At 58.4% G+C, this 56,631-nt stretch carries 56 protein-coding genes, 1 tRNA gene and 1 pseudogene (1 of these 58 only partly in view); 42 read left to right on the top strand and 16 right to left on the bottom strand.

Annotated features, from left to right (window positions below; all coding sequences use genetic code 11):
* The 8 genes from ALQ04_RS12725 to ALQ04_RS12690 form a co-directional block, all read left to right on the top strand.
* Nucleotides 1-302, top strand: partial view of a hypothetical protein gene (locus ALQ04_RS12725; RefSeq protein WP_122316110.1) — the 3' portion only. It extends 163 nt beyond the left edge of the window; the window shows 302 of its 465 coding nt (coding positions 164-465); the start codon falls outside the window, past its left edge; its stop codon occupies nt 300-302.
* The gene (locus ALQ04_RS12720) at nt 299-520 is read left to right on the top strand and encodes a hypothetical protein (protein WP_122316109.1); all 222 of its coding nucleotides are present in this window, start codon (nt 299-301) and stop codon (nt 518-520) included. Before ALQ04_RS12725 ends, ALQ04_RS12720 begins: the two co-directional genes overlap by 4 nt.
* Entirely contained in the window at nt 520-1,170 is a 651-nt protein-coding gene (locus tag ALQ04_RS26930; RefSeq protein ID WP_183142163.1) for a hypothetical protein, read from the top strand. Before ALQ04_RS12720 ends, ALQ04_RS26930 begins: the two co-directional genes overlap by 1 nt.
* Entirely contained in the window at nt 1,163-2,785 is a 1,623-nt protein-coding gene (locus ALQ04_RS12710) for a DNA cytosine methyltransferase (RefSeq protein WP_122316108.1), read from the top strand. Before ALQ04_RS26930 ends, ALQ04_RS12710 begins: the two co-directional genes overlap by 8 nt.
* Entirely contained in the window at nt 2,782-3,459 is a 678-nt protein-coding gene (locus ALQ04_RS12705; RefSeq protein ID WP_122316107.1) for a hypothetical protein, read from the top strand. Before ALQ04_RS12710 ends, ALQ04_RS12705 begins: the two co-directional genes overlap by 4 nt.
* A gap of 163 nt (nt 3,460-3,622) precedes the next feature.
* Nucleotides 3,623-4,711: a site-specific DNA-methyltransferase gene (locus tag ALQ04_RS12700; protein ID WP_122316106.1), complete on the top strand. Its 1,089-nt coding sequence runs from the start codon at nt 3,623-3,625 to the stop codon at nt 4,709-4,711.
* A complete protein-coding gene (locus tag ALQ04_RS12695) occupies nt 4,708-4,956 on the top strand; it encodes a DUF4224 domain-containing protein (protein ID WP_122316105.1) in 249 nt (82 codons plus the stop codon). The genes ALQ04_RS12700 and ALQ04_RS12695 overlap by 4 nt, the downstream gene beginning before the upstream one ends.
* A 3-nt stretch (nt 4,957-4,959) precedes the next feature.
* Nucleotides 4,960-6,027 carry a tyrosine-type recombinase/integrase gene (locus ALQ04_RS12690; protein ID WP_122316104.1) on the top strand — a complete coding sequence of 356 codons (1,068 nt, stop codon included), beginning with the start codon at nt 4,960-4,962 and terminating at the stop codon, nt 6,025-6,027.
* 128 nt (nt 6,028-6,155) lie between these two features.
* Here ALQ04_RS12690 and ALQ04_RS12685 read toward each other — a convergent pair.
* Nucleotides 6,156-6,243: transfer RNA gene (locus ALQ04_RS12685), tRNA-Ser, on the bottom strand.
* 122 nt (nt 6,244-6,365) lie between these two features.
* Between ALQ04_RS12685 and ALQ04_RS12680 the strand changes: the two genes are divergently transcribed.
* The 7 genes from ALQ04_RS12680 to ALQ04_RS12650 all read left to right on the top strand — a co-directional run bounded on the left by ALQ04_RS12680 (nt 6,366) and on the right by ALQ04_RS12650 (nt 10,653).
* Nucleotides 6,366-7,037, top strand: coding sequence for a Bax inhibitor-1/YccA family protein (locus tag ALQ04_RS12680; protein WP_122316103.1), 672 nt, complete (start codon nt 6,366-6,368; stop codon nt 7,035-7,037).
* A 115-nt stretch (nt 7,038-7,152) separates the two neighbouring features.
* Nucleotides 7,153-7,545, top strand: a complete 393-nt coding sequence (gene tusD, locus ALQ04_RS12675) for a sulfurtransferase complex subunit TusD (protein WP_122316102.1) — start codon at nt 7,153-7,155, stop codon at nt 7,543-7,545.
* A gap of 1 nt (nt 7,546) precedes the next feature.
* Nucleotides 7,547-7,909, top strand: coding sequence for a sulfurtransferase complex subunit TusC (gene tusC, locus ALQ04_RS12670; RefSeq protein ID WP_122316101.1), 363 nt, complete (start codon nt 7,547-7,549; stop codon nt 7,907-7,909).
* Nucleotides 7,909-8,208: a sulfurtransferase complex subunit TusB gene (tusB, locus tag ALQ04_RS12665; RefSeq protein ID WP_122316100.1), complete on the top strand. Its 300-nt coding sequence runs from the start codon at nt 7,909-7,911 to the stop codon at nt 8,206-8,208. The genes tusC and tusB overlap by 1 nt, the downstream gene beginning before the upstream one ends.
* The gene (locus ALQ04_RS12660; protein ID WP_122316099.1) at nt 8,205-8,540 is read left to right on the top strand and encodes a TusE/DsrC/DsvC family sulfur relay protein; all 336 of its coding nucleotides are present in this window, start codon (nt 8,205-8,207) and stop codon (nt 8,538-8,540) included. The genes tusB and ALQ04_RS12660 overlap by 4 nt, the downstream gene beginning before the upstream one ends.
* On the top strand, nt 8,537-9,538 hold the full coding sequence (locus tag ALQ04_RS12655; protein ID WP_122316098.1) for a glycosyl transferase family protein: 1,002 nt from the start codon (nt 8,537-8,539) through the stop codon (nt 9,536-9,538). Before ALQ04_RS12660 ends, ALQ04_RS12655 begins: the two co-directional genes overlap by 4 nt.
* Before the next feature lie 107 nt (nt 9,539-9,645).
* Nucleotides 9,646-10,653, top strand: coding sequence for a glutathione S-transferase family protein (locus ALQ04_RS12650; protein ID WP_122316097.1), 1,008 nt, complete (start codon nt 9,646-9,648; stop codon nt 10,651-10,653).
* A gap of 44 nt (nt 10,654-10,697) precedes the next feature.
* Here ALQ04_RS12650 and cysG read toward each other — a convergent pair whose 3' ends face one another.
* The 6 genes from cysG to ftsK all read right to left on the bottom strand — a co-directional run bounded on the left by cysG (nt 10,698) and on the right by ftsK (nt 18,207).
* On the bottom strand, nt 10,698-12,092 hold the full coding sequence (gene cysG, locus ALQ04_RS12645; protein ID WP_122316096.1) for a siroheme synthase CysG: 1,395 nt from the start codon (nt 12,090-12,092) through the stop codon (nt 10,698-10,700).
* Nucleotides 12,093-13,373 carry a serine--tRNA ligase gene (serS, locus tag ALQ04_RS12640; RefSeq protein ID WP_122316095.1) on the bottom strand — a complete coding sequence of 427 codons (1,281 nt, stop codon included), beginning with the start codon at nt 13,371-13,373 and terminating at the stop codon, nt 12,093-12,095.
* Nucleotides 13,374-13,389: 16 nt separating this feature from the next.
* Nucleotides 13,390-13,764, bottom strand: coding sequence for a fluoride efflux transporter CrcB (crcB, locus tag ALQ04_RS12635; RefSeq protein ID WP_122316094.1), 375 nt, complete (start codon nt 13,762-13,764; stop codon nt 13,390-13,392).
* Entirely contained in the window at nt 13,764-15,086 is a 1,323-nt protein-coding gene (locus ALQ04_RS12630; RefSeq protein WP_122316093.1) for a replication-associated recombination protein A, read from the bottom strand. The genes crcB and ALQ04_RS12630 overlap by 1 nt, the downstream gene beginning before the upstream one ends.
* Before the next feature lie 19 nt (nt 15,087-15,105).
* Nucleotides 15,106-15,729, bottom strand: a complete 624-nt coding sequence (gene lolA / locus ALQ04_RS12625) for an outer membrane lipoprotein chaperone LolA (protein WP_025259498.1) — start codon at nt 15,727-15,729, stop codon at nt 15,106-15,108.
* A 69-nt stretch (nt 15,730-15,798) separates the two neighbouring features.
* The gene (ftsK, locus tag ALQ04_RS12620) at nt 15,799-18,207 is read right to left on the bottom strand and encodes a DNA translocase FtsK (protein WP_122316092.1); all 2,409 of its coding nucleotides are present in this window, start codon (nt 18,205-18,207) and stop codon (nt 15,799-15,801) included.
* 494 nt (nt 18,208-18,701) lie between these two features.
* On the opposite strand from ftsK, the gene aat reads away from it, so the two are divergent.
* The 3 genes from aat (at nt 18,702) to infA (ending at nt 20,467) form a co-directional block, all read left to right on the top strand.
* On the top strand, nt 18,702-19,391 hold the full coding sequence (gene aat / locus ALQ04_RS12615) for a leucyl/phenylalanyl-tRNA--protein transferase (RefSeq protein WP_122316149.1): 690 nt from the start codon (nt 18,702-18,704) through the stop codon (nt 19,389-19,391).
* 48 nt (nt 19,392-19,439) lie between these two features.
* Nucleotides 19,440-20,147 carry an arginyltransferase gene (locus ALQ04_RS12610; protein WP_122316091.1) on the top strand — a complete coding sequence of 236 codons (708 nt, stop codon included), beginning with the start codon at nt 19,440-19,442 and terminating at the stop codon, nt 20,145-20,147.
* A 101-nt stretch (nt 20,148-20,248) separates the two neighbouring features.
* Nucleotides 20,249-20,467 carry a translation initiation factor IF-1 gene (gene infA, locus ALQ04_RS12605; RefSeq protein ID WP_002553999.1) on the top strand — a complete coding sequence of 73 codons (219 nt, stop codon included), beginning with the start codon at nt 20,249-20,251 and terminating at the stop codon, nt 20,465-20,467.
* Between the two features lie 92 nt (nt 20,468-20,559).
* On the opposite strand, the gene clpA is transcribed toward infA, so the two are convergent.
* On the bottom strand, nt 20,560-22,833 hold the full coding sequence (clpA, locus tag ALQ04_RS12600; RefSeq protein ID WP_122316090.1) for an ATP-dependent Clp protease ATP-binding subunit ClpA: 2,274 nt from the start codon (nt 22,831-22,833) through the stop codon (nt 20,560-20,562).
* A gap of 30 nt (nt 22,834-22,863) precedes the next feature.
* A complete protein-coding gene (gene clpS, locus ALQ04_RS12595) occupies nt 22,864-23,226 on the bottom strand; it encodes an ATP-dependent Clp protease adapter ClpS (protein ID WP_025259492.1) in 363 nt (120 codons plus the stop codon).
* 224 nt (nt 23,227-23,450) lie between these two features.
* Here clpS and cspD point away from each other — a divergent pair, with 224 nt between their 5' ends.
* Nucleotides 23,451-23,723 carry a cold shock domain-containing protein CspD gene (gene cspD, locus ALQ04_RS12590; RefSeq protein ID WP_122316148.1) on the top strand — a complete coding sequence of 91 codons (273 nt, stop codon included), beginning with the start codon at nt 23,451-23,453 and terminating at the stop codon, nt 23,721-23,723.
* Nucleotides 23,724-23,802: 79 nt separating this feature from the next.
* On the opposite strand, the gene icd is transcribed toward cspD, so the two are convergent.
* Nucleotides 23,803-25,059: an NADP-dependent isocitrate dehydrogenase gene (gene icd / locus ALQ04_RS12585; protein ID WP_122316089.1), complete on the bottom strand. Its 1,257-nt coding sequence runs from the start codon at nt 25,057-25,059 to the stop codon at nt 23,803-23,805.
* 517 nt (nt 25,060-25,576) lie between these two features.
* Here icd and ALQ04_RS12580 point away from each other — a divergent pair.
* The 22 genes from ALQ04_RS12580 (at nt 25,577) to nuoN (ending at nt 51,481) form a co-directional block, all read left to right on the top strand.
* Nucleotides 25,577-27,802, top strand: coding sequence for an NADP-dependent isocitrate dehydrogenase (locus tag ALQ04_RS12580; protein ID WP_122316088.1), 2,226 nt, complete (start codon nt 25,577-25,579; stop codon nt 27,800-27,802).
* 139 nt (nt 27,803-27,941) lie between these two features.
* Nucleotides 27,942-28,388 carry an NUDIX hydrolase gene (locus ALQ04_RS12575; protein ID WP_122316087.1) on the top strand — a complete coding sequence of 149 codons (447 nt, stop codon included), beginning with the start codon at nt 27,942-27,944 and terminating at the stop codon, nt 28,386-28,388.
* A gap of 60 nt (nt 28,389-28,448) precedes the next feature.
* Complete coding sequence (gene mnmA, locus ALQ04_RS12570; protein WP_122316086.1) at nt 28,449-29,579, top strand: tRNA 2-thiouridine(34) synthase MnmA; 1,131 nt, start codon at nt 28,449-28,451, stop codon at nt 29,577-29,579.
* Entirely contained in the window at nt 29,579-30,199 is a 621-nt protein-coding gene (gene hflD / locus ALQ04_RS12565) for a high frequency lysogenization protein HflD (RefSeq protein ID WP_122316085.1), read from the top strand. The genes mnmA and hflD overlap by 1 nt, the downstream gene beginning before the upstream one ends.
* A gap of 130 nt (nt 30,200-30,329) precedes the next feature.
* Nucleotides 30,330-31,700, top strand: a complete 1,371-nt coding sequence (gene purB / locus ALQ04_RS12560; RefSeq protein ID WP_122316084.1) for an adenylosuccinate lyase — start codon at nt 30,330-30,332, stop codon at nt 31,698-31,700.
* 60 nt (nt 31,701-31,760) lie between these two features.
* Nucleotides 31,761-32,927, top strand: a complete 1,167-nt coding sequence (locus ALQ04_RS12555; protein ID WP_122316083.1) for a cupin domain-containing protein — start codon at nt 31,761-31,763, stop codon at nt 32,925-32,927.
* On the top strand, nt 32,920-33,342 hold the full coding sequence (locus tag ALQ04_RS12550; RefSeq protein WP_122316082.1) for a GNAT family N-acetyltransferase: 423 nt from the start codon (nt 32,920-32,922) through the stop codon (nt 33,340-33,342). Before ALQ04_RS12555 ends, ALQ04_RS12550 begins: the two co-directional genes overlap by 8 nt.
* Before the next feature lie 185 nt (nt 33,343-33,527).
* The gene (locus tag ALQ04_RS12545; protein WP_122316081.1) at nt 33,528-34,268 is read left to right on the top strand and encodes a secretin N-terminal domain-containing protein; all 741 of its coding nucleotides are present in this window, start codon (nt 33,528-33,530) and stop codon (nt 34,266-34,268) included.
* A gap of 503 nt (nt 34,269-34,771) precedes the next feature.
* Nucleotides 34,772-36,097, top strand: a complete 1,326-nt coding sequence (aceA, locus tag ALQ04_RS12540) for an isocitrate lyase (protein ID WP_122316080.1) — start codon at nt 34,772-34,774, stop codon at nt 36,095-36,097.
* A 453-nt stretch (nt 36,098-36,550) separates the two neighbouring features.
* Nucleotides 36,551-36,964: an NADH-quinone oxidoreductase subunit A gene (locus ALQ04_RS12535; RefSeq protein WP_122316079.1), complete on the top strand. Its 414-nt coding sequence runs from the start codon at nt 36,551-36,553 to the stop codon at nt 36,962-36,964.
* A gap of 10 nt (nt 36,965-36,974) precedes the next feature.
* Nucleotides 36,975-37,649, top strand: coding sequence for an NADH-quinone oxidoreductase subunit B family protein (locus ALQ04_RS12530; protein ID WP_025259479.1), 675 nt, complete (start codon nt 36,975-36,977; stop codon nt 37,647-37,649).
* 73 nt (nt 37,650-37,722) lie between these two features.
* Nucleotides 37,723-39,504, top strand: coding sequence for an NADH-quinone oxidoreductase subunit C/D (gene nuoC / locus ALQ04_RS12525; RefSeq protein ID WP_122316078.1), 1,782 nt, complete (start codon nt 37,723-37,725; stop codon nt 39,502-39,504).
* Nucleotides 39,505-39,506: 2 nt separating this feature from the next.
* The gene (gene nuoE, locus ALQ04_RS12520) at nt 39,507-40,004 is read left to right on the top strand and encodes an NADH-quinone oxidoreductase subunit NuoE (RefSeq protein ID WP_122316077.1); all 498 of its coding nucleotides are present in this window, start codon (nt 39,507-39,509) and stop codon (nt 40,002-40,004) included.
* On the top strand, nt 40,001-41,356 hold the full coding sequence (gene nuoF, locus ALQ04_RS12515; RefSeq protein WP_122316076.1) for an NADH-quinone oxidoreductase subunit NuoF: 1,356 nt from the start codon (nt 40,001-40,003) through the stop codon (nt 41,354-41,356). Before nuoE ends, nuoF begins: the two co-directional genes overlap by 4 nt.
* A 134-nt stretch (nt 41,357-41,490) precedes the next feature.
* Nucleotides 41,491-44,205: an NADH-quinone oxidoreductase subunit NuoG gene (gene nuoG, locus ALQ04_RS12510; RefSeq protein WP_122316075.1), complete on the top strand. Its 2,715-nt coding sequence runs from the start codon at nt 41,491-41,493 to the stop codon at nt 44,203-44,205.
* A complete protein-coding gene (nuoH, locus tag ALQ04_RS12505) occupies nt 44,202-45,209 on the top strand; it encodes an NADH-quinone oxidoreductase subunit NuoH (protein ID WP_122316074.1) in 1,008 nt (335 codons plus the stop codon). The genes nuoG and nuoH overlap by 4 nt, the downstream gene beginning before the upstream one ends.
* A gap of 11 nt (nt 45,210-45,220) precedes the next feature.
* A complete protein-coding gene (gene nuoI / locus ALQ04_RS12500; protein ID WP_042559871.1) occupies nt 45,221-45,769 on the top strand; it encodes an NADH-quinone oxidoreductase subunit NuoI in 549 nt (182 codons plus the stop codon).
* A gap of 10 nt (nt 45,770-45,779) precedes the next feature.
* Nucleotides 45,780-46,289: an NADH-quinone oxidoreductase subunit J gene (gene nuoJ / locus ALQ04_RS12495; RefSeq protein WP_122316073.1), complete on the top strand. Its 510-nt coding sequence runs from the start codon at nt 45,780-45,782 to the stop codon at nt 46,287-46,289.
* Nucleotides 46,286-46,594: an NADH-quinone oxidoreductase subunit NuoK gene (nuoK, locus tag ALQ04_RS12490; protein WP_122316072.1), complete on the top strand. Its 309-nt coding sequence runs from the start codon at nt 46,286-46,288 to the stop codon at nt 46,592-46,594. Before nuoJ ends, nuoK begins: the two co-directional genes overlap by 4 nt.
* Entirely contained in the window at nt 46,591-48,444 is a 1,854-nt protein-coding gene (nuoL, locus tag ALQ04_RS12485) for an NADH-quinone oxidoreductase subunit L (protein WP_122316071.1), read from the top strand. The genes nuoK and nuoL overlap by 4 nt, the downstream gene beginning before the upstream one ends.
* 39 nt (nt 48,445-48,483) lie before the next feature.
* Nucleotides 48,484-50,016, top strand: a complete 1,533-nt coding sequence (nuoM, locus tag ALQ04_RS12480) for an NADH-quinone oxidoreductase subunit M (protein WP_122316070.1) — start codon at nt 48,484-48,486, stop codon at nt 50,014-50,016.
* A gap of 7 nt (nt 50,017-50,023) precedes the next feature.
* Nucleotides 50,024-51,481 carry an NADH-quinone oxidoreductase subunit NuoN gene (gene nuoN / locus ALQ04_RS12475; protein WP_122316069.1) on the top strand — a complete coding sequence of 486 codons (1,458 nt, stop codon included), beginning with the start codon at nt 50,024-50,026 and terminating at the stop codon, nt 51,479-51,481.
* Nucleotides 51,482-51,578: 97 nt separating this feature from the next.
* On the opposite strand, the gene ALQ04_RS27675 is transcribed toward nuoN, so the two are convergent.
* The 6 genes and pseudogenes from ALQ04_RS27675 to ALQ04_RS12450 all read right to left on the bottom strand — a co-directional run bounded on the left by ALQ04_RS27675 (nt 51,579) and on the right by ALQ04_RS12450 (nt 55,979).
* Nucleotides 51,579-52,334 carry a methyl-accepting chemotaxis protein gene (locus ALQ04_RS27675; protein ID WP_409077255.1) on the bottom strand — a complete coding sequence of 252 codons (756 nt, stop codon included), beginning with the start codon at nt 52,332-52,334 and terminating at the stop codon, nt 51,579-51,581.
* Nucleotides 52,335-52,436: 102 nt separating this feature from the next.
* Nucleotides 52,437-53,258: pseudogene (locus ALQ04_RS27670) on the bottom strand (cache domain-containing protein); the annotation flags it as partial.
* A gap of 117 nt (nt 53,259-53,375) precedes the next feature.
* Nucleotides 53,376-54,698 (bottom strand): sensor histidine kinase, encoded by a 1,323-nt coding sequence (locus ALQ04_RS12465; protein ID WP_122316067.1) that lies wholly within the window; start codon nt 54,696-54,698, stop codon nt 53,376-53,378.
* A complete protein-coding gene (locus ALQ04_RS12460; RefSeq protein ID WP_122316066.1) occupies nt 54,695-55,363 on the bottom strand; it encodes a response regulator transcription factor in 669 nt (222 codons plus the stop codon). The genes ALQ04_RS12465 and ALQ04_RS12460 overlap by 4 nt, the downstream gene beginning before the upstream one ends.
* The gene (locus ALQ04_RS12455; protein WP_122316065.1) at nt 55,363-55,671 is read right to left on the bottom strand and encodes a PepSY domain-containing protein; all 309 of its coding nucleotides are present in this window, start codon (nt 55,669-55,671) and stop codon (nt 55,363-55,365) included. Before ALQ04_RS12455 ends, ALQ04_RS12460 begins: the two co-directional genes overlap by 1 nt.
* Nucleotides 55,671-55,979, bottom strand: coding sequence for a PepSY domain-containing protein (locus tag ALQ04_RS12450; protein ID WP_122316064.1), 309 nt, complete (start codon nt 55,977-55,979; stop codon nt 55,671-55,673). The genes ALQ04_RS12455 and ALQ04_RS12450 overlap by 1 nt, the downstream gene beginning before the upstream one ends.
* A 186-nt stretch (nt 55,980-56,165) precedes the next feature.
* Here ALQ04_RS12450 and queD point away from each other — a divergent pair, with 186 nt between their 5' ends.
* Nucleotides 56,166-56,522, top strand: a complete 357-nt coding sequence (queD, locus tag ALQ04_RS12445; protein WP_122316063.1) for a 6-carboxytetrahydropterin synthase QueD — start codon at nt 56,166-56,168, stop codon at nt 56,520-56,522.
* Nucleotides 56,523-56,631 lie beyond the last annotated feature (109 nt).

The following is a 56,631-nucleotide window of genomic DNA, read 5'->3' as shown; positions in this document are numbered from 1 at the left end:
ACGATCTGGCCAAGGCGGAACGAGAGCTTTTCCACGCCAAAGCGAACGCCTGGGATCAGATCAAGGCTCTGCAATTCAAACTCCACGATCAAGTATCGAGCGCCCTCAGGTTCGACACTACAGATCTCAAAACCCTCTACAGGCACGCAGCGATATTGACGCTTGCCGCTGAAACCTTCAGCGCACTTAAAGCCAACAAGAAGGCAACCGAAGCCCGCAAAGCCGCACAGGAATGCATCGATCTGGCAGCAAAACTGAAGGCTAAAGCGCACCAGGCCCAACTGCCGGAGAACGCAGCATGAGCCGCCGCATTCAGCCACTTCGCCTAACACCAGAAGCAGCCGGAACACTGCAGGCTGCGCACACGAAAGCCACGACCGATCTGCGCGAAATGACCCGCTTTCGCAAAGAATTCGACCGGCAACTGACCGCAATGATCGGCCACGCAGCCATGCGCCAACTGCGCAAGGACACGGAGCGAGCACTGCTACTGGCCGATCTGGTCAAGGAGGCTGCGTAATGGTCAGCCACCAAAATGCGGATCACCGATCACCAGCGCCTGCAGAACCAAATTGCAATCAAGCATCAGAGAAAAGCGGAACAACAACTGACCTGCCAACCACCGAATCCTCGACCGCTTTGCTCTGCTGCAGCACCAGTGTCGACGCGCAAAAAACAAACAGCTGCTGCGAAGCAGTAGGCATTAATGCTCTTACCAGCGCCACTGCCGAGGCACTTATACCCCACGAAAAGCTGCGCCGGGCAGCTACACCCGATGCACCGCTATTCGCTCAGGAACGCCCGCCCGCGCAGCCTGTCGTGGGGTATAAGCAAGAACCCAAGCACGACAAAACACCACCAGAAGAAGGCCGGAGGTACTGGCCTGCCGACCTGACCAATGTCCGTCCCGAAGAGTGGGCACAGATGTCACCGAGGCACGTTGCCGAGTTCGCAGGCATGACCGAAGTGTGGCTACTGCTTGAGGCTGCTCAGAAGCGCATTGCCGCTCAGGATCAGACCGTCGCGAACCTACGAGAAACCGCAGAAGCCCTGATCATTGACTCCAATGTTGCAAACGAACAGTTGCTGGAAGTCCTTCTTGAGTGCAATCACCTAAAACACCAGCTAAACGCTATCAAGGGCCAAGCATTGGAGGTGCCAAATGCTTAAGCGCATCTTCAAGCACTTTCACATGTGCTGTGGCCTTGGCGGCGGTGCCAAAGGTTTCAACAAGTCAAAACCAATCGTCGGCAACGTGCAAGCCGAATGGCAATGTATAGGCGGCGTAGACGTCGATCCTGCTGGCCTGCGTGACTTTGAACGCCTCTCAGGTGTGCCAGGCACGCTGATGGACCTGTTCAACCGCGATCAATACATTCGCTTCCACGGCCAGGAGCCACCCGCAAACTGGAAAGAAGCAACCGCCGCCGATCTTCGCCGTGCTGCCAACAACGAGCGACCAGACGCCGTATTCATCTCCAGCCCATGCAAAGGGGCGTCCGGCCTGCTGTCAGAGACAATGAGCCTGACACCGAAATACCAGGCCCTCAACGAGCTGACACTGCGCTGTATCTGGCTGATGTGCGAGGCCTGGAAGGATGATCCCGTATCACTGATCGTCTTTGAAAACGTGCCACGCCTCGCAACACGCGGACGCCACCTGCTCGATCAGATCAATAAAGTGCTTGAGCACTACGGCTACGCCGTCGCCGAGACAACCCACGACTGCGGCGTGATCGGCGGACTTGCCCAGAGCCGCAAACGGTTCTTGCTGGTAGCACGCCACATCGAGAAGGTGCCGCCCTTCCTGTACGAACCCGAACAGAAGACCCTCAAGTCGGTCGGCTCGATCCTCGGGCGCATGCCCATGCCCGGCGATATCGAAGCGGCAGGACCGATGCACCGCGTACCAGCTCTGCAGTGGAAAACGTGGGTGCGCCTTGCCCTCGTCGAAGCTGGCAAGGACTGGCGCTGCCTGAATGATCTGGAGATCAAAGACGGCTACCTGAAAGACCTGATCATCGTGCCCGAGGCGTTCAGCAGCCGGCCGACAAATGGAGCCTTCTCGATCGCAGACCCACGGGCGAAATCCGGGGCCTTGCAATACCAACAGTACGGGGTCCGCCAATGGTCCGGCACAAGCGGTGCGGTCATAGGGGTCAAGTCACCAGGCCAAGGTACATTCAGCGTTGCAGACCCACGCGACCCTGGTATCGGCCACGCCAAGTACAACGTAGCCAAGTGGGGTGGCACATCCCGAACCGTCATTTCAGGTAGCACAACCGGCCAAGGAGCCTTTGCGGTCCAAGATCCTCGACCTGGGATGAAACGCACCAAGGGCGATGCCTACCTCACTGGCGGCCATTACGGCGTAGTGGGATGGGACAATCAATGTGGTGCAGTTTCCGCCAGCGCACGCCAGGACAACGGACGCTGGTCAGTTGCAGATCCACGCCTGCCCTCAGCCAACGAGCGACTGACTTGCGTCATCGAAAGCCTTGACGGCACCTGGCACCGCCCATTCACCACCCTTGAACTTGCAGCCCTGCAAAGCCTTGTCAAGCCAGAGGAACAGCTGGAACTGGACGGACTCAGTGATCAAGCGTGGCGTGAGCGAATCGGTAATGCCGTACCACCCGACGCAGCAGAGGCCATCGGCGACGTCATGGGCACCACCCTACTGCTGGCCGAGGCCGGTGAAACATTCATGCTCAGCAGCATGCCGGTCTGGGTTCGCCCCGTGGCCGTGGGCCTGAGCGTATCGCAACAAGGAGTCGGCCAATGAGCATGAATAATTTCAAGCGCGAAAACCGTTACATCGTCATAAAGCGCAAAGACCTGAGCGCAGTGCCATTCGCCGCCCTGCACAGCTTCCTTGAACATCTGCAGGCGCTTGAGGATCTGCTGCCAGTCCGTCAGTTCGTGATCGTCGAAAGCGACTGGCCTGAGTACGAGCCGGTCTGGCAGATGATTGAGCTGCGCATGACAGGTAGCTCTCAAGCGCCAGTCGGAGAGCCGGAAATCTTCGAGGCGCATGGATGGGCGCAAACACACGGCCCCGCAATAAACTCGTTCACGCAAGAGTTCGACGTTGCGGAAGAATGGTCTATGGCTGGTCACGGTGTCGTTGAGCTTCTGAATCGAGATCATGTCGCTGAAGAAATCGACCGCTTACGTGGCGCTCATCAAGCCACAGTCGCCCGCCTACAGGTAGAGATAGAGCGGCTGAGCACTGCTCTCAAGTTCTACGCCGACCGGGAGCACTACCACTTTGAAAGCGACAACTGGGACTCCGTGAGCGGTGAGCCGCTGAACATCCTCTGGTGCGGCGACGAGCCCGATTTCATCGAAGATGGCTCTGTTGCTCGTGCTGCTCTGTCCGGGATTCATGAAGAGAAAGTCGAAGTTCAGCCTGCAGCAACCGAATATGACGGCTTCGACAACGGGGTGGACCTATGACCGCCCTTCGCCGCAAGACCAGGGTACGAGGCCGCCCAATGCAACCACTCGACCTCAACGTGATGTGTGATCAATGCAACCGGCCACGCCCTCACGGTAACCACGAACAATGCAGCAAGGCACGCCAACAAGCTAGAGCCGAGCGTGATCGGAAGGTGACGCCATGACAAACGATCATCAAATCATGATCGGTGATTGCATCGATATGATGCGCAGGCTGCCCGCTCAAAGCGTACAGACATGCGTCACCAGCCCCCCATACTTTGGCCTTCGCGATTATGGAATGGAAGGTCAGATAGGCCTGGAGGAGACGCCAACTGAATTCATTGCTCGCCTAGTCGAAGCTTTCCGCGAAGTGCATCGCGTACTGCGCGATGACGGAACGCTCTGGTTGAACATGGGTGACAGCTATGCAAGCAAGCCAAATGGCCCTCTCAGCACCGGAGGTCGCAAGGTTCCACACAATTGCGTGAGAACAGCTCATGCGCGCCGTTCAAGCAAATTACATGACGGATTCAAGCACAAGGATATGATGGGCATCCCCTGGCGGCTGGCTTTCGCCTTACAGGATGACGGCTGGTATTTGAGGCAAGACATTATTTGGCACAAGCCTAACCCAATGCCGGAATCCACTCGGGACCGCTGCACAAAGGCCCACGAGTACATTTTCCTGCTCAGCAAGTCACCTAGTTATCACTGCGATATGCAGGCTATCAAGGAGCCCGCAGCAGAATCGAGCGCGGCACGATGGGCACAGGACATTGAAGCCCAAGCAGGCAGCGACCGTGTACCAGGTAAAACAAATGGACCAATGAAAGCCGTAGGCGGAGTACGGTCAAGACGAGACAGTTTCCAGCGTGATAACTCAAAGCGCGAGCAAGCTATTCCTGGACAAAGCAAGGGCACGCACCTGGCGGATCGCATCGAGAGCGAATGGGATGCTGCCAGTAGGAACAAGCTTAGCGTCTGGACTGTACCGACTCGGGGCTACAAGGGTGCCCACTTTGCCACCTTCCCACCCGATCTGATAAGACCATGCGTGCTTGCCGGTGCTCCACGGGGCGGCCTTGTGCTTGATCCGTTCGGTGGCGCAGGCACTACAGCACTTGTTTCGATGCAGGAAGGACGCCGATCAATCATCTGTGAGTTGAACCCTGACTACGCCGCAATTGCAAAACACCGGCTTGAGGCAGCGCTTGCAAATGGCGCCTCCCAAATGGACATCTTGCTGGATACCAAGGAGTCAGCATGAGCGCAGCCACAGACCTTCAGACCGAAACACTTGCCGAGACTGAACTGGCAAGCATTACGGGATATCGGCGACCCTCCAAACAAATCGCATGGCTCGCTGATCATGGCTGGCACTACACCCTCACCGGAGCACGCCGCCCCGTTGTCGGTCGAGTGTATGCCCGCCTCAAACTGGCCGGTGTTCGCCCCACTACCTTCAACGCCGTGGCCGATACCTGGTCACTTGATCTTTCGCGTGTGGGATAGAACATGCGACCTAGAAAACCTCAAAATCGTGATCTTCCGCCGCGCATGCTGCGGAGGGTCCGCAAACGCAAGAATGGACCCGATTACATCTGCTACTTCTACTCAGCGAAAAGCGCTGACGGCAAGCAAGTGGAAATATCCTTGGGAACCGATCTGGACGTCGCAAAGATCGAATGGGCAAAGCTGGACCGCAAAGCCCCACCAAAAGCAATGAAGCTCCTCGGCCCCATTTTTGATCGTTACGATAGAGACATCATCCCTACCAAAAAGCCCAGCACCCAGCGTGAGAACCGGCTGGCCCTTAAGCAACTGCAAGCCGCTTTCGCTGATGCACCACCCGAGGCAGTGACGCCACAAGTCTGCGCACAGTACCGAGATGCTCGGACGGCGAAGGTCCGGGCCAACCGCGAATTGGCACTCCTATCACACATTTACAACACCGGCCGGGAATGGGGTGTCATCACCTGCGACAACCCAGTCACGGGCGTTCGTAAGAACAAGGAAAAGCCCAGGGAGTTTTACGCGACTGACGAAATCTGGTCTGCCGTCTACAGCCAGGGCTCACTCGAACTACGCGATGCCATGGACCTGGCCTATCTCAGTGCCCAGAGGCCGGCCGACGTCCTTTCAATGCGGGCAACTGACGCCATAGCAGAGTATCTGCAGGTAAATCAGGGCAAGACCACCAAGAAGCTACGGATCAAGCTGACCAATACTCAAGGACCGAACGAGCTGGGCCTATTGATTGATCGCCTGTTGAGGCAGCGTCGTGAGAGAGGTGTGCGCAACCCATACTTGATCGTGACCCAAGACGGACGAAATGTTACGAAGGCCATGTTGCGTTTGAGGTTTGACGAAGCTCGCCGAAAGGCTGCACTGGCAGCAATCGAAGCCCTCGATCACAAGTTGGCCACCGATATCAAAGCCTTCCAGTTCCGGGACATTCGACCTAAAGCAGCGAGCGAGATTGAAGATCTGGCTGTGGCCAGCAAGCTGCTGGGGCATTCCGACAAGCGCATCACGGAGATTGTATATCGGCGTGTCGGGGAGATCGTCACCCCTACGAAATAGCCTTACAGAGGTACCAGTTTCGGAACGCCTGCAAAAGTTTCGGAACGAAAGGTGATTTTGAGGGGGCATGAATGGAGGTATCAGAAACGAAAAAGCCCTGAATAATCAGGGCTTTGACGTCTCGAATATGGCGGAAGCATAGAGATTCGAACTCTAGGACCTGTTACAGTCGGCAGTTTTCAAGACTGCTGCCTTAAACCACTCGGCCATACCTCCACTTGCGTTGCGGGCGCCATAATACCGGAATGAAACACGCTGTCAAACTCTCTGGGTGGCCAGTTGCAACGCCTCTGTTATGATCTTTGCAACTCAACATTTCAACAGGAAGGAGTTTCGCAATGCGCGAACAGGATTACGCCCTTAAAACCGGCATGCAGGCCGACCAGCTAGAGGTTAGTCGTGTCCTGCGCAACACTTACGGTCTTCTCGCCCTGACCCTGGCGTTCAGCGGCGTAATGGCTTTCGTCGCCCAGCAGATGCGCGTCGGCTACCCGAACATTTTCGTGGTGCTGATCGGCTTCTACGGGCTGTTCTTCCTCACCAACAAGCTGCGTGACTCGGCCTGGGGTCTGGTTTCGACTTTCGCCCTGACCGGCTTCATGGGTTTCCTGCTGGGCCCGATCCTCAACCGCTACCTGGGCATGTCCGGCGGCGCTGAAGTTGTCAGCTCCGCGTTCGCGATGACCGCTCTGGTATTCGGTGGTCTGTCGGCCTATGTACTGATGACCCGCAAGGACATGAGCTTCCTGGGTGGTTTCATCACCGCAGGCTTCTTCGTCCTGATGGGTGCGGTGCTGGCCAGCCTGTTCTTCGAGATCAACGGGCTGCAACTGGCGATCAGCGCAGGTTTCGTGCTGTTCTCCTCCGTCTGCATCCTGTTCCAGACCAGTGCCATCATCCATGGCGGCGAGCGTAACTACATCATGGCGACTGTCAGCCTGTATGTATCGATCTACAACCTGTTCGTCAGCCTGTTGCAGATCTTCGGCATCATGAGCCGCGACGACTGATCGCAGCCCGCCTGATCGCAACTGTTTCAACAAAAAGCCCGCCATCGCGGGCTTTTTGCTGTCCAGCCTTCCTGAATTCTTTATCATTGCGCATGTTCCGCTGACAGAGCCGACAATGAAATTCGCCATATCCCTTTTTTCCGCGGCCCATGCGCCCTCCTCGCGACGCGCCCTGCTGTTTGCCCAGGCGGTGTTGGCAGGCGGCCATGAGATTGTGCGGCTGTTTTTCTATCAGGATGGCGTGCACAGCGCTTCGGCCAATGCCGTGACCCCACAGGATGAACAGGATCTGCCGCAGCAGTGGCGTGACTTCATCACCGCGCACCAGCTTGATGGCGTGGTGTGCATAGCCGCCGCCTTGCGCCGTGGCGTGCTGAATGCAGAGGAAGCCGAACGCTATCAGCGTCCGGCCGCAAACCTTCTTGAACCCTGGGAATTGTCCGGGCTGGGCCAGTTGCACGACGCAGTGCAATCGGCGGATCGACTGATCTGTTTCGGAGGACCTTGAAATGGCCAGATCATTATTGATCATCAGTCGCCAGGCACCCTGGGCTGGCACCAGTGCGCGTGAAGCGCTGGATATCGTGCTGGCGGGCGGCGCCTACGATCTGCCGGTTGGCCTGCTGTTCATGGACGATGGTGTGTTTCAGTTGCGGCCCGGGCAAAACGCCTCGGCGCTGCAACAGAAGGATCTCACTGCCAACCTGAAGGCGCTGTCGATATTTGGTGTCGAAGAGGTCTATGCGTGCGGGCAAAGCCTGGCAGAACGCGGCATCCCTGGCACTGAGCTGGATACCGAAATCAATCAGCTGTCCGCAAGATCCGAGCTATCGGCTCTTGTGGACCGCTACGATCAAGTGATAACGATCTGATGGCTACCTTGCACGTTCTCTCTCACTCGCCGTTTGCCGACACGCGCCTGGATAGCTGCCTGAGCCTGCTGAGGCCGGATGACGGCCTGCTGCTCTGCGGAGATGCGACTTACGCATTGATGCCGTCCTGCGCCCCTTTGCTGGCGCTGGAAAAGCATATGCCCGCTCTCAGGCTGTTTGCGCTGGATGAAGATATAAGCGCCCGAAATCTGCAGTTGCCCGACGGTGTCACCGGCGTCGATTATCCGGGTTTCGTCGAGCTGTCGATCCGCTTCGACAAGGTCAATACCTGGCTATGAAACAGTTGATCGTTGCCGAGCGCAGCATTGCTCTGGATAAAGACGGGTTTCTTCAGGACCTCAACGACTGGTCGCTGGAAGTCGCGCAGGCACTGGCTGGCGAAGAAGGCATAGCGCTGAGCCCGGAGCATGTGGAAATCCTGCAACTGTTGCGGGAGTTCCATGCGCAATTCCAGCTCTCGCCCGCCACTCGCCCGTTGATCAAATACACGGCCCTCAAGCTTGGGCCGGAGAAAGGCAATAGCATGCATCTCAACCGCCTGTTCAATGGCACTCCCGCCAAACTGGCCGCCAAGCTGGCGGGCCTGCCGAAGCCGACCAATTGCATATGAACGATTATTCCCCGCTCGTCACCGAAACACCTGCCGAACATCCATTTGCCGAATTCGTCCGCATTCTGGGCAAAGGCAAACGCGGCGCCCGCAACCTGACTCGCGAAGAAGCCCGCAAAGCCATGGGCATGCTGCTCGATGAACAGGTAGAAGACACCCAGCTCGGCGCCTTCCTGATGCTGCTACGCCACAAGGAAGAAAGCCCGGAAGAACTGGCCGGCTTCACCGAGGCAGTACGCGAACGCCTGACAGCCCCGCCGTTGCAGGTAGATATCGACTGGCCGACTTACGCCGGCAAGAAGCGCCATTTGCCCTGGTATCTGCTGGCCGCCAAGTGCCTGGCCCAGAACGGCATAAAGGTGCTGCTGCATGGCGGCGGCGCACATACCGCCGGACGGCTTTACACTGAACAATTGCTCGGCCTGCTGGATATTCCGCTGTGCCGTAACTGGCAGGCGGTCGAAAGCGCTCTGGAGCAACACAATCTGGCGTTCATTCCGCTGGGCGACTGGGCTCCGCAGTTGCAGCGCATGATCGATCTGCGCAATACCCTGGGCCTGCGCTCGCCGATCCATTCCCTGGCTCGGGTGCTCAACCCGTTGCATGCCCGCTGCGGCCTGCAGAGCATCTTTCATCCGGGCTATCAAAGCGTGCACCGCGAGGCCAGCACGCTGCTGGGCGACAATGCGATTGTGATCAAGGGTGATGGCGGCGAGATTGAGATCAACCCCGATACCATCAGCCACTTGTATGGCACCAGCAACGGACAAGGCTGGGATGAGGAATGGCCGGCCCTTTCGCCCAGGCGCCATGTCAAACCCGCAACGCTGGACCCACAACAACTGGTGGCCCTGTGGCGTGGCGAAATAGAGGATAGCTACCCGCAACTTGCGCTGATTTCGACCATTGCCCTTGCCCTGCGCGGCCTGGGTATTGAGCGCGAAGAAGCTTTCGCGCAAGCCGAGAGTTTCTGGGAGCTTCGTAACAAGGCCCTTTAATCTATCGAACTATTCGATCATGCAAGGCCATTCTTTGCGCTTTTTCGTCGAACCAACTCGATTAGACTGACTCACAACCTATATTCATTTACAGATTGGAGTCAGACATGGGCCTTCTCATCGAAGGACGCTGGCATGACCAGTGGTACGAAAGCAGCAAGGACGGCGCTTTCCAGCGCGAAAACGCGCAGCGCCGCAACTGGGTAACCGCCAGTGGCAACCCTGGTCCAACAGGTGAAGGTGGATTTGCTGCACAAGCGGGCCGCTACCACTTGTATGTATCGCTGGCCTGCCCATGGGCGCACCGGACATTGATCCTGCGCAAGCTCAAAGGCCTGGAAAGCCTGATCGACGTCTCGGCAGTCAGCTGGCTGATGCTGGAAAACGGCTGGACCTTCGACACACAGACAGGCTCAACCGGCGACAGTCTCGATCATCTGCAATTCCTTCATCAGCGCTACACCGCCGATGATGCTGTCTACACCGGGCGCGTTACTGTGCCGGTGCTGTGGGACAAACAGCAACAACGTATCGTCAGCAACGAGTCGGCGGAAATCATCCGCATGTTCAACTCGGCATTCAACGAGCTGACAGGCAATCACCTGGACCTGTATCCGGATGCCCTGCAAGCGAGAATCGACCAACTCAACGAGCAGATTTACCCGACCGTGAATAACGGTGTGTATCGGGCAGGCTTTGCCACCTCGCAAGGCGCGTACGAAGAAGCTTTCGATGCCTTGTTCAGCCAGCTGGATGTTCTTGAAAAGCTGCTGGGCGAAAAGCGTTATCTGGCGGGCGAATACCTGACCGAAGCGGATATCCGGCTTTTCACCACCATCGTGCGTTTCGATGCGGTTTATTACAGCCACTTCAAGTGCAACCTGCGGCGCATTGCCGATTACCCGAACCTGAGCAACTGGTTACGCGAGCTGTACCAATGGCCGGGAATTGCCGAAACCGTGAACCTTGAGCACATCAAGGGTCATTACTACGCCAGCCATCGCACCATCAACCCGACGGGCGTCATCCCGAAAGGTCCGGCCCTGAACTTCGAGGCCAGCCATGACCGACAGCGCTTGCCTGGCAAGGGAATCTGGAACAGCGAGGGAGTTTGAGCGGAGGGATGGATAGCCCGCACGCGGGCTATCCGGAGTAACCGTCAGACGCTGGATTGTGCGCCTTCAAACCAGGCAAGTTTCTCACGCAACTGGACCACTTCACCGACGATCACCAGTGTCGGAGCATGAACCTCATGCTCTGCCACCAGTTGCGGCAGGTTGGCCAGAGTGCCAGTGAACACGCGCTGGCTTGAGGTTGTGCCCTGCTGGATCAACGCAGCCGGCGTATCCGCCGAGCGGCCATGCTTGACCAATTGCTCGCAGATGATCGGCAGCCCGATCAGGCCCATGTAGAACACCAGGGTCTGCGCAGGCGCGACCAGATCATTCCAGGGCAGATTGCTGGTGCCATCTTTCAGATGCCCGGTGATGAAACGCACCGACTGGGCATAGTCGCGATGGGTCAGCGGAATCCCGGCATATGCCGCGCAACCACTGGCTGCGGTAATGCCCGGCACGACCTGAAACGGGATGCCATGGGCAGCCAGTTCCTCGATCTCTTCACCACCACGGCCAAAGATGAACGGATCACCGCCTTTCAAGCGCACCACGCGCTTGCCCTGCCTGGCCAGATCGACCAGTTGCTGATTGATCTGATCCTGAGGCAATGCATGATCGGCTCGCCGCTTGCCGACATAGACCCGTTCCGCATCACGGCGGCAAAGGTCAAGAATCGCAGGCGCCACAAGACGGTCGTACAGCACCACATCGGCCTGCTGCATCAGACGCAAGGCACGGAAGGTCAAGAGATCAGGGTCGCCCGGTCCGGCGCCGACCAGATACACCTCGCCCTGCGCCTTGGGCGCATCGCCTGCGATCTTGGCGATCAGCAGCCGTTCGGCTTCACTGCCCTGCCCGGCCAGTTGCCTGTCGGCGATTGGGCCCTGGAAAACATCTTCCCAGAATGCCCGGCGCTGCTGCACGTCCGGAAACAGGCCTTTGACCTGATTGCGAAAGCGCGCAGCAAGCCCTGCCAACTGACCATAGGTAGAAGGTATCCAGGTCTCCAGTCTGGCACGGATCAAACGAGCCAGAACAGGCGCATCACCGCCACTGGAAACCGCAATCACCAAGGGTGAACGGTCGACAATGGCTGGAAAGATGACGCTGCACAATGCAGGCGCATCCACCACATTGACCGGCACACAGCGCTGCCGTGCCTCATGGGAAACCCGGGCATTGAGCGGTTCATCGTCGGTGGCGGCGATGACCAGCACGCAACCGTCGAGATCGTCCTCGCTGTAGCCGCGCAAAATCAATTCGCCACCGCTGCGCTCGACCAGCTCGCCCAACTGTGCCTCGATGTCGGGTGCGACCACTCGCAACAGTGCACCGGCTTCGGTCAGCAGGCGGGATTTGCGCAAGGCAATCTCGCCACCACCGACGACCAGTACCCGGCTGCCACGCAAATTGTGGAACAGCGGCAGGAATTCCATTTAGCCGATAACCTCGATGCCGCCCATATAGGGCTTGAGGACTTCAGGGACACGGATCGAACCGTCAGCCTGCTGATAGTTTTCCAGCACCGCAACCAGTGTGCGGCCTACTGCCAGGCCCGAACCGTTGAGAGTGTGGACCAGCTCCGGCTTGCCGGTTTCCGGGTTGCGCCAGCGAGCCTGCATGCGACGCGCCTGGAAATCACCGCAGTTGGAGCAAGAAGAAATCTCGCGGTACTTGTCCTGGCTCGGAATCCACACTTCGAGGTCATAGGTTTTGACAGCGCTGAAACCCATGTCGCCAGTGCACAGAGCCAGTACGCGGTAAGGCAGTTCCAGCAATTGCAGGACACGCTCGGCGTTGCCGGTCAGGCTTTCCAGCGCTTCCATGGATTGATCCGGCGCGACGATCTGGACCATCTCGACCTTGTCGAACTGGTGCTGACGAATCATGCCGCGGGTATCACGGCCCGAGGCACCGGCCTCGCTGCGGAAGCATGGCGTGTGGGCGACGAATTTCAGCGGCAGTTGTTTCGGGTCGAGAATCTCGCCGGAAACGATGTTGGTCAGCGACACTTCGGCGGTCGGGATCAGGTACAGATCGGCCTCGCCTTCGCGGGAGATCTTGAACAGGTCTTCCTCGAACTTGGGCAACTGGCCGGTGCCCTGCAAGGCAGGCGCCTGGACCAGATAAGGCGTGTAGGCCTCTTCATAGCCGTGCTCGTTGATGTGCAGGTTGATCATGAACTGCGCCAGGGCGCGATGCAGACGGGCGATAGGGCCGCGCAGCAGGGCAAAACGTGCGCCGGACAGCTTGGCAGCGGTTTCAAAGTCCAGCCAGCCGTACTTCTCGCCCAGGGCAACGTGATCCTGAACAGTGAAGTCGAAGGAAGCAGGCGTGCCCCAGGTACGCACTTCGACGTTTTCGTCTTCGTCGGCACCGACCGGTACCGAGGCATCGGGCAGGTTCGGCATGCTCAGCAGCATGGCGTCCAGTTCGGACTGAATGCCGTCCAGCTCTTTCTTGCCGTTGCCGAGTTCTTCGGCCATGCGGTCGATATCCGCCATCAACGGCGCGATGTCTTCGCCGCGTTGCTTGGCCTGACCAATAGATTTGGAACGGGCATTACGCTCGGCCTGCAACTGTTCGGTGCGGGTCTGTACCGTCTTGCGCTGGTTTTCCAGCGATTCGATGCGCGCTACGTCCAGTGTGAAGCCACGGGAAGCCAGGCGATCCGCTACGTCCTGAAGTTGGGTACGTAACAGTTTGGAATCGAGCATATCGTTCTCTCGTCTATCAAAGTCTGGTCAGGGACAGGCCAACCCAGGTTGCGAGCAGCCCGCCGAACACGCTGATACCTGCATAGCCCAGGGCCAGAGGTACTTGCCCGCTTTCCAGCAGGCGCAGCGTATCCAGTGAAAAGGATGAAAAGGTCGTCAGACCGCCTACAAAGCCGACAATCAAGCCGGCACGAACTTCGATGGGCACTTCCGGGCGAATCAGAAACAGGCCGTAAAGCACGCCGATTATCAGGCACCCGACGATATTCACCGCCAGGGTTGCCGTATAGAAATGCCGCGGCCAGTTGGCGCTTACCCAGGTTCCTGCAGCAAAGCGCAATAATGTACCAGCGATACCGGCAACGGACACCGCAAGAATCGTTTGAATCACTACTTTCTCCGTTGACGAGGGCTCGCGGCATCGAGTGCCGCCAGATGTTTGAGCTTTTCACCGATCTTGAGCTCCAGGCCTCGCGGCACTGGCTGGTAATACTGACGCGGCTCAAGTGCTTCGGGGAAGTAGTCTTCACCGGCAGCATAGGCATCGGGCTCGTCGTGGGCATAGCGGTATTCCTCGCCATAGCCCAGTTGCTTCATCAATTTGGTCGGCGCGTTACGCAAATGCAGCGGAACCTCGAGCGAACCGTGCTCGGTGGCTTCGCGCATCGCGGCCTTGAAGCCCATGTATACCGCATTGCTCTTCGGCGCACAGGCCAGATAAACGATGGCCTGAGCCACCGCCAGCTCACCTTCCGGGCTGCCCAGGCGTTCCTGCACATCCCAGGCCGACATGCACAGCGGCAAGGCACGTGGATCGGCATTGCCGATATCTTCACTGGCCATGCGCACCACACGCCGCGCCAGATACAGCGGGTCGCAACCGCCATCGATCATCCGCGCGAACCAGTACAAGGCTGCATCCGGATTGGAGCCACGAATCGATTTGTGCAACGCGGATATCTGGTCGTAGAACGCTTCGCCGCCCTTGTCGAAGCGACGACGACTGTCGCCCAGCAGGCTTTGCAGCAGATCGACACTGATCTGCGAACCATCCTCGGCAAGGTCGGAAGCGTTTTCCAGCAGATTGAGCATACGCCGGCCGTCACCATCGGCGGCGGCCATCAGCATCTCGAAACCTTCGTCGCTGAGGCTCAGGCGATGCTGGCCCAGGCCACGCTCTTCGTTCAACGCCCGATGCACCAGCTTGCGCAATGCCGCTTCATCAAGACTCTTGAGCACATACACCCGCGCCCGTGAGAGCAAGGCGTTATTCAGCTCGAACGAGGGATTTTCAGTGGTCGCACCGATGAAGATCAGGGTTCCATCTTCGACATACGGCAGGAAGGCATCCTGTTGCGACTTGTTGAAGCGGTGCACTTCATCGACAAACAGAATCGTGCGACGGCCGTATTGCCCGGCCTGCTGCCTGGCCACTTCGACCGCCTGACGAATCTCCTTGACCCCGGCCAGCACCGCCGAAACCGTTTCAAAGTGCGCGTCCGACACCTTGGCCAGCAGCTTCGCCAGGGTGGTTTTACCCACGCCCGGCGGCCCCCAGAAGATCATGGAATGCAGGGCACCCTGCTCCAGCGCCTCGCGCAGAGGCTTGCCGTGAGCGAGCAGGTGTTCCTGACCGACATACTCATCCAGATTGGTGGCACGCAAACGTGCAGCCAGTGGCTGAGCTATCGGTTCGCTACGAAACAGGTCCATGATCCGGGTTCAGGCCTTTTTACTCTTGGATGACATCGGCGCCTTTGGGAATATCGAACTTGAACTTGCTGGCCGCAATCGGCTCGTTCGCCTTGACGCCGGTAAACAGGATATTGGTGCGCTGGCCAACGCTGTCGATCAACTGCATGTCGTTGATGATGCCATTGCGGAAAGACAGGCGCAGATTGTCGAACAGAGTGTCCTTGGTCTTGGGTTTGAGCACGAAGTCGATCACGCCGCCCGCTTCCTTGGCAGTGATATCGAAGCTCTCGCTGATCTTCGACACGTCACCGGACAACAGCAAGGCCGGCGTCTGGGTCAGACGCTGATCCAGGGTCTTGATGGTCACCTGTTGCAGATCCGGGTCCCAGAGCGAAACCTTCTTGCCGTCGGACACCATCAGTTGCTCTTGCGGTGCATCCGTGTGCCAGTTGAACAGGCCTGGACGCTGCAAGGCCATTTCACCCGAGGTTTCCTGCAATTGTGTGCCGCTGCCATCGAGCGTCAACTGGGAAAAGCGGGCGGTCAGGGTCTGGGATTTTTCCAGCAACTGGGTCAGTCGCGCCACGTCCTTGCTGTCGGCATGCGCCGGGATCGCGGAGAAAGTCAGTGCAGTTGCCAACAGCATGCGGATAAGACGCATGGGATTCCTCATTGGATTCATGTAGCGCCGACAGCATGTCTGACATGTTGTCGGCGTCGGGGTTGTCAATCAGTCGCGCATCGGGCCGGGCGCAATGACCTCACGCGAGCCGTTGGTATTCATGGACGTCACGACACCGGCCATTTCCATCGCCTCGATCATGCGCGCTGCACGGTTGTAGCCAATCTTGAGCTTGCGCTGCACGGCTGAAATCGATGCACGACGGCTTTCAAGAACGAACTTCACGGCCTCGTCATACAAGGCATCGCTCTCACTGTCTTCACCGCCTTCGCCGCTACCGCCATCGAAGCCGCTACCGGCCTCTTCGACGCCAGCCAGGATATCGTCGTTGTAGTTTGGCGTGCCACGCAGTTTCCAGGCTTCCACAACACGGTGGACTTCCTCGTCGGAAACGAACGCGCCATGCACCCGAATCGGCAGACTGGTGCCGGGCGGCATGTACAGCATGTCACCGTGGCCCAGCAATTGTTCGGCACCGCCCTGGTCGATGATGGTCCGCGAGTCGATCTTGCTCGACACCTGGAACGCCATTCGCGTCGGGATGTTGGCCTTGATAAGACCGGTGATGACGTCCACCGACGGACGCTGGGTAGCCAGAATCAGGTGAATACCGGCTGCCCGCGCCTTCTGCGCGATACGTGCAATCAGCTCTTCGACCTTCTTGCCGACGATCATCATCATGTCGGCGAACTCGTCGACCACCACCACGATGGTCGGCAAGGTGGTGAGCAATGGCGCTTCGTCATGGATGCTTTCACGACGATACATCGGGTCGGAAATCGGGTTGCCTTCCTCTTCGGCGTCCTTGATCTTGCGGTTGAAGCCGGCAAGGTTACGTACGCCCATGGCCGCCATCAGCTTGTAGCGGCGCTCCATCTCGGCAACGCTCCAGCGCAGGGCGTTGGCAGCATCCTTCATGTCGGTCACGACCGGGCAAAGCAGGTGCGGAATGCCTTCGTAGATCGACAGTTCAAGCATTTTCGGGTCGATCATGATCAGCTTGGCGTCTTCCGGACCGGACTTGAACAGGATCGACAGGATCATGGCGTTGACGCCCACCGACTTACCGGAACCGGTGGTACCGGCGACCAGCAGGTGCGGCATCTTCGCCAGATCGGTGATGACCGGACGGCCACCGATGTCATGCCCCAGCGCCAGGGTGACCGGCGACTTGGCGTTATCGTACTCGGGCGAGGACAACACCTCGGAAAAGCGCACGATCTGCCGGTCTTCGTTGGGAATTTCGATACCGACCGTGGTCTTGCCGGGAATGACCTCGACCACCCGGACGCTGGTTACGGCCAGAGAGCGGGCAAGGTCCTTGGCAAGGTTGGAAATGCGGCTGACCTTGACCCCGGCGGCAGGCTGGATTTCATAGCGGGTAATCACCGGCCCCGGATGGATGGAATCCACGGAAACCTCGACACCGAACTCCTTGAGCTTGATTTCCAGCAAATGGCCCACGGCAGCCAGCGATTCAGGCGAATAGTTGAGTTGCTTCTTTTCGGCCGGATCGAGAATCGAGATAGGCGGCAATGTGCCTTCGATGGCGCTGTCGACAAACAGTGGCGCCTGCTTCTCTTTCTGGACACGCTTGCTCGGTTCGGGCGCCTTGGCCAGTGTCGGAGCGATGACCGCGGGCACATGCTTTTCGCGCTCGGTCATGTGTTTGCTCAGGGATTCCTCGCGCTCGATAATGCGCTCCCTGGCCTTGACCTGCTCGCGACGATCACTGACGACTGGGGCGACCACCTCGTCGACGCGCATATCGACTTCGCGCAATTGCGCCACCATCTGCTTGCGTTCGCTACGGGCGATCCACCAGCGATTGGCCGCACTCTGGATAAGCTCGAACAGATCCAGGGTGATCTTGCCGGTGACGTCCATGACCTTGAACCAGGACAGATCGGTAAATACCGTCAGGCCGAACAGGAACAGAGCGATGAACAGCAGTGTGCTGCCCTGGATGTTGAGCGCTTTCTTGGCCAGATCGCCGAGCACTTCACCCAGCACCCCACCCGCCGAGCCCGGAAAGCCCGCCGCGAAGTGGAAATGGATATGCGCCAGTGCCGCGCCCGCCAGGATCAGGAATACCAGGCCGATCAGACGCCAGGAGAACAGCCAGCCGCTCCACTGCCAGGGCTCGTGGCGCTGGCTGAAGACCTGCCAGGCCTTGATGGCCAGCAGTAAAGGGAAAATATAGGCAAAGTAGCCCAGGACCATGAACAGGATATCGGCGCAGAAGGCACCCGCACGGCCGGCAGCATTCTGGACCTGAGCGGAGCTGCTGGTGTGGCTCCAGCCCGGATCGTTCTGATCGTAGGTCAACAGGGCCATCATCAGGTACAGGCACAAGGCACCAAAGGCGATCAGTGCACCTTCCTTGAGCCGATAATGCAGTTGCTGCCGCCAGAGCGGAACAGAGCTGGGTGCTGGTGCTGTGGTGGATTTTTTCAAAACGCTTTATTTCCTGCGCTCAAGCGCGACCATCTCGTTGATTGACTATGAACGGCTACTGAATAGTATCGGCCAACCGGCGCCGAAAACGGGATCGCGAACCTCTGAAACACCCGCAAAGCAGATGACCTGAATGATAACGCGCAAAGCAGGCATTGTAAGGCTTTGTAAGTCCCAAGGTCTGTAGGAAAACTCGCCTTACCTGCTTTTAAAGCCCGCATGATCGGCGTTTTTCCACAAGGATCGGCGCCGGAGACCAGAGCCTCACTCATGACATTCAATTTGAGCATGCATTCTCTTTTGTGACAAAGGCTTATGACATGATTCTATCAGCGGGACAGAAGATCAGTGACGATCCGCCCGCCATCTTTTGCCTGCACTACCGAAACCTGACGACACACACCATAATGGCGATCGGTTGTGACCGCATTTATCGTACAGAGTTGCACACCAACACCTGTGCCCGCCCTCCCCTGCCGCGAAGTACTGATGCCATGCTGACCTGGTTGCAACGCAACAGCCTTGTTTTCCCGCCACTGGAAAAAGCCCTGCGCGAACCCAACGGCCTGCTTGCCGCAGGCGGCGACCTGTCTGCCGACCGACTGATCCAGGCTTACCGGCATGGTTGCTTTCCATGGTTCCAGGACGGCCAGCCCATTCTCTGGTGGTCGCCCGACCCGCGTACGGTGCTGCCGCCCGGCGAAATTCATGTGTCGCGCAGCCTCGGCAAACTCATGCGCCAGGAACGTTATCGCGTGACCTTCGACCAGGACTTCGCAGCGGTCATCCAGGCCTGCGCCGAACCGCGCAGTTACGCCAACGAAACCTGGATAACCGGAGCGATGCAGGACGCCTATATGGAGCTGCATCGACGCGGACACGCGCACAGTGTCGAAGTCTGGGAGCAGGACGCGCTGGTTGGCGGGCTGTATGGCCTGGCCATGGGCCAACTGTTTTTTGGTGAGTCCATGTTCAGCCGTGCCGACAACGCTTCAAAGGTCGGCTTCGCCACGCTGACCGAACGCCTGCATGCCTGGGGCTTTGTGCTGATCGATTGCCAGATGCCGACCCAGCATCTGCACAGCTTCGGTGCCCGCTCAATCCCGCGCCAGACGTTTGCCGACTATCTGCACAAGCATCTCGATCAACCGAATAACGCCGACTGGTTGCCTAGGCGAGTTTGACAGGCTGGCATACACTCTTATTCATGGATTCTGATAACGGGGGCGATCATGACAGAGCTGGCGCGGCTTAAGTTTTATGCCACTCAACCCCATACCTGCAGTTACCTGCCTGAAGAGCAGGCGACCACTCTGTTTCTGGACCCCAGCCAGCCGATGGACGTTCAAGTCTATGCCGACCTGTCGGACATGGGCTTTCGTCGCAGTGGCGACCATCTTTACCGCCCGCACTGCCAGAATTGCAGCGCCTGCGTGCCTGCACGCATCCCGGTGAACCTGTTCGTGCCCGACAGGCAGCAAAAACGCATCCTCAAACGCAACACCGATATTCAGGTGCGCAGCACCAAGCCCGTATTTACCGAAGAATACTTCGATCTTTACCAGCGCTACATCGAGCAACGCCACGCCGATGGAGACATGTTCCCGCCCAGTCGCGACCAGTTCTCCACTTTTCTGGTCCGTGACCTGCCCTTCTCGCGGTTCTATGAGTTTCGCGTCGAACAACGCCTGCTGGCGGTTGCCGTGACCGACCTGTTGCCCAACGGTCTTTCGGCGGTCTATACCTTCTACGAACCCGATGAAGAACGGCGCAGCCTGGGGCGTTATGCCATTTTGTGGCAGATCGCCGAAGCGGCCAGACTTCAACTACATGCCGTGTACCTGGGGTACTGGATCAAGAACTGTAAAAAGATGAATTACAAGACCCAATATCGCCCCATCGAGCTGTTAACCAATCAAAGATGGGTCACTCTGTATTGAAGCCCTTGGCTTAAACAGGTTTTTTCGGGCACAATGCACGCCGCTTTTGCCTGGCGCCACTTGCACCGGGCCACTCATTTGTATACCGAGGGCTTTACTGCATGTCGAAAGAAGACAGCTTCGAAATGGAAGGCACTGTCGTCGACACCCTGCCCAACACCATGTTTCGTGTGGAGTTGGAAAACGGGCACGTCGTAACCGCGCATATCTCCGGCAAGATGCGCAAGAACTACATCCGTATTCTTACCGGTGACAAGGTCCGCGTCGAACTGACGCCTTATGACCTGAGCAAAGGGCGCATCACTTACCGCGCCCGTTAAGCTAGTACTGACGAAAACGCCCGGCATCTGCCGGGCGTTTTTGTTTGTCTGGCTGTCCGGCACTCATCAGCGAGTGCCGGGCAAGGCTGCCATCAGGCCATTTCTGCCGTGGTTTCGAAATCAAAGGTGATCTCACCATCCTTGATATCGATATGCACCACACCACCGTGCTCGGACAACTCTCCGAACAGGATCTCCTCGGCCAGGGGACGCTTGATCTTGTCCTGGATGAGGCGAGCCATCGGACGAGCACCCATTGCGGCATCGTAGCCACCCTGGGCCAGCCAGCTTCTGGCTGCGTCGGACACTTCAAGCAGCACACGCTTGTCTTCCAGTTGCGCCTGAAGCTCGGTGAGGAACTTGTCGACAACACTCTTGATGACTTCGTGGCTGAGACGACCGAACTGAATGATGGTGTCCAGGCGGTTGCGGAACTCCGGCGTGAAGCTCTTCTTGATCACTTCCATTGCATCGGACGAGTGGTCCTGATGCGTGAAACCGATCGAGGCACGCGCCGCAGACTCGGCACCCGCGTTTGTGGTCATGATGACGATCACATTGCGGAAATCCGCCTTGCGCCCGTTGTTATCGGTGAGCGTACCGTGGTCCATGACCTGCAGCAGCAGGTTGAAGACTTCCGGATGCGCTTTCTCGATTTCATCGAGCAGCAGTACGCAATGCGGCTGGCGGGTAATGGCTTCGGTCAACAGCCCCCCCTGATCGAAACCGACATAGCCCGGAGGAGCACCGATCAGACGCGAAACGGTATGCCGCTCCATGTACTCGGACATGTCGAAACGAAGCAGCTCGACACCCAGCGCCTTGGCCAACTGACGCGCCGCTTCGGTCTTGCCGACACCGGTAGGACCGGCAAACAGGAACGAACCAACAGGCTTGTCGGGCGACTTCAGGCCGGCACGGGACAGTTTGATGGCCGTGGACAGCGAATCGATGGCGGCATCCTGACCGAAGACGGTCAGCTTGAGATCGCGCTCCAGATTACGCAGCAGCTCCTTGTCGGAACTGTTGACGTGTTTTGGCGGAATCCGCGCGATTTTCGCGACGATATCTTCAACCTGGGGCACATCGATGCACTTGACCCGACGCTCGACCGGCTGCAGGCGCTGGAAGGCGCCAGCTTCGTCGATCACATCGATCGCCTTGTCCGGCATATGCCGATCATTGATATAACGCGATGCCAGCTCGGCAGCGGCGCGCAGCGCCTCGTCACTGTATTCGATGCTGTGATGCTGCTCGAAGCGGCCCTTGAGCCCCCTGAGGATACCAATGGTGTCCTCGACCGATGGCTCGGAGACATCGACCTTCTGGAAGCGACGCGCCAGAGCACGATCCTTCTCGAAAATCCCGCGGAATTCCTGGAAGGTGGTCGAACCGATGCAACAAATATCGCCGGAAGACAGCAGCGGCTTGAGCAGGTTGGAGGCATCCATCACCCCGCCCGAGGCAGCACCGGCACCGATGATGGTATGGATTTCATCGATGAACAGGATTGCATGCGGCCGTTTGCGCAATTCGTTGAGCAACGCCTTGAAGCGCTTCTCGAAATCGCCACGGTATTTGGTACCGGCCAGCAAGGCACCAAGGTCCAGCGAGTAGACAACGCTACTTGCCAGCAGGTCCGGCACCTGGTTGTCGACGATGCGCTTGGCCAGCCCTTCGGCGATGGCTGTCTTGCCGACGCCCGCTTCACCGACCAGCAGAGGGTTGTTCTTGCGACGACGCGCGAGAATCTGGGCGACACGCTCGACCTCGCTCTCACGACCGACCAATGGATCGATGCGCCCCTGGCGCGCCAGTTCGTTCAGGTTGCTTGCATAGGCATCCAGAGGATTGCCTGAGGAAGAAGCCTCACCACCCTCGTCGTCCTGCATATCCTGCTCACCTTCAGAAGAGTGTTCGCCATGCCCTGGAACCTTGGAGATGCCATGGGCGATGTAATTGACGACATCAATCCGGGCCACGCTCTGCTGCTTGAGCAGGAAGACGGCCTGGCTTTCCTGCTCACTGAAAATCGCAACCAGTACGTTGGCGCCGGTCACTTCACGCTTGCCGGAACTCTGTACATGGAAGACTGCACGTTGCAACACGCGCTGGAACCCAAGCGTCGGCTGGGTTTCACGATCCTCGTCATGGACGGGGATCAGTGGGGTTGTGGAGTCGATAAACTCCTGCAGATCATGCTTGAGCTTATCGAGGTTTGCGCCGCAGGCACGCAACACAGTGGCTGCAGCCTCATTATCCAATAGAGCCAGCAGGAGGTGCTCGACCGTCATGAACTCATGACGTTTTGAACGAGCTTCCTTGAAGGCAAGATTGAGGGTGACTTCGAGCTCACGGTTTAACATAGCTTCACCTCATACCCAAGTGGCCGGCGTTTAACCGTCCTTCTCGATCTCACAGAGTAGTGGATGCTGACTTTCCCGGGCGTATTGATTGACCTGCATTGCCTTGGTTTCGGCGATATCGCGGGTAAACAATCCGCATACTGCCCGCCCCTCTGTATGGACGGCCAGCATGACCTTGGTGGCCAGCTCACGATTCAGGTTGAAAAACACCTCAAGAACCTCGACGACGAAATCCATTGGGGTGTAATCATCGTTAAACAAAACCACCTTGTACATGGGTGGCGCCTGCAGGGTGGGCTTGGCGTCCTGCAACGCAATGCCAGCTGAGTCGTCCTCGTGTGACTGCGGACCGTCCTGATTGAATGTTAGTCGAATCTTGCTGATTGCATGCATGGTAAAGAAAGGTTCGTGTAAAGAGCGGATTGAACAAATTAGTCGCAGACGACCGGTTTTCACTTAGACCGCCGCATGACCTTGACTATCAGCTAAACGGTGTTACAAACAATAGAGCCCACATTGGGTAAAAAGGGTCCGCGCAGTCAACCAAAATTTTTTTAGGCCAGGCGGATTGAGGTGGATGATACTCCTGACGGAGTCCTTTGCAGAGGGATATGGCTATGCTCAGCGGTAAAGTCAAGTGGTTCAATAATGCAAAAGGCTATGGATTTATTCTTGCCGATGGCAGAGATGAAGATCTGTTTGCTCATTATTCGGCCATACAAATGGATGGCTACAAAACGCTCAAAGCAGGCCAACCGGTCCAATTCGAGATTATTCAGGGCCCCAAAGGACTACATGCCGTGAATATTTCGGCTGCAGCCGTAACCAGCGCTCCAACGGCAGCAGATGCTTCAAGCGCAACATCAAAGCCAGCTAATGTGTCGGCCTGAGGTAGACCACCACAAACGCCAGCCATGAAAAACAGCCAGTTCAGATAACTGAACTGGCTGCTGGTCAGCAATGCATCCCCTACATGTGCGCAATCAATGCATCGCCGAATGCCGACGATGACAGCAGCGTGGCATCTTCCATCAAACGCTCGAAATCATAAGTAACAGTTCTGGCGGAAATCGCGCCATTGGTGCCTTTGATAATCAGATCGGCAGCTTCAACCCATCCCATATGTCGCAACATCATTTCGGCCGAGAGAATCAGCGAACCCGGATTGACCTGATCCTTGCCGGCATATTTTGGCGCCGTACCATGGGTCGCCTCGAACATTGCCACGGTGTCTGAAAGATTCGCGCCAGGGGCAATCCCAATCCCGCCAACCTCGGCAGCCAGCGCATCGGAAAGATAATCGCCGTTGAGATTCAGCGTGGCGATGACGTCATATTCAGACGGACGTAACAGAATCTGCTGAAGCATGGCATCGGCAATGGCATCCTTGACGATCACATCCTTGCCGGTTCGAGCATTTCTGAACTGCATCCATGGACCACCATCCAGCAGGCTCGCACCAAACTCCTCGGCCGCCACCTCGTAAGCCCACTCCTTGAAGGCCCCCTCGGTAAACTTCATGATGTTGCCTTTGTGCACGATGGTCAGCGAATCGCGATCATTATCGACAACATATTGCAGAGCCTTGCGCGCCAGGCGCCGGGTTCCCTCTCTGGAAACCGGCTTGACCCCGATCCCGCAGTCCTGATCGAAGCGAATCTTTGTCACACCCATTTCTTCCTTCAAGAAGCGGATAACCCTGGCCGCCTCGGGAGAACCTGCCCGCCACTCGATTCCGGCATAAATGTCTTCGGAGTTTTCCCGAAAGATGGTCATGTCGACATCGCCGGGTCTTTTGACCGGGCTGGGCACTCCCTCAAACCAGCGCACCGGGCGCAGACAGACGTACAAGTCCAGTTGCTGGCGCAAGGCAACGTTCAGCGAGCGAATGCCGCCGCCGACCGGCGTGGTCAGAGGCCCCTTGATGGACACCACATATTCCTTCACCGCATCCAGGGTTTCCTGAGGCAGCCAGGTGTCCGGATCGTAGATTCGGGTCGCCTTTTCTCCGGCGTAGACCTCCATCCATGAAATCCTGCGCTTTTCGCCATAGGCCTTGCTGACTGCGGCATCGACCACCTTGATCATTACCGGCGTGATGTCGATACCGATCCCGTCGCCCTCAATAAAGGGAATGACCGGGTTATCGGGAACATTCAAGGAGTGGTCTGCGTTGACAGTGATCTTCTCACCGACGGCGGGAATTCTTATTTTCTGATATGTCATGCTGGACTCCGGTGCGGGGCTGAGTGGACATCCTGACAGCCATTGAGCGTAGTCAGCCCTGCAGGCACCGGCAAAGCCCGCCAGTCCGGGACACCTTCAAAGCCCCGAAAAACCCAGGCTTGAGCCTGTCGCTTCGACCAACGGCGAATAGTCGCGATTCGATAGCACGCATAGCATTAATGCTTGGCGCCAAGGGTTTGATATACTCGCGACGTGACCGTAGAGTCATAAAGGCCAAAGCTGCTCAGACTGGTATGAAAACGTAGTGAGCGAAGGTCAGGCCTGCTTTCAATGCAGCATGACCGAACGCAGTACTTTCACACTGTCTGCAAGCGGACTTTCAGCCTTCATATGCGTCGGGTGCTACTACGCCCGACAGCTTGACGCTCGACTGATGCACCCAACATCACCGCGAATGAACCTCGACTTGGGCCCATGACAGAACTGTGGGCAAGAGTGCATACCCTGCGCATATCGAGATTTTGTGCATGCTCAGCAAAACAGAGAGTTAATACCAATGTCCAACCGCTCGAAGATCATCTACACCTTCACTGACGAAGCTCCGGCACTCGCCACGTACTCGCTCCTGCCAATCATCGAAGCTTTCACCGCCTCCTCCGATATCGACGTCGAAACACGTGATATCTCCCTGGCAGGCCGTGTTCTTTCCAGCTTCCCGGAATCGCTTGGCGCCGATCAGCAAGTGCCGGATCATCTCGCCGAGTTGGGCAAACTGGCGACCACGCCAGAAGCCAACATCATCAAGTTGCCGAACATCAGCGCCTCCGTCCCTCAATTGAAGGCGACCATCAAAGAGCTGCAGGAACAGGGCTTCAAGATCCCGGACTACCCGGAAGCGCCGTCCACCGACGCTGAAAAAGAAACCCGTGCCCGCTACGACAAGGTCAAGGGCAGCGCCGTGAACCCGGTTCTGCGTGAAGGCAACTCCGACCGTCGTGCCCCGCTGTCGGTCAAGAACTACGCGCGCAAGCATCCGCACAAGATGGGCGCATGGGCTGCTGACTCCAAGGCTCACGTCGCACACATGAGCAGCGGCGATTTCTACGGCAGCGAGAAAGCCGTTCTGGTCGAGGCTGACAACAGCGTCAAGATCGAACTGATCGCCAAGGACGGTACAGCTACCGTTCTCAAGGAAAAAACCAGCGTCAAGGCAGGCGAAGTGATCGATTGCTCGGTCATGAGCAAGAATGCCCTGCGCAGCTTCATTTCCGCCGAAATCGAAGACGCCAGAAAACAAGGCGTGCTGTTCTCGGTGCACTTGAAAGCCACCATGATGAAAATCTCCGATCCGATCATGTTCGGTCAGATCGTCGACGAGTTCTACAAGGATGCGCTGACCAAGCACGCCGACGTCCTGAAAGAAATCGGTTTCAGCCTGAACAACGGTATCGGCGATCTGTACGACCGCATCAGTGCCCTGCCAGCTGAAAAACAAGCCGAGATCAAGGCAGACATCCAGGCGGTCTACGCCACTCGCCCACAACTGGCGATGGTCAACTCCGACAAAGGCATCACCAACCTGCACGTACCTAGCGACGTCATCGTCGACGCCTCGATGCCTGCCATGATCCGTGACTCCGGCAAGATGTGGGGCACCGACGGTCAACTGCACGATGCCAAGGCCGTGATCCCGGATCGCTGCTACGCGACCATCTACCAGGCGGTCATCGAAGACTGCAAGAAAAACGGCGCTTTCGACCCAACCACCATGGGCAGCGTGCCGAACGTCGGCCTGATGGCACAGAAAGCCGAAGAGTACGGCTCCCACGACAAGACGTTCCACATCAAGACCGATGGCGTGGTCCGCGTGACCGACAGCCAGGGCAACCTGCTGATGGAACAGAACGTCGAGACCGGTGATATCTGGCGCATGTGCCAGGCCAAGGACGCGCCGATCCAGGACTGGGTAAAACTGGCCGTCAACCGTTCGCGCGCCAGCAACACACCAGCCATTTTCTGGCTCGACCCGGCCCGCGCCCACGACAGCGTGATGATCGAGAAAGTCCAGAAGTACCTGCGCGACCACGACACTTCAGGCCTGGACATCCAGATCCTGTCGCCGGTCGAAGCCATGAAGCTGACCCTGGAACGCACCCGCGCCGGCAAGGACACCATTTCGGTAACCGGTAACGTACTGCGCGACTACCTGACTGACCTGTTCCCGATCATGGAACTGGGCACAAGTGCCAAGATGCTGTCGATCGTGCCGCTGATGAATGGCGGTGGCCTGTTTGAAACCGGCGCTGGCGGTTCGGCACCGAAGCACGTTCAGCAGTTCGTCGAAGAGAACTTCCTGCGCTGGGACTCGCTGGGCGAGTTCCTGGCCCTGGCCGCTTCGCTCGAGCATCTGGGCAACGCCTACAACAACCCGAAAGCACTGGTTCTGTCCAAGACCCTGGACCAGGCTACCGGTGAGTTCCTGGATCGCAACAAGTCGCCTTCGCGTAAAGTCGGCAGCATCGACAACCGCGGCAGCCACTTCTACCTGACCCTGTACTGGGCACAGGCTCTGGCTGCGCAAAACGACGACGCTGCCCTCAAGGCGCAGTTCAGCCCACTGGCCAAGACCCTGACCGACAACGAAGAAAAAATCGTTGCCGAGCTCAACGCTGTACAGGGCAAGCCAGTGGAAATCGGCGGTTACTACTTCGCCAACCCTGAGCTGACCAGCAAGGCCATGCGCCCAAGCGCAACCTTGAACGCAGCCATCGCCGCGTTGTAAGAGCAAACCGGCCAGACGCCTGATAGCGTCGAACCTGCACAAGCCCCGGCCACGCACCGGGGCTTGTGCATTCCGGGCCCCGGGAAAGTCGTAAAACCTATACTCACCCTCCTCTACAGCCAGCAATGAGAGCAATCCTATGCAATGGCACGCACACGTTACCGTAGCCACGATTGTCGAAGATCAGGGCCGCTTCCTGTTTGTCGAAGAACTCAAGGGCGGAAAATCGGTACTCAACCAACCTGCCGGCCATCTGGACCCGAATGAAAGCCTGCAGCAGGCGGCAGCTCGCGAAACCCTGGAAGAAACCGGCTGGGACGTCGAACTGACCAGCGTGATCGGCATTTACCTGTACACCGCGCCCAGCAATGGCGTGACTTACCAGCGCATCTGCTTTGCGGCCAAGGCATTGCGTCATCATCCCGAGTACACACTGGACGAAGGCATCGTTGGGCCGGTCTGGCTGACCCGCGACGAACTCATGGCACAACAGGATCGCTGGCGCAGCGAGCTGGTCCTGCGCTGTATCGACGATTATCTGAATGCCGAACATTTCAGTCTTGCCCTGCTGCGCGACAAGGCGTGAGACTCGTGACGCTCAGCCTGATAGAATCGCGTCCTTTTCAAGGCCACCCATTGAATCCCCATGCGTGATCCAGCCCACTGCAACCCAGAAAACAAGCGCGTCATAGTCGGCATGTCCGGCGGCGTGGACTCCTCCGTTTCCGCTGTCCTGCTCATGGAGCAGGGTTATCAGGTGGAAGGCTTGTTCATGAAGAACTGGGAAGAAGACGACGGAACGGAATACTGCACTGCCCGCGAAGACCTGGCAGACGCCCAGGCCGTGTGCGACAAGATCGGCATCAAGCTGCACACCGCGAACTTCGCCGCCGAATACTGGGACAACGTCTTTGAACACTTCCTGGAAGAGTACAAGGCCGGCCGTACGCCCAACCCGGACATCCTGTGCAACCGGGAAATCAAGTTCAAGGCTTTCCTCGACTACGCCATGATGCTGGGCGCCGACCTGATCGCCACCGGCCACTATGTACGCCGCTGCGATATCGACGGCCGTACCGAACTGCTCAAGGGCCTGGACCCGAACAAGGACCAGAGCTACTTCCTGCACGCCGTCGGTGGCGAGCAGATCGCCCGGACGCTGTTCCCGGTCGGCGAACTGGAAAAGCCGGAAGTACGCGCCATCGCCGAGAAACATGGCCTGGCGACCGCCAAGAAAAAGGACTCCACCGGCATCTGTTTTATCGGTGAGCGCCGCTTCACAGACTTCCTGCGCCAGTACCTTCCCGCCCAGCCCGGCGAGATCAAGACCACCGAAGGCGAAGTCATCGGCCGCCATAACGGCCTGATGTACCACACCATCGGCCAGCGCCAGGGCCTGGGTATCGGCGGCCTGAAGGACGCGAGCGATGATCCGTGGTATGTGCTGGTCAAGGATCTGGAACACAACGAACTGATCGTCGGCCAGGGCAACGATCATCCCTGGTTATTTTCTCAGGCGCTGGTCACCTCGCAGATCTACTGGGTCAACCCGATCGATCTGAGCAGCCCGAAGAAACTGACCGCCAAGGTACGCTATCGCCAGGGTGACCAGCAGTGCACGCTGGAAAAGACCGCAGATGGCTACCGCGCCCTATTCGATGAACCGCAGCGCGCCGTGACACCCGGTCAGTCCGTGGTGTTCTATGACGGCGAAATCTGCCTGGGGGGCGGCGTGATCGAGATTGCCGAACCCTGGAAGAGCAAGGACAAGCGTTGATGACCCCTATTCAGGAGCAACTGATCGCTCTGGGCGGCGTATTCCAGGCCGCCCTGCTGGTCGACAGGATCGCCAAGACCGGTCAGGTCAGCGAAGCCGGGCTGAGCTGCATGCTCGGCAGCCTGCTGGTGCTGGACCCCAAGGACACGCTGGACGTCTATGGCGGCGACGACCTGAACCTGCGTGAAGGTTACCGCGCCATGGCCAGCGCCCTGGAGCGCGACCCCGCGACCCTGCAGCGTGAACCGCTGCGCTATGCATTGTCGATTCTGGGGCTTGAGCGGCAACTGGCCAAACGTGAAGACATGCTGGAAGTGATCGGCAAGCGCCTGCCGCAGATCCAGTCTCAGGTCGAACATTTTGGCATCGCCCATGAAAACGTGATCGCCGCTACCGGTGCGCTGTATCAGGACACCCTGAGCACCCTGCGCCAGCGTATCCAGGTGCATGGCGACATGCGCAACCTGCAGCAACCCAACAACGCCTCGAAGATCCGCGCCCTGTTGCTGGCCGGTATTCGCTCGGCACGTCTGTGGCGACAAGTTGGCGGCCACCGCTGGCAACTGGTCTTCAGCCGACGCAAGTTATTGAAAGAACTCTATCCGCTGATGCACGGCTGAACCGCCACCCAGCAGCGACCCTTACCACCAGGCACGACGCTATCAACGCTGGTCAGTCCGATCCAGTCGGACTGAAATTTCATGTATGATATGCGCCCCTTTTCGATGCCCGACTGTTCGAGACCACCCCATGCAGCTTTCTTCGCTCACTGCGGTTTCCCCTGTTGATGGCCGCTACGCCGGCAAAACCCAGGCCCTGCGCCCTATTTTCAGCGAGTACGGTCTGATCCGCTTTCGCGTGATGGTTGAAGTTCGCTGGCTCCAGCGTCTGGCAGCACACCCGCAAATCACCGAAGTACCGCCGTTCTCCGCGCAAGCCAATGCCATCCTCAATGTCCTGGCCGAAGATTTTTCCGTGGAACACGCCGAGCGCGTGAAAGAAATCGAACGCACCACCAACCACGACGTCAAGGCCGTGGAATATCTGCTCAAGGAACAGGCCGCCAAGCTGCCCGAGCTGGACAAGGTCAGTGAATTCATCCACTTCGCCTGCACCAGTGAAGACATCAACAACCTGTCCCACGCCCTGATGCTGCGCGAAGGTCGCGACAACGTGATGCTGCCGCTGATGCGCCAGACCGCCGAAGCCATCCGCGAGCTGGCCCTGCGCTTCGCCGACGTACCGATGCTGTCGCGTACTCACGGCCAACCAGCCTCCCCGACCACCCTGGGCAAGGAACTGGCCAACGTCGTCTACCGCCTGGAGCGTCAAATCGCTCAGGTCGCGGCCGTTCCACTGCTGGGCAAGATCAACGGCGCGGTCGGCAACTACAACGCGCACCTGTCGGCCTATGCCGATATCGACTGGGAAGCCAACGCACGCGCCTTCATCGAAGACGAGCTGGGCCTGGGTTTCAACCCGTACACCACCCAGATCGAACCGCACGACTACATCGCCGAGCTGTTCGACGCCATTGCCCGCTTCAACACCATCCTGATCGACTTCGACCGTGATATCTGGGGCTACATCTCCCTGGGCTACTTCAAGCAGCGCACCATCGCTGGCGAAATCGGCTCGTCGACCATGCCGCACAAGGTCAACCCGATCGACTTCGAGAACTCCGAAGGCAACCTGGGCATCGCCAACGCCCTGTTCCAGCACCTGGCGAGCAAACTGCCGATCTCCCGCTGGCAGCGCGACCTGACCGACTCCACCGTCCTGCGTAACCTGGGCGTGGGCTTTGCACACAGCGTTATCGCTTATGAGGCCAGCCTCAAGGGCATCAGCAAGCTGGAACTGAACGAACAACGCATCGCTGCCGATCTGGACGCCTGCTGGGAAGTCCTGGCCGAGCCGATCCAGACTGTGATGCGTCGCTACAACATCGAGAACCCGTACGAAAAACTGAAAGAACTGACACGCGGCAAGGGCATCAGCCCAGAAGCGCTGCAAACTTTCATCGACGGTCTGGACATGCCAACCGAGGCCAAGGCCGAGTTGAAGAAACTCACGCCAGCCAATTACATCGGCAATGCCGTGGCACAAGCCAAGCGCATCTGACCTGTAACAACTTTGCACACGCCCGGCTGTGCCGGGCGTTTTCATTTCAAGGGCTTACAAATGAATCCTGATATTCCTCTTCAACTTCTGGGCGGCATGAGCGCGCGTGTTTTCCTGCGTGATTACTGGCAGAAAAAGCCCCTCCTGATCCGTCAGGCGCTGCCGGACTTCCAAAGCCCGATCGATCCTGACGAGCTGGCCGGCCTCGCCCTGGAAGAAGAAGTCGAATCCCGTCTGATTATCGAAAACGGCGAGCGCCCATGGGAACTGCGTCGCGGCCCGTTTGCCGAGGACGATTTCAGCAAGCTGCCCGAGCGCGAGTGGACCCTGCTGGTCCAGGCCGTGGATCAGTTCGTTCCGGAAGTCAGCGAACTGCTGGAGAACTTCCGCTTCCTGCCAAGCTGGCGCATCGACGATGTGATGATCAGCTATGCCGCACCGGGTGGCAGCGTCGGGCCGCACTTCGACAACTACGACGTGTTCCTGCTGCAGGGCCACGGCAAGCGTCACTGGCAGATCGGCCAGATGTGCGACGCCGAGAGCCCTCTGCTGCAACACGCCGACCTGCGCATCCTCGCTGACTTCCAGAGCACCGAAGAGTGGACCCTGGAACCCGGCGACATGTTGTATCTGCCACCCCGCCTTGCCCATTGCGGCGTGGCCGTGGATGACTGCCTGACCTATTCGGTAGGTTTCCGTGCGCCGAGCGCTGCAGAAGTGCTGACCCACTTCACGGACTTCCTCAGCCAGTTCATTCCGGATGAAGAACGCTACACCGACGCCGACGCACAACCGGTCAGCGATCCGCACCAGATCCAGCGCGACTCGCTGGATCGTCTCAAGGCCCTGCTGGCCGAGCACATGGGCGATGAGCGCCTGCTGCTGACCTGGTTCGGCCAGTTCATGACCGAGCCACGCTATCCGGAGCTGGTCGTCGGCCCGGAACTGGAAGAAACAGAGCTGCTGGACAGCCTGGAACAGGGCGCCATTCTTGTTCGTAATCCAAGTGCGCGTCTGGCCTGGTCAGAAGTTGATGACGATCTGCTACTGTTTGCCAGTGGCCAAAGCCGTCTTCTGCCGGGCAGCCTGCGCGAACTGCTCAAATTGATCTGTGCAGCCGATTCGCTGCACAGCGAAAACCTCGGCCAATGGTTGGCCGATGAAGAAGGTCGCAATCTACTTTGCGAACTCGTAAAACAAGGAAGCCTGGGATTTGCCGATGAATAAAATCACCGTATCCGTCGCGGACTGGCAGAGGAATAACGCCGATATCCGGCGTATTCGTGAAGCCGTGTTCATTGCCGAGCAATCGGTACCACCCGAACTGGAATGGGACTCGGAAGATATCGACGCCGTGCACTTTCTCGCCCGTGAAGGCGATTATGCGGTCGGTACAGCCCGTCTGCTGCCGGATGGTGAAATCGGTCGCCTGTCGGTCCTCAAGGACTGGCGCGGCCTGAAAGCCGGAGAAATGCTGCTGACCGCCGTCATCGCCGAAGCAGAGACGCGCGGCCTGCGACAGCAAAAACTCAGCGCACAGGTCCAGGCCGTTGCGTTCTACCAGCGTTTTGGCTTTACCGTGGTCAGCGACGAGTTTCTCGAAGCCGGACTGCCGCACGTCGACATGGTACGCGAGGTCTGATCCAGACCGATATGTAGGCGTTTTTCAGCGCACTACATAACCTGACGCCCCGTCATTTCCTTCCAGCCTGACTATGCTGGAACAAGGAATGCCGGGGCGTTTTGCCATCCACTACTTAACTTGCCCCACCCCAGGCCGACAAAGTGGCACACTCAGGCTTTACGCGCCCCTCGCGGAGATTGGACATGCTGTTACGTACCCTGCTCACCTCATTGCTGGTCGCATTCAGCGCCTGCACGCTGGCCGCCACCGAAGTCGTCCCGCTCAATTACCGCACCAGCGCGGACCTGTTGCCGGTCGCCAAATCCTTTCTGGGAGCAGACGGCACTGTCAGCGCCTACGGCAATCAGCTGATAGTCAACGCAGAATCGCGCAAGATCGAAGAACTTCGCGCCCTGCTATCGCAACTGGATACCGCCCCCAGACGCCTGCTCATCAGCGTCGACACCAGCGACAGCGCAGCTCGCACCAGCAACGGCGGCAATGCAACTCGAATCATCAGCTACGGCACTTCCAGTCGCGAAGGCGGCGTGCAGCAGGTACAGGCCACTGAAGGCACACCGGCACTGATCCAGACCGGGCAAAGCATTCCCCTGACTACCACTCGCACGGATGCTTATGGCTACCCCGAAAGCAACACCGAATACCGCAATGTCACCCAAGGCTTCTACGTAACGGCCAGCGTTACCGGCGATATCGTGCACTTGAACATCAGCACCAATCGCGACCGCATGAGCCAGGAACGTCCGGACGCCATCAAGGTGCAGAGCACCGATAGCCAGGTCAGCGGACGCCTGGGGGAATGGATCACCCTGGCTGGCTCCAGCGATCAATCGGTGGCCGACCAAAGGGGAATTGCGCAACGCTATTCCACCCAGGGTCGCGACGACATGATTCTGCGGGTCAAGGTTGAAAGCCTTGAATGATCGGCACTGGCTCTAAACCCGGTACCCACGGGCCTTTTAGTGACCCGGCGGTCGCATTCAAACAAATATGTAGTGATCACAAAAAAGCACTACAAAACGTTTGACGGGTAAAAAAGAGCGAGGCATGATTGCCTCGCTCCCGCTAATCAGAGGCCGTCAAAAAGCCTCAGGATCGAAGCTCTAAGCCTGAGCCGATTCCTGTCGATATTGCCCACAAGGCAGTTTGACGAGGTTACGACTGGAACGAAGTTGTCCCGAGGGACGCAAGCGTTAGCGGTTGATCGGCAGAGTTTTTCGAGCGAGGCAAAAAGGCATCCACGAGCCCGATTGCCCCTTGAGTCGTATCGACCTCCAACTTCCCTCCCGACCACTTCGCGCCCCGTCGCCACCGCTTGATTGCCGACCTCTGACAGGCGAGCAGCCATCTACCGTGCCTTCGATAAACGGGGCGTTTTGGCGGAGCAGGATCTTCCAACCAAAACCTGACAATGAGGTTTATCACCATGGCACTGACACGCGAACAACAAATAGCGGCTCTCGAGAAAGACTGGGCTGAAAATCCGCGCTGGAAAAATGTGACCCGTACCTATTCCGCTGCTGATGTCGTCCGCCTGCGTGGCTCGGTTCAACCTGAACACACCTTCGCAAAAATGGGCGCCGACAAGCTGTGGAATCTGGTCACTCAAGGTGCCAGGCCGTCTTTCCGCCCGGACAAGGACTTCGTCAACTGCATGGGTGCCCTGACGGGCGGCCAGGCAGTGCAGCAGGTCAAGGCAGGCATACAGGCGATTTACCTCTCGGGCTGGCAGGTTGCCGCCGACAACAACTCTGCCGAATCCATGTATCCCGATCAGTCACTGTATCCGGTGGACTCGGTTCCCACCGTGGTCAAGCGTATCAACAACTCGTTCCGCCGTGCCGACCAGATCCAGTGGAAAGCCGGCAAGAACCCGGGCGATGAAGGCTATATCGATTATTTCGCGCCAATCGTGGCCGATGCCGAAGCCGGCTTCGGTGGCGTGCTCAACGCTTATGAACTGATGAAAAGCATGATCGAGGCAGGCGCTGCCGGGGTGCATTTCGAGGATCAACTGGCGTCCGTCAAAAAATGCGGCCACATGGGCGGCAAGGTACTAGTGCCGACTCAGGAAGCCGTGCAGAAACTGGTCGCAGCGCGCCTGGCTGCCGACGTTGCAGGTGTGCCGACGATTATCCTGGCGCGTACCGACGCCAACGCCGCCGACCTGCTGACTTCCGACTGCGACCCTTACGACAAGCCTTTCGTCACTGGCGACCGCACCCATGAAGGTTTCTACAAAGTGCGTGCCGGCCTGGATCAAGCCATCTCCCGCGGCCTGGCCTATGCGCCTTATGCGGACCTGATCTGGTGTGAAACCGCCAAGCCGGACCTGGACGAAGCCCGGCGCTTCGCCGAAGCCATCAAGAAGGAATACCCGGACCAGTTGCTGTCGTACAACTGCTCGCCGTCCTTCAACTGGAAGAAGAACCTGGACGACGCGACCATCGCCAAATTCCAGCGCGAGCTATCGGCGATGGGCTACAAGCATCAGTTCATTACCCTGGCAGGCATCCACAACATGTGGCACAGCATGTTCAACCTGGCCCATGACTATGCCCGCAACGACATGACTGCCTACGTCAAGCTGCAAGAGCAGGAGTTTGCCGACGCCGCCAAGGGCTACACCTTCGTGGCTCACCAGCAGGAAGTGGGAACCGGCTATTTCGACGACATGACCACCGTGATCCAGGGCGGCACCTCATCGGTCACTGCACTGAAAGGCTCTACCGAGGAAGAACAGTTCCACTGATCACCCAGGCAAGCAGTTGAGCGGACAGGCCACCCCAGGGTGGCCTGTTTTGCATGTGCAAGCCGAGCGCATTGATCCGGGACAAGCCTTGATACGGTTTGCAGTGATACAACTGTAATGTGTTAATAAAAACAGAACCGGACCACGGCATGCCTCGACACACTATCAAACGCCCTTTCAAATGATATCAATTATCATTCAAATTACCTTTTATTGCTTTTCACTATTTACCCCGATAATTAGTGAAAACCTTGGCAAGGCCCGGCCTGTAGGCCTCACAGCCATGACTAGATGCCTTGTGCGATTAATTCATTAAATAATTTTGATGTAGAAAATTTACTTGCCAAGTATTTACACATAAAATCAATCCGATGCTCCCGCTGCGACATATCGTCACGGACTCACTCTTTATCAAGCACAGAGACCTTTGCTCTCTATCTAAGGACTGCCAGCATGCCCGAAACGACAGGTTTGATTGCCCACAACTGGGGCTTCGCCATTTTCCTTTTGGGTGTTGTCGGTCTTTGCGCCTTCATGCTCGGTGTCTCAAGCCTGCTGGGAAGCAAGGCCTGGGGTCGCAGCAAGAACGAACCTTTCGAGTCCGGCATGCTGCCTACAGGCAGTGCTCGCCTGCGCCTCTCCGCAAAATTCTATCTGGTCGCGATGCTCTTCGTGATCTTTGACATTGAAGCCCTTTTTCTCTTTGCCTGGTCTGTGTCCGTCCGCGAAAGCGGCTGGACCGGATTCGTCGAAGCTCTCGTTTTCATAGCAATTCTGTTGGCAGGTCTTGTCTACCTATGGCGGGTTGGAGCGCTTGATTGGGCTCCTGAAGGTCGTCGTAACCGGCAAGCGAAGCTAAAACAATGAGGCTTTGGCGATGCAATACAATCTCACCAGGATCGACCCGGATGCTCCAAACGAGCAGTATCCAATCGGCAAACGGGAAACCGTTTCCGATCCGTTAGAAGATCAAGTCCACAAGAACATCTACATGGGCAAGCTGGAAGACGTGCTGAATGGTGCGGTCAACTGGGGGCGTAAAAACTCCCTGTGGCCATACAACTTCGGCCTGTCGTGCTGCTATGTGGAAATGACCACCGCCTTCACGGCGCCCCACGACATCGCCCGCTTTGGCGCCGAAGTCATCCGGGCATCGCCGCGTCAGGCGGATTTCATGGTTATTGCCGGGACTTGCTTCATCAAGATGGCACCGATCATCCAGCGTCTCTACGAGCAAATGCTTGAGCCCAAATGGGTCATCTCCATGGGTTCGTGCGCCAACTCCGGTGGCATGTACGACATCTACTCTGTGGTACAGGGCGTGGACAAGTTCCTTCCTGTCGATGTGTACGTGCCCGGCTGCCCGCCCCGCCCAGAGGCTTTCCTGCAAGGCTTAATGCTGCTGCAGGAATCCATTGGCCAGGAGCGTCGTCCTCTTTCCTGGGTCGTCGGTGATCAAGGCGTGTATCGCGCCGAAATGCCGTCGCAAAAGGAACAGCGCCGCGAACAGCGTATCCAGGTCACCAACCTGCGCAGCCCCGACGAAGTCTGATCCATCCCGTTCTTCTTATAAAAAAGACAAGACTCGGGTTGATTCTGTACGTTGACCGAAGTGATTGAGACCTATGACTGCAGACACCGCTCTGTACATCCCGCCTTACAAGGCTGACGACCAAGACGTCGTCGTAGAATTGCACAACCGCTTTGGCGCCGAAGCCTTCACGGCCCAACCGACCCGTACCGGCATGCCGGTGCTGTGGGTCGCGCGCGCCCACCTGGTCGAGGTGCTGAAGTTCCTGCGCCAGGTAGCCAAGCCCTACTCCATGCTTTACGACCTGCACGGTGTCGACGAACGCCTGCGCACTCACCGTCGCGGCCTGCCCGACGCTGACTTCACCGTGTTCTACCACCTGCTTTCGGTAGAACGTAACAGCGACGTGATGATCAAGGTCGCGCTGTCCGAAAGCGACTTGAGCCTGCCCAGCATCACCAGCATCTGGCCAAACGCCAACTGGTACGAGCGCGAAGTGTGGGACATGTTCGGTATCGACTTCCCGGGCCACCCGCACCTGAGCCGCATCATGATGCCGCCGACCTGGGAAGGTCACCCGCTGCGCAAGGACTTCCCGGCTCGCGCCACCGAGTTCGACCCGTACAGCCTGAGCCTGGCCAAACAGCAACTGGAAGAGGAAGCCGCCCGCTTCCGTCCGGAAGACTGGGGCATGAAGCGTTCCGGCGAGAACGAGGACTACATGTTCCTCAACCTCGGCCCGAACCACCCTTCGGCTCACGGTGCATTCCGCATCATCCTGCAACTGGACGGCGAAGAGATCGTCGACTGCGTTCCGGACATCGGCTACCACCACCGTGGCGCCGAGAAGATGGCCGAGCGTCAGTCCTGGCACAGCTTCATTCCGTACACCGACCGTATCGACTACCTGGGCGGGGTGATGAACAACCTGCCCTACGTGCTCTCGGTCGAGAAGCTGGCAGGCATCAAGGTGCCGGAGAAGGTCGATACCATCCGCATCATGATGGCCGAGTTCTTCCGCATCACCAGCCACCTGTTGTTCCTGGGTACCTACATCCAGGACGTGGGCGCCATGACCCCGGTATTCTTCACGTTTACCGACCGTCAAAAGGCCTACAAGGTCATCGAGGCCATCACCGGCTTCCGTCTGCACCCGGCCTGGTATCGCATCGGCGGCGTTGCTCACGACCTGCCACGCGGCTGGGAAAAGCTGGTCAAGGAATTCGTCGACTGGCTGCCAAAGCGCCTGGACGAATACACCAAGGCCGCGCTGCAAAACAGCATCCTTAAGGGCCGTACCATCGGTGTTGCTGCCTATAACACCAAGGAAGCCCTGGAATGGGGCGTCACCGGTGCCGGCCTGCGTTCCACCGGCTGTGATTTCGACCTGCGCAAGGCCCGCCCTTACTCAGGCTACGAAAACTTCGAGTTTGAAGTCCCGCTGGCGGTCAATGGCGACGCCTATGACCGCTGCATGGTCCGCGTCGAAGAAATGCGTCAGAGCATCAGGATCATCGACCAGTGCATGCGCAACATGCCGGAAGGCCCGTACAAGGCGGATCACCCGCTGACCACGCCGCCGCCCAAAGAGCGCACGCTGCAGCACATCGAAACCCTGATCACGCACTTCCTGCAGGTTTCGTGGGGCCCGGTCATGCCGGCCAACGAATCCTTCCAGATGATCGAAGCGACCAAGGGCATCAACAGTTATTACCTGACGAGCGACGGCGGCACCATGAGCTACCGTACCCGGATCCGCACTCCAAGTTACCCGCACCTGCAACAGATCCCTTCGGTGATCAAAGGCAGCATGGTCGCGGACTTGATCGCGTACCTGGGTAGTATCGACTTCGTTATGGCCGACGTGGACCGCTAAGCATGAACAGCACGCTTATCCAGACAGACCGTTTCGCCCTGAGCGAAACCGAACGCTCGGCCATCGAGCACGAGCTGCATCACTACGAAGACCCGCGCGCGGCGTCCATCGAAGCCCTCAAGATCGTCCAGAAGGAACGTGGCTGGGTGCCGGATGGCGCCATCTACGCGATCGGCGAGATCCTGGGCATTCCTGCCAGCGACGTCGAAGGCGTGGCAACGTTCTACAGCCAGATCTTCCGTCAGCCGGTCGGCCGTCACATCATCCGCGTCTGCGACAGCATGGTCTGCTACATCGGCGGCCATGAATCGGTCGTCGGCGAAATCCAGAGCAAACTGGGCATCGGCCTTGGCCAGACCACAGCCGACGGCCGCTTCACGCTGTTGCCGGTCTGCTGCCTGGGCAACTGCGACAAGGCTCCGGCCCTGATGATCGACGACGACACTTTCGGTGACGTACAGCCTGCTGGCGTTGCCAAACTGCTGGAGGGCTACGTATGACCCTGACTTCCTTCGGCCCTGCCAACCGTATCGCACGGAGTGCAGAAACCCATCCCCTGACCTGGCGTCTGCGTGACGATGCCGAGCCGGTATGGCTCGACGAATACCAGACCAAGAACGGCTACGCGGCTGCGCGCAAGGCGTTCGCCGACATGTCGCAGGACGACATCGTCCAGACCGTCAAGGACGCCGGCCTCAAGGGCCGCGGCGGTGCAGGCTTTCCCACGGGTGTGAAGTGGGGCCTGATGCCCAAAGACGAATCCATGAACATCCGCTACCTGCTGTGCAACGCGGATGAGATGGAACCCAACACCTGGAAAGACCGGATGCTGATGGAGCAACTGCCCCATCTGCTGATCGAAGGTATGCTGATCAGTGCCCGCGCACTGAAAACCTACCGTGGCTACATCTTCCTGCGCGGCGAGTACACCACCGCTGCCAAGCACCTGAACCGTGCGGTGGAAGAAGCCAAGGCAGCCGGCCTGCTGGGCAAGAACATCCTGGGCAGCGGCTTCGATTTCGAGCTGTTCGTCCACACCGGCGCCGGGCGTTACATCTGCGGCGAAGAAACCGCACTGATCAACTCCCTGGAAGGCCGTCGCGCCAACCCGCGTTCCAAGCCGCCCTTCCCCGCCGCTGTCGGCGTCTGGGGCAAGCCGACCTGCGTCAACAACGTCGAAACCCTGTGCAACGTACCGGCCATCATCGGCGACGGCGTTGACTGGTACAAATCCCTCGCCCGCGAAGGCAGTGAAGACCACGGCACCAAGCTGATGGGCTTCTCCGGCAAAGTGAAGAACCCTGGCCTGTGGGAACTGCCATTCGGCGTTACCGCTCGCGAGCTGTTCGAGGACTATGCCGGCGGCATGCGCGATGGCTACAAGCTCAAGTGCTGGCAGCCAGGTGGCGCCGGGACCGGCTTCCTGTTGCCAGAACACCTCGATGCACAAATGTACGCTGGCGGCATCGCCAAGGTCGGCACCCGTATGGGCACCGGTCTGGCCATGGCGGTAGATGACAGCATCAACATGGTGTCCCTGCTGCGCAACATGGAAGAGTTCTTCGCCCGCGAATCCTGCGGCTTCTGCACCCCTTGCCGCGATGGCCTGCCATGGAGCGTCAAGCTGCTGCGGTCGCTGGAGAAAGGCCAGGGGCAAGCCGGTGATATCGAGACGCTGCTCGGTCTGGTCGGTTTCCTCGGCCCTGGCAAGACCTTCTGTGCACACGCACCGGGAGCCGTGGAGCCATTGGGCAGCGCGATCAAGTATTTCCGCCCGGAGTTCGAGGCCGGTATCGCGCCCACCAGCGCTACCGTCCCGCCTCTGGCACGTCCGATCATCGTCGGCGCGTGACACTTTGCAAGGTGAAGGGCCCTTGCCCTTCACCCAACGTGCGATGACGCCCCAAAGGCTGTTTCGAGTCGCACGAATAACAAGATTCCATTAGCCACGCCCGCTGACACCGGGCCAACGAAGACCTTTGAACCATGGCCACTATCCACGTAGACGGCAAAGCGCTCGAAGTCGACGGGGCAGACAACCTGTTACAGGCATGTCTGTCGCTGGGCCTCGACATTCCTTACTTCTGCTGGCACCCCGCTCTTGGCAGCGTTGGTGCCTGTCGCCAATGCGCGGTCAAGCAGTACAACGACGAGAACGACACCCGTGGTCGCATCGTCATGTCCTGCATGACCCCGGCCACCGACAACACCTGGATCTCCATCGACGATGACGAATCCAAGGCGTTCCGCGCCAGTGTCGTCGAGTGGCTGATGACCAACCACCCGCATGACTGCCCGGTCTGCGAGGAAGGCGGTCATTGCCACCTGCAAGACATGACCGTGATGACCGGCCACAACGAGCGCCGTTATCGCTTCACCAAGCGTACCCACCAGAACCAGGACCTCGGCCCGTTCATTTCCCACGAGATGAACCGCTGCATCGCCTGCTACCGTTGCGTACGTTTCTATAAAGACTACGCAGGCGGCACCGACCTGGGTGTTTTTGGCGCTCACGACAACGTGTACTTCGGTCGCGTCGAAGATGGCGTGCTGGAAAGCGAGTTCTCCGGCAACCTCACCGAGGTCTGCCCGACCGGTGTGTTCACCGACAAGACTCACTCCGAGCGTTACAACCGTAAATGGGACATGCAGTTCTCGCCGAGCATCTGCCATGGCTGCTCCAGCGGCTGCAATATCAGCCCGGGCGAGCGCTACGGTGAACTGCGTCGCATCGAAAACCGTTTCAACGGTTCGGTGAACCAGTACTTCCTGTGCGACCGTGGCCGTTTCGGCTATGGCTACGTCAACCGCGAAGACCGTCCGCGTCAGCCATTGCTGGCCGATGGCAGCAAGCTGAGCCTCGATGCGGCTCTGGACACGGCTGCCGACCTGCTGCGCGGTCGCAACATCGTCGGTATCGGCTCGCCACGCGCCAGCCTGGAAAGCAACTATGCGCTGCGTGAACTGGTCGGTGCCGAGCATTTCTACTCGGGTATCGAAGCCGGCGAGCTGGAGCGTATCCGTCTGGTGATGCAGGTCCTCAAGGACAGCCCGCTGCCGATCCCGAACATGCGCGATATCGAAGATCACGATGCGATCTTCGTCCTCGGTGAAGACCTGACCCAGACTGCAGCACGTGTGGCCCTGGCCCTGCGTCAATCGGTCAAGGGCAAGGCCGAAGAGATGGCCGACGCCATGCGCGTACAGCCATGGCTCAACGCCGCAGTGAAAAACATCGGTCAGAACGCACTGAACCCGCTGTTCATCGCCAGCCTGGCTGAAACCCGACTCGACGACATCGCCGAGGAGTGTGTACACGCCGCTCCGGACGATCTGGCGCGTATCGGTTTTGCCGTGGCTCACGCTCTGGACGCCAGCGCACCGGCCGTCGAAGGTCTGGACGCTGAAGCGCTGGAGCTGGCCAAGCGTATTGCCGATGCCCTGCTCGCCGCCAAGCGCCCGCTGATCATCGCCGGTACTTCGCTGGGCTCCAAAGCCCTGATCGAAGCTGCTGCGAACATCGCCAAGGCCCTGAAGCTGCGCGACAAGGAAGGCTCCATCAGCCTGGTCGTGCCGGAAGCCAACAGCCTTGGCCTGGCCATGCTCGGTGGCGAATCGGTCGATGCAGCCCTGCAAACAGTGATCGATGGCAAGGCCGACGCCATCGTCGTGCTGGAAAACGACCTGTACACACGCACCGATGCCGCCAAGGTCGATGCAGCCCTGAGCGCCGCGAAAGTGGTCATCGTGGCTGACCATCAGAAGACCGCTACCGGTGATCGTGCGCATCTGGTCCTGCCAGCCGCCAGCTTCGCTGAAGGCGACGGTACGCTGGTCAGCCAGGAAGGCCGCGCCCAGCGCTTCTTCCAGGTGTTCGATCCGACTTACCTGGACGCCAGCATTCTGGTTCACGAAGGCTGGCGCTGGCTGCATGCCCTGCGCTCGACCCTGCTGAACAAGCCGGTGGACTGGACCCAGCTGGACCACGTCACCGCTGCCTGCGCACAAAGCAATACGCAACTGGCCGGTGTCATCAACGCGGCTCCATCTGCCTCGTTCCGCATCAAGGGCATGAAACTGGCGCGCGAACCACTGCGCTACAGTGGCCGTACCGCCATGCGCGCCAACATCAGCGTGCATGAACCGCGTACTCCACAGGATCAGGACACCGCGTTCGCTTTCTCCATGGAAGGTTACTCGGGCTCTGCCGAACCTCGTCAGCAAGTGCCGTTCGCCTGGTCTCCGGGCTGGAACTCGCCGCAGGCCTGGAACAAGTTCCAGGACGAAGTCGGTGGTCACCTGCGTGCCGGTGATCCGGGTATTCGCCTGATCGAAAGCCAGGGCGACAACCTCAACTGGTTCTCCAACGTGCCGGGCGCCTTCTCGCCGGCCCAGGGAACCTGGAAAGTGGTGCCGTTCTATCACCTGTTCGGCAGTGAAGAGAACTCTTCAAAAGCCGCTCCGGTCCAGAGCCGCATTCCCGAGGCCTACGTTGCACTGGCCAAATCCGAAGCCGATCGCCTGGGCGTCAACGAAGGTGCCCTGCTGGCCCTGAGCGTTGCGGGTCAGACCCTGCGTCTGCCGTTGCGCATCAATGAAGAGCTGGGTGCAGGCATGGTCGCATTGCCGGTCGGTCTGGCTGGCATTCCGGCGGCGGTCTTCGGCAAATCGGTTGACGGTCTTCAGGAGGCAGCACAATGAGCTGGTTTACCCCTGATGTGATCGACGCCATCATCGCGGTCGTGAAAGCCATCGTCGTGCTGCTGGCCGTGGTGGTCTGCGGCGCGCTGCTGAGCTTTGTCGAACGTCGCCTGCTGGGCTGGTGGCAGGACCGTTATGGTCCGAACCGCGTCGGCCCGTTCGGCATGTTCCAGATCGCTGCCGACATGCTGAAAATGTTCTTCAAGGAAGACTGGACGCCTCCGTTTGCCGACAAGGTGATCTTCACCCTGGCGCCGGTCGTGGCCATGAGCGCCTTGCTGATTGCCTTTGCCGTCATCCCGATCACCCCGACCTGGGGCGTGGCGGACCTGAACATCGGCCTGCTGTTCTTCTTTGCCATGGCCGGTCTTTCGGTCTATGCCGTGCTGTTCGCCGGCTGGTCGAGTAACAACAAGTACGCCCTGCTCGGCAGCCTGCGTGCCTCGGCACAGACCGTATCCTATGAAGTGTTCATGGGTCTGGCGCTGATGGGTGTCGTGGTTCAGGTCGGTTCGTTCAACATGCGCGACATCGTTGAATACCAGGCACAGAACCTGTGGTTCATCATTCCGCAGTTCTTCGGCTTCTGTACCTTCTTCATCGCTGGCGTTGCCGTGACTCACCGTCACCCCTTCGACCAGCCGGAAGCGGAACAGGAACTGGCCGACGGCTACCACATTGAATATGCCGGCATGAAATGGGGCATGTTCTTCGTTGGTGAATACATCGGGATCATCCTGATCTCGGCGTTGCTGGTGACTCTGTTCTTCGGCGGCTGGCACGGCCCGTTCGATATCCTGCCGCAGCTGTCGTTTGTCTGGTTTGCCCTGAAGACCGCATTCTTCATCATGCTGTTCATCCTGCTGCGCGCCTCTATCCCGCGCCCACGCTATGACCAGGTAATGGACTTCAGCTGGAAATTCTGTCTGCCGCTGACCCTGATCAATTTGCTGGTGACTGCTGCGATCGTGTTGTTGAACACGCCGGCAGGCTCGGTTCAGTGAGGATTTGACCCATGTTCAAATATATTGGCGACATCGTTAAGGGTACTGGTACCCAGTTGCGCAGCCTGATAATGGTTTTCGGCCATGGCTTCCGCAAACGCGACACCCTGCAATATCCGGAAGAGGCGGTCTACCTGCCACCGCGCTATCGCGGCCGTATCGTCCTGACCCGCGACCCCGACGGCGAAGAGCGCTGCGTGGCCTGCAACCTGTGCGCCGTGGCTTGCCCGGTCGGTTGCATTTCACTGCAGAAGGCTGAAACCGAAGATGGCCGTTGGTACCCGGACTTTTTCCGCATCAACTTCTCGCGTTGCATTTTCTGCGGCCTGTGCGAAGAAGCCTGCCCGACCACCGCAATCCAGCTGACACCGGATTTCGAGATGGCCGAGTTCAAACGTCAGGATCTGGTTTACGAGAAAGAAGATCTGCTGATCTCCGGCCCCGGCAAGAACCCCGACTATAACTTCTATCGCGTCGCCGGTATGGCTATCGCTGGCAAGCCCAAGGGCTCTGCACAGAACGAAGCCGAACCGATCAACGTCAAGAGCTTGCTGCCTTAAGGAAGTAAAGATGGAATTCGCTTTCTATTTCGCATCCGGCATCGCTGTCGTGTCCACCCTGCGGGTGATCACGAATACGAACCCGGTGCACGCCCTGCTCTACCTGATCATTTCGCTGATCGCAGTGGCGATGACCTTTTTCAGCCTTGGCGCACCGTTCGCCGGGGTCCTGGAAGTCATCGCCTATGCCGGCGCGATCATGGTCCTGTTCGTGTTTGTGGTCATGATGCTGAACCTGGGCCCGGCCTCGGTTCAGCAGGAACGTGTCTGGCTCAAGCCCGGCATCTGGATCGGTCCGACCATTCTTGGCGTACTGCTGCTGGCTGAACTGCTGTATGTGCTGTTCGCCAACCCGACCGGCGCTGGCGTCGGTCACACCACAGTCGACGCCAAGGCAGTCGGTATCAGCCTGTTCGGGCCTTATCTGCTGGTCGTGGAACTGGCCTCGATGCTGCTGCTGGCTGCAGCCATCACGGCATTCCACCTGGGCCGCACCGAGGCGAAGGAGCCAAGCCAATGAATGCTATTCCTCTGGAACACGGTCTGGCGGTCGCCGGCGTGCTGTTCTGCCTCGGCCTTGTGGGCCTGATTGTGCGTCGCAACATTCTTTTCGTGTTGATGAGCCTGGAAATCATGATGAACGCCTCTGCCCTGGCATTCATCGTTGCCGGTAGCCGCTGGGGACAACCGGATGGACAGGTCATGTTCATTCTGGTGATCAGCCTTGCTGCTGCCGAGGCCAGTATTGGCCTGGCGATCCTGATGCAACTGTATCGCCGCTTCCACACGCTCGATATCGACGCTGCCAGCGAGATGCGCGGATGAACCTACTCTTTCTGACTTTCGTATTTCCCCTGATCGGTTTTCTGCTGCTGTCGTTCTCCCGTGGACGCATCTCGGAAAATCTCGCGGCCCTGATCGGTGTCGGCTCCGTTGGACTGTCAGCCCTGGTCACCGCCTGGGTCATCTGGCAATTCAATGTCGCGCCGCCTGAAGGCGGTCACTACACCCAGGTGTTGTGGCAATGGATGGACGTGGATGGCTTCAGCCCGAACTTCGCCCTGTATCTGGACGGCCTGTCCGTAACGATGCTGGGTGTGGTGGTTGGCGTAGGCTTCCTGATCCACCTGTTCGCTTCCTGGTACATGCGTGGTGAAGAGGGCTACTCGCGCTTCTTCTCCTACACCAACCTGTTCATTGCCAGCATGTTGTTCCTAATCCTGGGCGACAACCTGCTGTTCATCTACTTCGGTTGGGAAGGCGTGGGCCTGTGCAGCTACCTGTTGATCGGTTTCTACTACAGCAACCGCAACAACGGTAACGCCGCACTCAAGGCATTCATCGTGACCCGCATCGGCGACGTGTTCATGGCCATCGGCCTGTTCATCCTGTTCCAGCAACTGGGCACATTGAATGTCCAGGAACTGCTGGTACGTGCGCCTGAGCACTTCAAGACCGGTGACTTCTGGATCGTCCTGGCGACCCTGATGCTGCTCGGTGGTGCTGTCGGTAAATCCGCGCAACTGCCGCTGCAAACCTGGCTGGCGGACGCGATGGCCGGCCCTACTCCGGTTTCGGCACTGATTCACGCCGCAACCATGGTTACCGCCGGTGTCTACCTGATCGCCCGTACCCACGGTCTGTTCGCCCTGGCTCCGGACATCCTGCATCTGGTCGGTGTGGTCGGCGGCGTGACCCTGGTTCTGGCCGGTTTCGCAGCACTGGTACAAACCGACATCAAACGTATCCTCGCCTACTCGACCATGAGCCAGATCGGCTACATGTTCCTGGCCCTGGGTGTGGGTGCCTGGGAAGGCGCGATCTTCCACCTGATGACCCACGCCTTCTTCAAGGCGCTGCTGTTCCTTGCTTCCGGTGCGGTGATCGTTGCGTGCCACCACGAGCAGAACATCTTCAAGATGGGCGGCCTGTGGAAGAAACTGCCGCTGGCCTACGCCAGCTTCATCGTCGGTGGTGCCGCACTCGCTGCCCTGCCGCTGCTGACCGCCGGTTTCTACTCCAAGGACGAAATCCTCTGGGAAGCCTTCGCCAGCGGCAACAACGGTCTGCTGTATGCAGGTCTGGTCGGCGCGTTCATGACCTCGATCTACACCTTCCGCCTGATATTCATCGCGTTCCACGGTGAAGCCAAGACTGAAGCACATGCCGGTCATGGCATCGCTCACTGGCTGCCGCTGTCGGTGCTGATCGTACTGTCGACCTTTGTCGGCGCCATGATCACCCCGCCACTGGCCGGTGTGTTGCCACAAAGCGTCGGCCATGCCGGTGGCGAAGCCAAGCACAGCCTGGAAATCGCCTCGGGCGCCATCGCCCTGGCAGGTATCCTGCTCGCGGCCTTGCTGTTCCTGGGCAAGCGTCGCCTGGTCACCGCGATCGCCAACAGTGGTCCTGGACGTCTCCTCTCGGCCTGGTGGTTCGCTGCATGGGGCTTCGACTGGATCTACGACAAGCTGTTCGTCAAACCTTATCTGGCGATCAGCCATGTGCTGCGTAGCGATCCGTTCGACCGCACCATTGGTTTGATCCCGCGTCTGGTCAAGGGGGGTCATGTCACCATGAGCCGCACCGAGACCGGCCAGTTGCGTTGGTATGCTGCCTCGATAGCCGTGGGTGCCGTTCTGGTACTCGGTGCCGTCGTTCTGGTTGCGGTCTGACATGAACCTTGCGAATTTGCGAAAGGAATTGAGCCCGTCATGATTCTGCCTTGGCTAATCCTGATCCCCTTTATCGGCGGCCTGCTGTGCTGGTTGTGTGAGCGCGTCAGCGCCACACTGCCACGCTGGATCGCGCTGCTGACCATGTCCCTGCTGCTCGGTATCGGCCTGTGGCTGTGGGGCGTCGGCGACTACACCCTGTCACCGGCACCCGGCGCTGCGCCGACCTGGACCCTGGAATTCCACCAACAGTGGATCTCGCGTTTCGGCATCAGCGTGCACCTGGCGCTCGACGGCCTGTCGCTGCTGATGATCCTGCTGACCGGTCTGCTCGGTGTGTTGTCCGTGCTCTGCTCCTGGAAGGAAATCCAGCGCAAGGTCGGCTTCTTCCACCTCAACCTGATGTGGATTCTCGGCGGTGTGGTTGGCGTGTTCCTGGCCATCGACCTGTTCATGTTCTTCTTCTTCTGGGAAATGATGCTGGTGCCGATGTATTTCCTCATCGCGCTCTGGGGTCATAGCTCGTCGGACGGCAAGAAGACACGAATCTACGCAGCGACCAAGTTCTTCATCTTCACCCAGGCCAGCGGCCTGATCATGCTGGTGGCGATCCTTGGTCTGGTGCTGGTGCACTTCAACCAGACCGGCGTACTTACCTTCGCTTACGCCGACCTGCTGAAGACCAAACTGGCACCGGGCACCGAGTACATTCTGATGCTGGGCTTCTTCATCGCGTTCGCGGTGAAACTGCCGGTCGTGCCATTGCACTCCTGGTTGCCCGATGCTCACGCTCAGGCTCCGACTGCAGGTTCCGTCGACCTGGCCGGTATCCTGCTGAAAACCGCTGCCTACGGCCTGCTGCGTTTCGCCCTGCCGCTGTTCCCCAATGCTTCGGCGGAGTTCGCGCCGATTGCAATGACCCTCGGCCTGGTCGGCATTTTCTATGGCGCATTCCTGGCCTTCGCACAGTCCGATATCAAGCGCCTGATCGCGTTCTCCAGCGTTTCGCACATGGGTTTCGTCCTGATCGGGATCTACTCCGGTAGCCAGCAAGCCCTGCAAGGCGTGGTGATCCAGATGATTGCCCACGGTCTGTCGGCAGCTGCGCTGTTTATCCTCAGCGGCCAGTTGTACGAGCGCCTGCATACCCGTGACATGCGTCAAATGGGTGGTCTGTGGTCACGCATTCCATACCTGCCGGCCATCAGCCTGTTCTTCGCTGCCGCCTCTCTGGGTCTGCCGGGGACCGGTAACTTTGTCGGCGAATTCCTGATCCTGCTGGGCTCCTTCGTAAGCTCGCCATGGATCACGGCCATTGCCACTTCCGGTCTGGTGTTCGGTTCGGTCTACTCGCTGATCATGATCCACCGCGCCTACTTTGGCCCTGCCCAGTCCAACGAGGCCCTCAAGGGTATGGACGGACGGGAATTGATCATGGTGCTGGGTCTTGCCGTATTGCTAATCGTGCTCGGGGTTTACCCGCAGCCGTTCCTCGATACCTCGGCAGCGACCATGCACAGCGTGCAGCAATGGTTAGGCACTGCCTTCACTCAACTCGCTTCGGCCCGGTAAGAGCGCTATGGACCTGACGATTCAACACTTTATTGCGCTTGCCCCACTGCTGATTACCAGCATCACCGTCGTGGTGGTGATGCTGGCCATCGCATGGCGCCGCAATCACTCGCAAACATTCCTGCTCTCGGTAGCAGGGCTCAACCTGGCATTGCTGTCGATCTACCCGGCATTGAAAGTCGCGCCACTGGCGGTAACGCCATTGCTGCAGATCGATAGCTTCGCCTGCCTGTACATGGCAATCATCCTCGCCTCGACACTCGCGTGCGTGACGATGGCGCATGCTTACCTGGGCGACGACAACAAGGGTTATCCGGGCAACCGTGAAGAGCTTTACCTGCTGATTCTGCTGGCCGCTGCCGGTGGCCTGGTGCTGGTCAGCGCCAAGCATCTGGCAGGCCTGTTCATTGGCCTGGAACTGCTGTCGGTTCCGGTCTATGGCCTGGTTGCGTATGCCTTCTTCAACAAGCGCTCGCTGGAAGGCGGCATCAAGTACATGGTGCTTTCGGCCGCTGGCTCAGCGTTCCTGCTGTTCGGTATGGCGCTCTTGTACGCCGATGCAGGCACCCTGAGCTTCGACGGTATCGGCAAGGCGATTGCTGCTACCGGCATGCCTAGCGCGCTGGCCAGCATGGGTCTGGGCATGATGGTCGTAGGCCTGGCATTCAAACTGTCGCTGGTGCCGTTCCACCTGTGGACGCCGGACGTCTACGAGGGTGCCCCTGCCCCGGTTGCCGCTTTCCTGGCTACCGCCAGCAAGGTTGCAGTGTTCGCAGTGCTGGTGCGTCTGTTCCAGATCTCCCCGGCCGCCAGCAGCGGTGTACTGCATGACGTACTCGCGGTAATCGCCGTGGCGTCGATCCTGGTCGGTAACCTGTTGGCGCTGACCCAGAACAACCTCAAGCGTCTGCTGGGTTATTCCTCGATTGCCCACTTCGGTTACCTGATGATCGCGCTGGTTGCCAGCAAAGGCATGGCGGTTGAAGCCATCGGTGTCTATCTGGCGACCTATGTGCTGACGTCTCTGGGCAGCTTTGGTGTAATCACCATGATGTCCTCGCCGTACAGCGGCCGCGATGCCGATGCGATGTTTGAATACCGTGGCCTGTTCTGGCGTCGTCCGTACCTGACTGCGGTCATGACCCTGATGATGCTGTCGCTGGCAGGTATCCCGCTGACCGCAGGCTTCATCGGCAAGTTCTACATCATCGCTACCGGCGTTGAATCGCAACTGTGGTGGCTGGTTGGCGCGCTGATCATCGGTAGTGCCATTGGCGTGTTCTACTACCTGCGGGTGATGGTCACCATGTATCTGGTCGACAACAAGCTGCCTCGTCACGATGCGGCGTTCAACTGGGCACAGCGTACCGGTGGCGTCATGCTGCTGGCGGTCGCAATCCTGACCTTCGTGCTGGGTGTGTATCCACAGCCGTTGCTGGATCTGGTGCTCAACGCAGTCCTGTAAATCACAGGCTGGCTGGCATAAAAAAACCCTGCTTCGGCAGGGTTTTTTTTGGCTTGTTTACTTTCCGGCAAGGCCTCTCACCCCTGCCATAAAGAGATCAGACGCGGAACTGAGACACCAGACCACCAAGACGCTTGCCCAGATCAAACAGGCTGCGAGAGGTCTGTGCACCCTGCCGGGTTTCATCAGCAACGCTTTCCACGGCGGTCGCGATCTGGTGAACGCTGCGGTTGATTTCCTCGGCTACGGCGGTCTGCTCTTCGGCAGCACTGGCGATCTGTGCGTTCATCGAGTTGATGGTTGCGATCAGCTCACCAATGGTCACCAGTGACAGTCCCGCTTCATTGGCCTGGGTCGAGGTGCCGTCACCGGCCTCACTGGAACGCCGCATGGCGCCAACAGCTTCCTCGGTGCCCTTCTGCAGGCGGTCGATCATGCCCTGGATTTCCTGGGTGCTTTGCTGGGTCCTGCTGGCCAGTGCCCGGACTTCATCGGCAACCACTGCAAAGCCTCGACCGGCCTCCCCTGCCCTCGCAGCCTCGATGGCCGCATTGAGCGCCAGCAGGTTGGTCTGTTCGGCAATGGAGCGAATGACGCCCAACACGCTGACAATCGATGAAACATCCTTCTGCAGGCTGTCCAGCGACGAGCCGCTTTTGCGGATGTCGTCTACCAGGGCGTGAATCTGCTTGATACTGCCATCGACCACACGCTTGGCAGCCTTGCCTTGCTCATCGGTCTGTTGAGCGGCAACAGAGGCACCCTGAGCGCTCTTCGCGACTTCCTGGGCAGCGGCAGACATTTCGTTGATGGCGGTCGCCACCTGATCGGTTTCATGCCGCTGACGATCCATCGCTTGTTCCGAGCGTTGCGCCTGATCGGATACCTGGCCTACCAGCCCGGTCAGTTGGGTGGTCATCTCGGTGATCTGGCGAACGATGCCATGAATCTTGTCGACAAAACGGTTGAACGAGCCTGCCAGTTCTCCGAGTTCATCCTGGCTGGTAATCGCCAGGCGGCGCGTCAGGTCACCTTCACCGGCAACGATATCGTCCAGGTTGTTCTTCATCAAACGCAGCGGACGCAACAGGGTCCCGGTCATGACAATGCCGATTGCGCTAATGATCACCAGTACCAGCACGGTGATGCCGACAATGCTGTACAGCATGTCTTGCAGACGCGCATCGACGTTCTGCTTGACCACTGCGACCTGAGCCTCGATACCGTCGAGGTTGACGGCGCTGCCGACTACCAGATCCCACTTGGACAGGTATTCGGTATAGCCCACCTTGGGGACCGGTTCGGTTTTGCCCGGCAATGCCGAGGAGTAATAGGTGTAGTGGGTACCCGCCTTGGCGACGGCTACCAGCTCTCTGTTGAGATAGACACCGTTGGGATCACGGGCGTCCTTGAAGCTTTTGCCCAGGCCATCGGCACTGGTGCTTCTGAAAATCCGTATGATTTCGGAGTCATAACCAAACAGATAGCCGTCCTTGCCGTAGCTGACAGAGGCAAGCAGCTTGATGGCATTGGCCTTGGCGGCCTCATCGCCCGGCGCAGCGGAATCGTAGACGGGCTTGATGGCGCTGATGGCAATGTCCACATAGTTTTTCAACGTTGTCCTGGCCTCTGCCAGTAAACGCTCCCGTGTCTCATTGACCTCTTTCTCGGCTTGTTGATGCAGGATGAATACCGTAGTTGCGCTGATGACCAACGCGAACAACAACACTGGCAAGACGGCCAATGACAGTACCTTGGCTTTCAGACTCAGACGCATAGAGTTCGCCTATCGGTTATTTTTATAGAGGGAGCACTTTCAGTCGTTATCGGCAAAAATGCCGAGGAGTTAAGATCCTCAGCATTTTTTGTAGGAGATATCTGGTTTGAGGCAAGGTTAAGGCAGAGTGCGCTCAGGAAGGTCGATACGCACCCGCAGCCCGCCCATAGGGCTGGTGAGCAATTGCAGATCGCCGCCCCATGCATCGATGATGTCACGCACGATCCCCAGCCCAAGGCCATGGCCGGTGATCTGCTCATCGAGGCGGGTACCACGACTGAACACGCCTTCACGCTGCGATTCAGGAATACCAGGCCCGTCATCGTCGATCAGCAGACAGAAGCCCTGCCCTTGCGGAGTAATATTCAGCCGCACTTCACTGTCTGCCCACTTGCAGGCGTTATCCAGCAAGTTGCCCAACAGTTCGAGAATGTCTTCGCGATCCCATGGCAGGTGCAGGCCGCTGGGTACATCATTGATCAGGTCGAGATGCTCGCCATGGATCATGCGCAGCGTCGAGAACAGGCTGGTCAGTTCTGCATCACAATCGAAACGCGCTCCCGGCAATGCATCACCGGACAGACGAGCACGGTTCAGCTCGCGCTCCAGGCGCAGACGGATATTCTCCAGTTGCTCATGCAGCGTCTTGCGCAGCGCAGGGTTGGCGTCCAGTTGCTCGCTGGAGGCCAGGCTGAGTAAAACGGCCAGCGGGGTCTTGAGTGCATGGCCAAGGTTGCCCAGCGCATTGCGTGAGCGCTTCAGGCTGTCTTCGGTATGCGCGAGCAAATGGTTGATTTGCGCTACCAGCGGCTCAAGTTCCAGCGGTACCTGATTGTCCAGTTGCGAGCGCTGGCCTTGCTGCAATTGGGATATCTGCTCGCGAACGGTCTCCAGAGGGCGCAAGGCCCGGCGGACGGTGACACGCTGCAGGATCAGCACCAGAATGAGTGCAGCAAGGCCGAATCCCAGGCCTATCTGCTGCATGCGCTTGAAGCTTGCTCTGACGGGTGTGTAGTCCTGAGCAACCGTCACCGTGATCTGCTGCCCGAACTTGCGGTAGTCCGCACTCCACACCAGAAGCGATTGCCCGGTGTGCCCTAATTCCAGATCCGCATGCAGACCTGTTCCAGCGGGCTTGGGCAATTCAAAATCCCATAACGAGCGGGATCGCCAATAACCCTGGGGGAAGTCCAGACGAAAGTAATGGCCCGAGAGCGGGCGCTGGTAGGCAGCAGACAAACGCTGCTCATCCAGTTGAATCCCGACCGGACCACGAACCAGGGCAACCAGCAGGCTTTCGCTTTCCTTGCGCAGCCCGGCTTCCAGATAGCGCTGCAACCCCAGCTCGAACAGGTACAGGCTGGTCTGGGCCATTACCAGACCCACTACGACCAGAACTGCGACAAGACCGAGACTCAGGCGCCTCTGTATGGACTTCAAGCGTTATTACCACCGAACAGATAGCCCTGGCCGCGACGTGTCGTGACCACCGAACGCCCAAGTTTGCGTCTCAGGTGATTGACATGGACTTCTATCACATTGGAGTCGCGTTCGTTTTCACCATCGTACAAATGCTCGGCAAGATGGCTCTTGGAAAGGATCTGTTCAGGGTGGTGCATGAAATAGCGGAGCAGGCGGAATTCGGCAGACGTCAGCTGGATATCCACCCCGTCACGCACCACGCATTGCCGGCTTTCATCCAGGTTGAGCCCCGCAGACTCCAGGGTCGGCTGATTGGCCAGTCCATGTGAGCGGCGCAGCAAGGCCTGAATGCGCAATTGCAGCTCTTCAGGATGGAACGGCTTGGTCAGGTAGTCGTCGGCGCCGGCCTTAAGGCCCTCGATACGCTCGGACCATGAACCCCGTGCGGTAAGAATGAGTACAGGCACGGCCAGGCCTTTGCTGCGCCACTGCTGCAGCACCTCAAGCCCGGGAACACCGGGCAACCCCAGGTCGAGGACAATCAGGTCATAAGGCTCGCTAACGCCTTGATATACGGCATCGCGGCCATCGGCCAACCAATCCACGGCATAACCTTGTCGCCCAAGGGCAGAAATCAGTTCATCTGCCAGAGGCACATGATCCTCAACCAGTAGTAGCCGCATCAATCATCTTCCTCGTCTTGCAGAAGTCGCCCGTCACGCGCATCGAACTTGAGCTCGCGGACCACACCTTGCGTAGTCAACACTTCGAACTCATAAACGTACAGGTTATTCTTTTCTTCCAGTTCGGCCTCGAGCAGCTTGGCGCCAGGATGGTGGCTCAACGCTTGCTCGATAAATTGCTCAAGAGGCAGAATCACTCCGCGCTGCCGCAAACTGAGTGCCTCATCCTGATTCAAGTCCTTGGCCAGCCCGGCAGAGCAGAACAGCCCCAAGCCAAGGAGTGCACAGAGACGCATGTCGACCTTCATTACTTATCCTGATAGTTCTTGTATATCTGTCCTGTGACAGCGTTTATTTTCAGGTCCCACTGAACGCCTTGAGTATCACGCAATTCGATCTGGTAAACGTATTTACCGTATTCGTTTTCGAGCTCCGTCTCCGTAATAGTCCCGCCGGGGTGTTTGGCCAGCGCGTATTCATTGAGCTTTTCAAAAGACTGGATGGTGCCTGCATCCCTTAGTCGCAAGGCTTCATCCGGCCCGATATCACGTGCCATGGCAAATCCGGCCAGCACAGTGAGCATCAAGGCAGTCAGCAAAGTTGTCAGTCTTCTCATTATGGGCTCCATTTGAAGAAGTACTTTCTACGGAGACCAAGATAAGGGTAACAACTTAACTCAAGCTGAATCTCTCTGGCTAGATGCCATCACCGCTTGGCTGCCAGCCTCGGCAGAGCGTGGCGTTTGAAAGCATTGCTGTTAAACTCGCCCGCTGCATCGCCATTTATCCAGAGCTCATACACAGTGGAAATTTTCAAAGAGTTTACTTTCGAGTCCGCGCATCTCCTCCCCCATGTACCTGAGGGCCATAAATGCGGGCGCCTGCATGGACACTCGTTCCGGGTAGGCATCCATCTGTCCGGCAAGGTCGACCCTCATATTGGCTGGATACGCGATTTCTCCGAAATCAAGGCCATCTTCAAGCCACTCTATGAGCGTCTGGACCATAACTACCTCAATGACATCCCAGGCCTGGAAAACCCGACCAGCGAAAATCTGGCGAAATGGATCTGGGATGAGCTGAAACCGTTACTGCCTGAACTCTCGGCGGTGCGCATTCACGAAACCTGTACCAGCGGATGTGAATACCGCGGAGAGTGATACCCGCCTATTAAAAACCACCTTCAAGGTGGTTTTTTTGTCCTGAATCAAAGCAAAGGAAGAAAGCCGGACAGATATTTTTTCATCTCTAAAGACAAAACCCCCACCT

Source organism: Pseudomonas cichorii, assembly GCF_003700275.1.
GTDB classification, from domain to species: domain Bacteria; phylum Pseudomonadota; class Gammaproteobacteria; order Pseudomonadales; family Pseudomonadaceae; genus Aquipseudomonas; species Aquipseudomonas cichorii_B.
The sequence above is the reverse complement of the archived record's forward strand: the minus strand, read 5'-3'. Positions and strand labels throughout refer to the sequence as shown.

Coding starts and splice junctions, on each gene's coding strand:
- ALQ04_RS12650 (WP_122316097.1), top strand. CDS start 9,646: ATGGGCCTTCTCATCGAAGGACGCTGGCATGACCAGTGGTACGAAAGC.
- ALQ04_RS12530 (WP_025259479.1), top strand. CDS start 36,975: ATGCAATACAATCTCACCAGGATCGACCCGGATGCTCCAAACGAGCAG.
- ALQ04_RS12580 (WP_122316088.1), top strand. CDS start 25,577: ATGTCCAACCGCTCGAAGATCATCTACACCTTCACTGACGAAGCTCCG.
- cspD (WP_122316148.1), top strand. CDS start 23,451: ATGCTCAGCGGTAAAGTCAAGTGGTTCAATAATGCAAAAGGCTATGGA.
- infA (WP_002553999.1), top strand. CDS start 20,249: ATGTCGAAAGAAGACAGCTTCGAAATGGAAGGCACTGTCGTCGACACC.
- mnmA (WP_122316086.1), top strand. CDS start 28,449: ATGCGTGATCCAGCCCACTGCAACCCAGAAAACAAGCGCGTCATAGTC.
- nuoI (WP_042559871.1), top strand. CDS start 45,221: ATGTTCAAATATATTGGCGACATCGTTAAGGGTACTGGTACCCAGTTG.
- ALQ04_RS12630 (WP_122316093.1), bottom strand. CDS start 15,086: ATGGACCTGTTTCGTAGCGAACCGATAGCTCAGCCACTGGCTGCACGT.
- nuoH (WP_122316074.1), top strand. CDS start 44,202: ATGAGCTGGTTTACCCCTGATGTGATCGACGCCATCATCGCGGTCGTG.
- ALQ04_RS27675 (WP_409077255.1), bottom strand. CDS start 52,334: ATGGATCGTCAGCGGCATGAAACCGATCAGGTGGCGACCGCCATCAAC.
- ALQ04_RS26930 (WP_183142163.1), top strand. CDS start 520: ATGGTCAGCCACCAAAATGCGGATCACCGATCACCAGCGCCTGCAGAA.
- nuoM (WP_122316070.1), top strand. CDS start 48,484: ATGATTCTGCCTTGGCTAATCCTGATCCCCTTTATCGGCGGCCTGCTG.
- icd (WP_122316089.1), bottom strand. CDS start 25,059: ATGACATATCAGAAAATAAGAATTCCCGCCGTCGGTGAGAAGATCACT.
- hflD (WP_122316085.1), top strand. CDS start 29,579: ATGACCCCTATTCAGGAGCAACTGATCGCTCTGGGCGGCGTATTCCAG.
- lolA (WP_025259498.1), bottom strand. CDS start 15,729: ATGCGTCTTATCCGCATGCTGTTGGCAACTGCACTGACTTTCTCCGCG.
- ALQ04_RS12700 (WP_122316106.1), top strand. CDS start 3,623: ATGACAAACGATCATCAAATCATGATCGGTGATTGCATCGATATGATG.
- ALQ04_RS12660 (WP_122316099.1), top strand. CDS start 8,205: ATGAAACAGTTGATCGTTGCCGAGCGCAGCATTGCTCTGGATAAAGAC.
- ALQ04_RS12695 (WP_122316105.1), top strand. CDS start 4,708: ATGAGCGCAGCCACAGACCTTCAGACCGAAACACTTGCCGAGACTGAA.
- ALQ04_RS12460 (WP_122316066.1), bottom strand. CDS start 55,363: ATGCGGCTACTACTGGTTGAGGATCATGTGCCTCTGGCAGATGAACTG.
- aceA (WP_122316080.1), top strand. CDS start 34,772: ATGGCACTGACACGCGAACAACAAATAGCGGCTCTCGAGAAAGACTGG.
- nuoL (WP_122316071.1), top strand. CDS start 46,591: ATGAACCTACTCTTTCTGACTTTCGTATTTCCCCTGATCGGTTTTCTG.
- ALQ04_RS12555 (WP_122316083.1), top strand. CDS start 31,761: ATGAATCCTGATATTCCTCTTCAACTTCTGGGCGGCATGAGCGCGCGT.
- ALQ04_RS12550 (WP_122316082.1), top strand. CDS start 32,920: ATGAATAAAATCACCGTATCCGTCGCGGACTGGCAGAGGAATAACGCC.
- ALQ04_RS12455 (WP_122316065.1), bottom strand. CDS start 55,671: ATGAAGGTCGACATGCGTCTCTGTGCACTCCTTGGCTTGGGGCTGTTC.
- nuoF (WP_122316076.1), top strand. CDS start 40,001: ATGACCCTGACTTCCTTCGGCCCTGCCAACCGTATCGCACGGAGTGCA.
- serS (WP_122316095.1), bottom strand. CDS start 13,373: ATGCTCGATTCCAAACTGTTACGTACCCAACTTCAGGACGTAGCGGAT.
- tusD (WP_122316102.1), top strand. CDS start 7,153: ATGAAATTCGCCATATCCCTTTTTTCCGCGGCCCATGCGCCCTCCTCG.
- nuoE (WP_122316077.1), top strand. CDS start 39,507: ATGAACAGCACGCTTATCCAGACAGACCGTTTCGCCCTGAGCGAAACC.
- aat (WP_122316149.1), top strand. CDS start 18,702: ATGCTGACCTGGTTGCAACGCAACAGCCTTGTTTTCCCGCCACTGGAA.
- ALQ04_RS12680 (WP_122316103.1), top strand. CDS start 6,366: ATGCGCGAACAGGATTACGCCCTTAAAACCGGCATGCAGGCCGACCAG.
- ALQ04_RS12655 (WP_122316098.1), top strand. CDS start 8,537: ATGAACGATTATTCCCCGCTCGTCACCGAAACACCTGCCGAACATCCA.
- ALQ04_RS12610 (WP_122316091.1), top strand. CDS start 19,440: ATGACAGAGCTGGCGCGGCTTAAGTTTTATGCCACTCAACCCCATACC.
- nuoJ (WP_122316073.1), top strand. CDS start 45,780: ATGGAATTCGCTTTCTATTTCGCATCCGGCATCGCTGTCGTGTCCACC.
- cysG (WP_122316096.1), bottom strand. CDS start 12,092: ATGGAATTCCTGCCGCTGTTCCACAATTTGCGTGGCAGCCGGGTACTG.
- clpS (WP_025259492.1), bottom strand. CDS start 23,226: ATGCATGCAATCAGCAAGATTCGACTAACATTCAATCAGGACGGTCCG.
- nuoG (WP_122316075.1), top strand. CDS start 41,491: ATGGCCACTATCCACGTAGACGGCAAAGCGCTCGAAGTCGACGGGGCA.
- ALQ04_RS12705 (WP_122316107.1), top strand. CDS start 2,782: ATGAGCATGAATAATTTCAAGCGCGAAAACCGTTACATCGTCATAAAG.
- ALQ04_RS12535 (WP_122316079.1), top strand. CDS start 36,551: ATGCCCGAAACGACAGGTTTGATTGCCCACAACTGGGGCTTCGCCATT.
- ALQ04_RS12720 (WP_122316109.1), top strand. CDS start 299: ATGAGCCGCCGCATTCAGCCACTTCGCCTAACACCAGAAGCAGCCGGA.
- purB (WP_122316084.1), top strand. CDS start 30,330: ATGCAGCTTTCTTCGCTCACTGCGGTTTCCCCTGTTGATGGCCGCTAC.
- nuoC (WP_122316078.1), top strand. CDS start 37,723: ATGACTGCAGACACCGCTCTGTACATCCCGCCTTACAAGGCTGACGAC.
- ALQ04_RS12690 (WP_122316104.1), top strand. CDS start 4,960: ATGCGACCTAGAAAACCTCAAAATCGTGATCTTCCGCCGCGCATGCTG.
- tusB (WP_122316100.1), top strand. CDS start 7,909: ATGGCTACCTTGCACGTTCTCTCTCACTCGCCGTTTGCCGACACGCGC.
- ALQ04_RS12450 (WP_122316064.1), bottom strand. CDS start 55,979: ATGAGAAGACTGACAACTTTGCTGACTGCCTTGATGCTCACTGTGCTG.
- tusC (WP_122316101.1), top strand. CDS start 7,547: ATGGCCAGATCATTATTGATCATCAGTCGCCAGGCACCCTGGGCTGGC.
- ALQ04_RS12545 (WP_122316081.1), top strand. CDS start 33,528: ATGCTGTTACGTACCCTGCTCACCTCATTGCTGGTCGCATTCAGCGCC.
- clpA (WP_122316090.1), bottom strand. CDS start 22,833: ATGTTAAACCGTGAGCTCGAAGTCACCCTCAATCTTGCCTTCAAGGAA.
- nuoN (WP_122316069.1), top strand. CDS start 50,024: ATGGACCTGACGATTCAACACTTTATTGCGCTTGCCCCACTGCTGATT.
- ALQ04_RS12575 (WP_122316087.1), top strand. CDS start 27,942: ATGCAATGGCACGCACACGTTACCGTAGCCACGATTGTCGAAGATCAG.
- nuoK (WP_122316072.1), top strand. CDS start 46,286: ATGAATGCTATTCCTCTGGAACACGGTCTGGCGGTCGCCGGCGTGCTG.
- ALQ04_RS12710 (WP_122316108.1), top strand. CDS start 1,163: ATGCTTAAGCGCATCTTCAAGCACTTTCACATGTGCTGTGGCCTTGGC.